The 57,671-nt window shown below is 65.9% G+C and carries 44 protein-coding genes (1 of these 44 running past the window's edge); 26 read left to right on the top strand and 18 right to left on the bottom strand.

The window, feature by feature from the left end; genetic code table 11:
• Positions 1-1,507, top strand: the 3' portion of a protein-coding gene (locus tag U5A58_RS29520) for a tetratricopeptide repeat protein (RefSeq protein ID WP_321964056.1). It extends 485 nt beyond the left edge of the window; 1,507 of the gene's 1,992 nt are visible here — the last part of the coding sequence; the start codon falls outside the window, past its left edge; it ends in the stop codon at positions 1,505-1,507.
• Between the two features lie 56 nt (positions 1,508-1,563).
• Here the strand turns inward: U5A58_RS29520 and U5A58_RS29515 are convergent, their stop codons facing one another.
• Positions 1,564-2,397, bottom strand: a complete 834-nt coding sequence (locus U5A58_RS29515) for an IclR family transcriptional regulator (RefSeq protein ID WP_321964055.1) — start codon at positions 2,395-2,397, stop codon at positions 1,564-1,566.
• Between the two features lie 250 nt (positions 2,398-2,647).
• Here U5A58_RS29515 and U5A58_RS29510 point away from each other — a divergent pair, with 250 nt between their 5' ends.
• The 9 genes from U5A58_RS29510 (at position 2,648) to U5A58_RS29470 (ending at position 11,851) form a co-directional block, all read left to right on the top strand.
• Entirely contained in the window at positions 2,648-3,730 is a 1,083-nt protein-coding gene (locus U5A58_RS29510) for a sugar ABC transporter substrate-binding protein (protein ID WP_321964054.1), read from the top strand.
• Positions 3,727-5,325, top strand: coding sequence for a sugar ABC transporter ATP-binding protein (locus U5A58_RS29505; protein ID WP_321964053.1), 1,599 nt, complete (start codon positions 3,727-3,729; stop codon positions 5,323-5,325). The genes U5A58_RS29510 and U5A58_RS29505 overlap by 4 nt, the downstream gene beginning before the upstream one ends.
• On the top strand, positions 5,315-6,355 hold the full coding sequence (locus tag U5A58_RS29500; protein ID WP_321964052.1) for an ABC transporter permease: 1,041 nt from the start codon (positions 5,315-5,317) through the stop codon (positions 6,353-6,355). Before U5A58_RS29505 ends, U5A58_RS29500 begins: the two co-directional genes overlap by 11 nt.
• A gap of 15 nt (positions 6,356-6,370) precedes the next feature.
• Complete coding sequence (locus tag U5A58_RS29495) at positions 6,371-6,703, top strand: UxaA family hydrolase (RefSeq protein WP_321964051.1); 333 nt, start codon at positions 6,371-6,373, stop codon at positions 6,701-6,703.
• A 39-nt stretch (positions 6,704-6,742) separates the two neighbouring features.
• A complete protein-coding gene (locus U5A58_RS29490) occupies positions 6,743-8,047 on the top strand; it encodes a UxaA family hydrolase (protein ID WP_321964050.1) in 1,305 nt (434 codons plus the stop codon).
• 57 nt (positions 8,048-8,104) lie between these two features.
• A complete protein-coding gene (locus U5A58_RS29485; RefSeq protein WP_321964049.1) occupies positions 8,105-9,142 on the top strand; it encodes an aldo/keto reductase in 1,038 nt (345 codons plus the stop codon).
• Between the two features lie 3 nt (positions 9,143-9,145).
• Complete coding sequence (locus U5A58_RS29480) at positions 9,146-10,033, top strand: amidohydrolase family protein (protein WP_321964047.1); 888 nt, start codon at positions 9,146-9,148, stop codon at positions 10,031-10,033.
• A gap of 157 nt (positions 10,034-10,190) precedes the next feature.
• The gene (locus tag U5A58_RS29475) at positions 10,191-10,934 is read left to right on the top strand and encodes an SDR family oxidoreductase (RefSeq protein WP_321914354.1); all 744 of its coding nucleotides are present in this window, start codon (positions 10,191-10,193) and stop codon (positions 10,932-10,934) included.
• Positions 10,935-11,002: 68 nt separating this feature from the next.
• On the top strand, positions 11,003-11,851 hold the full coding sequence (locus U5A58_RS29470) for an ureidoglycolate lyase (protein ID WP_321914353.1): 849 nt from the start codon (positions 11,003-11,005) through the stop codon (positions 11,849-11,851).
• Between the two features lie 102 nt (positions 11,852-11,953).
• On the opposite strand, the gene U5A58_RS29465 is transcribed toward U5A58_RS29470, so the two are convergent.
• Positions 11,954-12,388, bottom strand: coding sequence for a PaaI family thioesterase (locus U5A58_RS29465; protein WP_321964046.1), 435 nt, complete (start codon positions 12,386-12,388; stop codon positions 11,954-11,956).
• Positions 12,389-12,667: 279 nt separating this feature from the next.
• Here U5A58_RS29465 and U5A58_RS29460 point away from each other — a divergent pair, with 279 nt between their 5' ends.
• The gene (locus U5A58_RS29460) at positions 12,668-14,227 is read left to right on the top strand and encodes a methyl-accepting chemotaxis protein (protein ID WP_321933917.1); all 1,560 of its coding nucleotides are present in this window, start codon (positions 12,668-12,670) and stop codon (positions 14,225-14,227) included.
• A 91-nt stretch (positions 14,228-14,318) separates the two neighbouring features.
• Here the strand turns inward: U5A58_RS29460 and U5A58_RS29455 are convergent, their stop codons facing one another.
• Entirely contained in the window at positions 14,319-15,404 is a 1,086-nt protein-coding gene (locus U5A58_RS29455) for an AGE family epimerase/isomerase (RefSeq protein ID WP_321964044.1), read from the bottom strand.
• A 139-nt stretch (positions 15,405-15,543) separates the two neighbouring features.
• On the opposite strand from U5A58_RS29455, the gene U5A58_RS29450 reads away from it, so the two are divergent.
• From U5A58_RS29450 to U5A58_RS29430, 5 genes are all read left to right on the top strand, one after another.
• On the top strand, positions 15,544-16,230 hold the full coding sequence (locus tag U5A58_RS29450; RefSeq protein ID WP_321964043.1) for an MgtC/SapB family protein: 687 nt from the start codon (positions 15,544-15,546) through the stop codon (positions 16,228-16,230).
• Positions 16,231-16,482: 252 nt separating this feature from the next.
• Entirely contained in the window at positions 16,483-17,328 is an 846-nt protein-coding gene (locus U5A58_RS29445) for a hypothetical protein (protein WP_321964042.1), read from the top strand.
• A gap of 200 nt (positions 17,329-17,528) precedes the next feature.
• On the top strand, positions 17,529-17,684 hold the full coding sequence (locus U5A58_RS29440) for a hypothetical protein (protein WP_199272121.1): 156 nt from the start codon (positions 17,529-17,531) through the stop codon (positions 17,682-17,684).
• 256 nt (positions 17,685-17,940) lie between these two features.
• The gene (locus U5A58_RS29435; protein ID WP_321933909.1) at positions 17,941-18,555 is read left to right on the top strand and encodes a flavin reductase family protein; all 615 of its coding nucleotides are present in this window, start codon (positions 17,941-17,943) and stop codon (positions 18,553-18,555) included.
• Between the two features lie 107 nt (positions 18,556-18,662).
• Positions 18,663-18,959: a hypothetical protein gene (locus U5A58_RS29430; RefSeq protein WP_321914346.1), complete on the top strand. Its 297-nt coding sequence runs from the start codon at positions 18,663-18,665 to the stop codon at positions 18,957-18,959.
• On the opposite strand, the gene U5A58_RS29425 is transcribed toward U5A58_RS29430, so the two are convergent.
• Positions 18,960-20,132: a porin gene (locus tag U5A58_RS29425; RefSeq protein ID WP_415774314.1), complete on the bottom strand. Its 1,173-nt coding sequence runs from the start codon at positions 20,130-20,132 to the stop codon at positions 18,960-18,962.
• Between the two features lie 281 nt (positions 20,133-20,413).
• On the opposite strand from U5A58_RS29425, the gene U5A58_RS29420 reads away from it, so the two are divergent.
• Both U5A58_RS29420 and U5A58_RS29415 read left to right on the top strand, forming a co-directional pair.
• Entirely contained in the window at positions 20,414-22,957 is a 2,544-nt protein-coding gene (locus tag U5A58_RS29420; RefSeq protein WP_321964041.1) for a penicillin-binding protein 1A, read from the top strand.
• 223 nt (positions 22,958-23,180) lie between these two features.
• Positions 23,181-24,065, top strand: a complete 885-nt coding sequence (locus U5A58_RS29415; protein ID WP_321964040.1) for a peptidylprolyl isomerase — start codon at positions 23,181-23,183, stop codon at positions 24,063-24,065.
• A 124-nt stretch (positions 24,066-24,189) separates the two neighbouring features.
• Here U5A58_RS29415 and U5A58_RS29410 read toward each other — a convergent pair whose 3' ends face one another.
• On the bottom strand, positions 24,190-26,184 hold the full coding sequence (locus U5A58_RS29410) for a Cache 3/Cache 2 fusion domain-containing protein (RefSeq protein ID WP_321964038.1): 1,995 nt from the start codon (positions 26,182-26,184) through the stop codon (positions 24,190-24,192).
• A 265-nt stretch (positions 26,185-26,449) separates the two neighbouring features.
• Positions 26,450-28,930, bottom strand: a complete 2,481-nt coding sequence (locus U5A58_RS29405; protein ID WP_321964037.1) for a heavy metal translocating P-type ATPase — start codon at positions 28,928-28,930, stop codon at positions 26,450-26,452.
• A gap of 305 nt (positions 28,931-29,235) precedes the next feature.
• Here U5A58_RS29405 and U5A58_RS29400 point away from each other — a divergent pair, with 305 nt between their 5' ends.
• Entirely contained in the window at positions 29,236-30,699 is a 1,464-nt protein-coding gene (locus tag U5A58_RS29400; protein ID WP_321964036.1) for a DUF1254 domain-containing protein, read from the top strand.
• Between the two features lie 319 nt (positions 30,700-31,018).
• A complete protein-coding gene (locus tag U5A58_RS29395; protein ID WP_321964035.1) occupies positions 31,019-34,810 on the top strand; it encodes a DUF748 domain-containing protein in 3,792 nt (1,263 codons plus the stop codon).
• A gap of 38 nt (positions 34,811-34,848) precedes the next feature.
• Here U5A58_RS29395 and U5A58_RS29390 read toward each other — a convergent pair whose 3' ends face one another.
• Complete coding sequence (locus U5A58_RS29390; protein ID WP_321964034.1) at positions 34,849-36,384, bottom strand: PLP-dependent aminotransferase family protein; 1,536 nt, start codon at positions 36,382-36,384, stop codon at positions 34,849-34,851.
• Between the two features lie 159 nt (positions 36,385-36,543).
• On the opposite strand from U5A58_RS29390, the gene U5A58_RS29385 reads away from it, so the two are divergent.
• The 4 genes from U5A58_RS29385 (at position 36,544) to U5A58_RS29370 (ending at position 41,026) form a co-directional block, all read left to right on the top strand.
• A complete protein-coding gene (locus U5A58_RS29385; RefSeq protein ID WP_321964033.1) occupies positions 36,544-37,635 on the top strand; it encodes an ABC transporter ATP-binding protein in 1,092 nt (363 codons plus the stop codon).
• A 127-nt stretch (positions 37,636-37,762) separates the two neighbouring features.
• A complete protein-coding gene (locus U5A58_RS29380; RefSeq protein WP_415764486.1) occupies positions 37,763-38,806 on the top strand; it encodes an ABC transporter substrate-binding protein in 1,044 nt (347 codons plus the stop codon).
• 89 nt (positions 38,807-38,895) lie between these two features.
• A complete protein-coding gene (locus U5A58_RS29375; protein WP_321964171.1) occupies positions 38,896-40,173 on the top strand; it encodes an ABC transporter permease in 1,278 nt (425 codons plus the stop codon).
• Positions 40,174-40,186: 13 nt separating this feature from the next.
• Entirely contained in the window at positions 40,187-41,026 is an 840-nt protein-coding gene (locus U5A58_RS29370; RefSeq protein ID WP_028202887.1) for an ABC transporter permease, read from the top strand.
• Positions 41,027-41,088: 62 nt separating this feature from the next.
• On the opposite strand, the gene U5A58_RS29365 is transcribed toward U5A58_RS29370, so the two are convergent.
• The 6 genes from U5A58_RS29365 to U5A58_RS29340 form a co-directional block, all read right to left on the bottom strand.
• A complete protein-coding gene (locus U5A58_RS29365) occupies positions 41,089-42,564 on the bottom strand; it encodes an amidase (protein WP_321964032.1) in 1,476 nt (491 codons plus the stop codon).
• 120 nt (positions 42,565-42,684) lie between these two features.
• Positions 42,685-44,196 carry an efflux transporter outer membrane subunit gene (locus U5A58_RS29360; RefSeq protein ID WP_321964030.1) on the bottom strand — a complete coding sequence of 504 codons (1,512 nt, stop codon included), beginning with the start codon at positions 44,194-44,196 and terminating at the stop codon, positions 42,685-42,687.
• Between the two features lie 16 nt (positions 44,197-44,212).
• Positions 44,213-45,355, bottom strand: a complete 1,143-nt coding sequence (locus U5A58_RS29355; RefSeq protein WP_321914334.1) for an ABC transporter permease — start codon at positions 45,353-45,355, stop codon at positions 44,213-44,215.
• Positions 45,352-46,305, bottom strand: coding sequence for an ABC transporter ATP-binding protein (locus tag U5A58_RS29350; protein WP_321933895.1), 954 nt, complete (start codon positions 46,303-46,305; stop codon positions 45,352-45,354). The genes U5A58_RS29355 and U5A58_RS29350 overlap by 4 nt, the downstream gene beginning before the upstream one ends.
• Complete coding sequence (locus U5A58_RS29345) at positions 46,302-47,252, bottom strand: HlyD family secretion protein (protein WP_321964028.1); 951 nt, start codon at positions 47,250-47,252, stop codon at positions 46,302-46,304. The genes U5A58_RS29350 and U5A58_RS29345 overlap by 4 nt, the downstream gene beginning before the upstream one ends.
• Complete coding sequence (locus tag U5A58_RS29340) at positions 47,249-47,968, bottom strand: TetR/AcrR family transcriptional regulator (protein ID WP_321964027.1); 720 nt, start codon at positions 47,966-47,968, stop codon at positions 47,249-47,251. Before U5A58_RS29340 ends, U5A58_RS29345 begins: the two co-directional genes overlap by 4 nt.
• A gap of 177 nt (positions 47,969-48,145) precedes the next feature.
• Here U5A58_RS29340 and U5A58_RS29335 point away from each other — a divergent pair, with 177 nt between their 5' ends.
• On the top strand, positions 48,146-48,748 hold the full coding sequence (locus tag U5A58_RS29335) for a response regulator transcription factor (RefSeq protein WP_321914330.1): 603 nt from the start codon (positions 48,146-48,148) through the stop codon (positions 48,746-48,748).
• A 100-nt stretch (positions 48,749-48,848) separates the two neighbouring features.
• On the opposite strand, the gene acnA is transcribed toward U5A58_RS29335, so the two are convergent.
• The 5 genes from acnA to U5A58_RS29310 all read right to left on the bottom strand — a co-directional run bounded on the left by acnA (position 48,849) and on the right by U5A58_RS29310 (position 56,135).
• Positions 48,849-51,566, bottom strand: coding sequence for an aconitate hydratase AcnA (gene acnA, locus U5A58_RS29330; protein WP_321964025.1), 2,718 nt, complete (start codon positions 51,564-51,566; stop codon positions 48,849-48,851).
• A 76-nt stretch (positions 51,567-51,642) separates the two neighbouring features.
• Entirely contained in the window at positions 51,643-53,094 is a 1,452-nt protein-coding gene (locus tag U5A58_RS29325; RefSeq protein WP_321964024.1) for a bifunctional 2-methylcitrate dehydratase/aconitate hydratase, read from the bottom strand.
• A gap of 22 nt (positions 53,095-53,116) precedes the next feature.
• A complete protein-coding gene (locus U5A58_RS29320; protein WP_321964023.1) occupies positions 53,117-53,641 on the bottom strand; it encodes a hypothetical protein in 525 nt (174 codons plus the stop codon).
• Positions 53,642-53,928: 287 nt separating this feature from the next.
• Entirely contained in the window at positions 53,929-54,954 is a 1,026-nt protein-coding gene (locus U5A58_RS29315; protein WP_321914326.1) for an HpcH/HpaI aldolase/citrate lyase family protein, read from the bottom strand.
• Between the two features lie 194 nt (positions 54,955-55,148).
• Positions 55,149-56,135 carry a malate dehydrogenase gene (locus U5A58_RS29310; RefSeq protein WP_158760585.1) on the bottom strand — a complete coding sequence of 329 codons (987 nt, stop codon included), beginning with the start codon at positions 56,133-56,135 and terminating at the stop codon, positions 55,149-55,151.
• A 601-nt stretch (positions 56,136-56,736) separates the two neighbouring features.
• Between U5A58_RS29310 and U5A58_RS29305 the strand changes: the two genes are divergently transcribed.
• Positions 56,737-57,534 (top strand): GntR family transcriptional regulator, encoded by a 798-nt coding sequence (locus U5A58_RS29305; RefSeq protein WP_158760584.1) that lies wholly within the window; start codon positions 56,737-56,739, stop codon positions 57,532-57,534.
• Positions 57,535-57,671 lie beyond the last annotated feature (137 nt).

Here is a 57,671-nt window from a genome sequence, read left to right as displayed (position 1 = left end):
CGCGCCGAACTCGCCGCATCTCTGGCAGTGCTATGGCGGTTTGCTGGAGCGTCTGAACCGCATCGACGAAGCCGATGAAGCGTATTGCCGGGGCGGGCGCTGGGAGGCCGCGCAATTCGTGCGCCGCCGCGAGGCGCACTGGCAGCAGCTCGCCGAGATCGACGCGGCGGCGCTCGCCATGGTGTCGGCGGGCGCGGCGGACAACCTTACGCCGTGGTGCCTGCTCGGCATTCCGGCGCTCACGCCGCAGTTGCATCGCGAAGCGGGGTTGCGCTTCGCGCAGAGCCGCTGGCGCGGGGAACTGGCCGCGGCGCCGCTCGTGGCGCGCGGCGCGGGGCTCGCCGCCGCGCTTGCACGCTGCAAAGCGGGCGAGCGGTTGCGCATCGGCTATCTCTCGGCCGACTTTTACGACCACGCCACGCTGCGCTTGCTGGCGGGCGTGCTCGAACTGCACGACGCCACGCGCTTTGACGTTCATCTGTACTCGTACGGGCCCGACCCCGACGCCATCACGCGTGCGCGCTTCGCGCATGTGCCGGGCACGTGGCACGACATCGGCGCGCTGTCCGACGCCCAGGGCGCCGCCCAGATCGCGCGCGACGGCATTCACCTGCTCGTCGACCTGAAAGGCTATACAACGGGCGCGCGGCTTGGCATCACGGCGCTGCGGCCCGCGCCCGTGATCGTGAGCTGGCTGGGCTATCCCGGGTCGCTCGGCCACGCGCGGCTGGCCGACTACCTTATCTCCGACGCCATCGTCACGCCGCCTGCCTCAGCCTCGCACTACAGCGAGACGCTGGCGCTGATGCCACATTGCTACCAGCCTGTCGATCACCGCCGCGAGAGCGCGCCGCCGCCCTCGCGCGTGCAAGCGGACTTGCCCGAAACGGGTTTCGTGTTTTGCAGCTTCAACCAGACCTTCAAGTTCAACGCGCCGATGTCGGCGTTGTGGGCGCGGCTGCTCAAGGCCACGCCCGGCAGCGTGCTCTGGCTGCTCGACCCGGGCTCGGTGCGCGCGAAAGCGAACCTGCGCAGCTTCTACGAAACGCAAGGCGTCGATCCCGCTCGCGTGATCTTCGCGCCGCGCGTGTCGCAGCAAGCGCACCTCGCGCGCCTGTCACTCGCGGACCTCGCGCTCGACACGCTGCCAGTGGGCTCGCATACCACGGGCAGCGACGCGCTCTGGGCCGGCGTGCCGATGGTGACGGCGCCGGGCACGTTGTTCGCGGGCCGCGTGGGTATGAGTCTGCTGCACACGGTGGGCCTCTCCGAACTCGTCGCGCACGATCTCGACGCGTACTTCCAGATCGCGCTCGGCTTTGCCACCGACGCGGCCTGGCGCGCGAGGGTGCGCGAAAAGCTCGCGGCCGCGCGTAGCACGTCGCCGTTGTTCGACACGGCGCGATTCACGCGCGATCTCGAGCGTCTCTACATGGCGATTGCGCACCGCGAGGCGCAAGGCGTAATGGAGGAAACGGGCGGTCGTACGCCCGTGGTCGTGCAGTAGACGAGGCATGCGCCAGCATGAGCCCGCGCCCGGTGGGCAACACGCAGCACTGAACCTTACGCCGCGCCGTCCTCGCGAAACATCGACAAGGTTTGCACGGTTGCGCTCAGCATCTGCGTGGCCTCGTCGAGCGAGGGCGCGACATAGTCGTCGATGCGCTTGAGGAACGGGCAGGTCAGCGCCGCGATCGCCTGACCCGAAGGTCCGAGCACCGGAAACGTCACGTCCGTCACACCGAAAATTTGCTGGCTGTCCTTGCGCGAGAAGCCCACCTCGCGCACCTGCTCACATGCGGTTTCCAGCGCCGCGTGATCGATCGCCACCTCGCCCTTCACCTTCGTATGCTCCGCGAGCATGTGCGCGCGCTGCTCCGGTGTTTGCCACGCGAGCAGCGTGCGGCCCGAACTCGTGTCGACGAGGCCCACGCGCGAACCCAGCCGCACGGCAATGCCCCACGTGCCCGGCCCGTCCACCTGTGCGATCACCAGCAGGTTGCCGCGGTCGTACACGGTGAGGTGGCAGGACTGCTCGGCTTCGTCGGCGAAGCGCTGCATGAGCGGCAGCGCTTCGGAAATCAGGCGCTCCATGGGCGGGTGGCGGTGCGCGAGCGCAAAGAGCTTCAGGCTCAGCGCATAGCGGTCGCCGCCTTCCGAGCGGATCACGTACTGGCGCGCCACCAGCCGCTCGAGCATGCGGTAGATCTCGCTCGCGTTGCGGCCTAGCGCCTTCGTGATCTCGGCGCGCGTCAAGCCGGCTCGTTGCTCCGCGAGCAGTTCGAGGATGTCGAGCCCTTTGTCCAGCGCGGGCGCGCGATAGCGATCGGCGTCGTCTTTCCCTTCGGCTTCTTCGGGCACGTTGTCCATCTGGCTTTTTTTCGCGTTCTTTTCCATCTGATCGTCCCCAGGGAAATCACGGACCCATGCTGCACTGCACATCGCTTGACCTTGTGATGTGCGTATATGAATAATACGTTCACTGGTGAATAAGCGCCAGCGTCGTCAGGTAGGGAAGAGGCAGTTGCAACGGGTCGCCGGCGCTTCGAGCATTCCACGTGGGCGCGGCGAACACATGTCATTCAACAAACGAGAGTCGGTCGCGCCGGGCACTCAGTTGCCGCGATCGATCCAGAAGGAGACACACATGGCGTTCGCATCCGGGCTCTTGAAGGCCCGCCGCTCCACCGCAATTCACCACGCGCGCGGCGCCTTCGCCCGCGCCGCCACAACATCGCTTTGCATCGCCGCGGCCTGCGCTGCGGCGTTCGGCGCGTCGAGTGCGGCCAACGCCGCCGAACTCGGCAAGGTCGGCCTCGGTCTGCCGCTCCTGACTTCGCCGTTCTGGCAGTCGTACAACAACTACCTCGGTGCTTACGCGAAGCAGGACGGCATCGACGTTCTCGCGCCCGTGAACTCGAACAACGATCCCGCCCAGCAGATCACGGACATGAACAACATGATCAATCTGGGCGCGAAGGGCATCGTGGTCGGGCCGATCGATTCGGCCGCGATTAGCCGTGCGCTCGGCAATGCCGCCCAGAAAGACGTGAAAGTCGTGGCCGTGGACGTCGCGCCCACGCAAGGCAACGTTGCCATGGTCGTGCGCGCCGACAATCGCGCGTACGGCGAGCAGGCCTGCAAATACATTGGCGAACACGTGAAGTCGGGCAAGGTCGTGCAGATCATGGGCGACCTCGCCTCGGTGAACGGGCGCGACCGGTCGGAAGCGTTCCGCGCGTGCCTGAAGCACTACCCGAATCTGTCGCTGCTCGAAATCCCGGCGGCCTGGAAGGGCGACGTGGCGGCGAGCGCGCTGGACAGCCTGCTCACCGCGAATCCCGACGTGAAGGGCATCTATTTGCAGGCGGGCGGCGTGTATCTCTCGCCTACGCTGCAAACGTTGCGCCGCAAGCAATTGCTCTTTCCCGCAGGCGATTCGAAGCACATCGTGATCGTTTCCAACGACGGCATTCCGCAGGAGTTCGAAGCAATCCGCAAGGGTGAGATCGATGCAACGGTTTCGCAGCCCGCCGACCTCTACGCGAAGTACGGTCTCTACTACATCAAGGCCGCGCTGGAGGGCAAGACGTTCAAGCCGGGCAAGACCGATCACGACAGCACCATCATCCAGTTGCAGTCCGGCATTCTCGAAGACCAGTTGCCGGCGCCGCTCGTGACGAAGCAGAACGTCGACGACAAGAACCTGTGGGGCAACACCGTCAAATGAACGATCGAACCAGCGATCGGGCCGTAGCGGATAGCGTGCCGCCGTGGGGCGGCGCGGTATCCGTGGGCAGCCGCGAGGCGGCTGCGCGGGCTCTCGCGCCTGTGGTCGAGGCGAGCGGCGTGACGAAGCGTTATGGCTCCACGGCGGCGCTCGCCGACGTGAGCCTGCGCGTTGTGGCGGGCGAATCGCATGCACTGGTGGGCCGCAACGGTGCGGGCAAGTCCACGCTCGTTTCGATCCTCACCGGACTGCGCAAGCCTGACGAAGGCACGGTGCGTTTCAACGGCGAGAGCGCGCCCGCGCTCGCCGACCGCGACGCCTGGCGCGAGCGCGTGGCCTGCGTGTATCAGCACTCGACCATCATCCGCGATCTCACAGTCGCGGAGAATCTCTTCATTAATCGCCAGCCACGGCGGCGCGGCGTGATCGACTGGCCGACCATGCGCCGCGACGCGCGAGCGCTGCTCGATCACTGGCGCATCGACGTGCGCGAGGACGCGCGCGCGGGCGACCTCACGGTCGAAGCGCGCCAGCTCGTAGAGATTGCGCGGGCGCTTTCGTATGGCGCGCGTTTCATCATCCTCGACGAACCGACTGCGCAGCTCGACGGCGAGGAAATCAAGCGCCTCTTCCGGCGGATCGACGAATTGCAGCGCGAAGGCGTGACGTTCCTGTTCATCTCGCACCATTTGCAGGAGGTGTACGAGATTTGCCAGGCCGTCACGGTGTTGCGCGACGCGCGTCATATCGTGAGTGCGAGCGTGGCCGAATTGCCGCGCGAGAAGCTCATTGAAGCCATGACGGGCGAACGCGGCGGGCTGAACGTCGCCGATGCGGCCGCGCGTGCGGCGCTGCCCGCCAACGCGCCGCTCGCGCTGGAAGTACGCGGCCTCACGGGCCGCGACTATCACGACGTGTCGTTCACGCTAAGGCGCGGCGAAGTGGTAGGACTCACGGGCGCGACGAGCAGCGGTCGCACGAGCGTGGGCGAGGCGATTGCGGGACTCATGGCGCAGCGCTCGGGCGAGATCCGCGTAAAAGGCGCGCCGCTCACGCCCGGCGACGTGCCCGCTGCGCTTGCGAGCGGCATAGGTTGCGTGCCAAAGGACCGTCATCACGAAGGCCTGGTCCTCACGCAGTCGGTGGCCGAGAACGCTTCCATGACGATTGCGGGGCTGCTGGGGCGCTTTGGTTTCGCGCCGCCGGCGAAGAAGCATGCCTTTGGCAAGCGCATGATCGAGTCGCTCGGCATTGTCGCGCAAGGTCCGGACCACGTGGTTTCAGGTCTCTCGGGCGGCAACCAGCAAAAGGTGGTGATGGCGCGCGCATTGGCAAGCCATCCTGATGTTCTCGTGCTGATCGACCCCACGGCGGGTGTGGACGTGAAATCGAAGGAAGCGCTGCTCTCGGTCGTGGACCGCGTGCGCGACGAAGGCAAGGCCGTGCTGGTGGTGTCGAGCGAACTCGACGACTTGCGCACCTGCGACCGCGTGCTCGTGATGTTTCGCGGCGAAGTGGTCGCCGAGATGGCGGCCGGATGGCAGGACCACGAACTGATTGCATCGATTGAAGGAGTCGATCTCCATGAAGAATAGTGTTTCGACGCCCGCGTTCGCGACGGCGCAGTCCAATGCGGCCGCGAACGCTCGCCGTGCACGTCCGCGCATCGAACTGGCGCGCCTGCGCGATTTCGCGCTGCTGCCTGCGCTCGTGCTGTTGCTCGTGATCGGCGGCTTCGTGAGCCCGAGCTTTCTCACGCGCGCCAATCTCATCAGCGTGCTCGGCGCGTCCGCCGCGCTCGCGCTCGTGGTGCTCGCCGAATCGCTTATCGTGCTCACGGGCAAGTTCGATCTCTCGCTCGAATCGACCGTGGGCATCGCACCCGCCGTTGGCGCGATGCTCGTCATGCCGGCCGCGTCAGCTGGCTTCGGCACGCAGTGGCCTGCGTTCGTCGGGCTTGCCGCCATCGTGCTGGTGGGCGCGCTGATCGGCTTCATCAACGGCTTTCTCGTGGTGCGGCTGCGGCTGAACGCGTTCATCGTGACGCTCGCCATGCTGATCGTGCTGCGCGGCATGCTTGTGGGCGCAACGAAAGGCGGCACGCTCTTCGACATGCCTTCGTCGTTCTTCGCGCTCGCCACGACCATCGTGCTCGGCCTGCCGGTTTCTGTGTGGCTCGCCGCCGCTGCGTTCGCGCTCGCCGCGTTCATGCTGCGCTATCACCGCGTGGGCCGCGCGCTCTATGCAATCGGCGGCAATCCTGATGCAGCGCGCGCCGCCGGTATCCGCGTGGAGCGCATCACGTGGGGCGTGTTCGTGCTCGGCAGCGTGCTTGCCGCGATTGGCGGCTTGATCGTTACCGGCTACGTGGGCGCGATCAATGCGAATCAGGGCAATGGCATGATTTTCACGGTGTTCGCGGCGGCGGTGATCGGCGGCATTTCGCTCGATGGCGGCAAGGGCACGATGCTGGGCGCGCTCTCGGGCGTGCTGCTGCTCGGCGTGGTGCAGAACCTGCTCACGCTCGCCCAGGTCCCGTCGTTCTGGATTCAGGCGATTTACGGGGCAATCATCCTCGGCTCGCTGATGGTGGCGCGGCTTGCGGGCGGCGAGGCACAGAACTAAAGGCGGAGACTCTCTGTGAACAGCAATGCACCCCAAACGGACGCTCGCCTCATTCTGCTCGCCCCTGAGGACAACTGCCTGATTGCGGCGGCGCGCTTGACGCAGGGCGAGACCGTTGAGATAGAAGGCGAGCGCGTGACGCTCGCGAGGACGATCGAACTCGGTCACAAGGTGGCGCGCTACGCGCTCGCGAAAGACGAGAAGGTGCTGCGCTACGGCGCGCGCATCGGCCACGTGAACGGGCCGGTGGCGCGCGGCGAGCATCTGCACACGCATAACCTGGAAAGCGATTATCTACCGACCTATACGCACGACGCAGGGCACGAGTTCGTGCCGCACAAGTCGTGACCCCATGATGCGGCATGCGCCCGGAGCAGGATTCAAGTTATGAGCGATAGCAACGTCACACCTTCACAAGCCGCCGAACCCATGCTCGAAGGCTGGCTGCGCAACGACGGCCGCAAGGGCATTCGCAACGTGGTTGCGGTGGCCTATCTCGTGGAATGCGCACACCATGTGGCGCGCGAAATCGTCGCGCAGTTTCGCGAACCATTCGACGCTTTCGACGATCCAGACAGGCAACATGAGCCGCCTGTGCATCTCATCGGCTTTCCCGGCTGCTACCCGAACAGCTACGCCGAGAAGATGATGAAGCAGCTCACTACGCATCCGAACGTGGGTGCGGTGCTGTTCGTGTCGCTCGGCTGCGAGAGCATGAACAAGCACTACCTCGTGGAGCAGGTTCGCGCGAGCGGCCGCCCCGTAGAAGTCCTGACGATTCAGGAAAAGGGCGGCACGCGCAGCACGATCCAGTACGGCCTTGACTGGGTGCGCGGCGCACGCGCGCAACTCGCCGCGCAGAAGAAGGTGCCGATGCGTCTGGACGAACTCGTGGTCGGCACGATCTGCGGCGGCTCGGACGGCACGAGCGGTATCACCGCGAACCCGGCAGTGGGTCGCGCCTTCGATCAACTGATCGCGGCGGGGGCGGCCTGTATCTTCGAGGAAACAGGCGAGCTGGTGGGCTGCGAATACCACATGGAGAGCCGGGCGGCCAGGCCCGAACTGGGCGCGGAAATTGTGGCATGCGTGGCCAAGGCGGCGCGCTATTACTCGATTCTCGGCCACGGTTCGTTCGCCGTCGGCAACGCGGACGGCGGGCTCACCACGCAGGAAGAGAAGTCGCTCGGCGCGTACGCGAAAAGCGGCGCCTCGCCGATCGTCGGCATCGTGAAGCCTGGCGACGTGCCGCCCGAGGGCGGGCTTTATCTGCTCGACGTGGTACCGGACGGCGAGCCGCGCTTCGGCTTTCCGAATATCAGCGACAATGCGGAGATCGCGGAGCTGATCGCGTGCGGCGCGCATGTGATCCTGTTCACGACGGGGCGCGGGTCGGTGGTGGGTTCGGCGCTTGCGCCCGTCATCAAGGTGTGCGCGAACCCGCAAACCTACCGCAATCTCGCCGGCGACATGGACGTGGATGCAGGCCGCATTCTGGAAGGCCGCGCAACGCTCGACGGAGTGGGGCGCGAAGTGTTCGAGCGCACGCTGGCGGTAGCGGGCGGCGAGCGCTCGAAGTCGGAAGGGCTCGGGCACCAGGAATTTATCCTGACGTACAAGACCTTCGAGCCAGTCGGTCCCGCATGTCTGCCCGCCAGTGCGCGCGTGCCGATTGTCGAAGCCGTGAACTAAAACGTGCTTTTAAACCGTTTCGTTGTGGATACAACCATCTCCCGGAGGTGACGAGCCATGGCGCAAGAACAGCATCCCAAGGTGGCGCACACGCGCCGTATCGGACGCACGGCGCTCGAAGTGAGCGCACTGGGTCTAGGCACCGCGCCGCTCGGCGGCCTGTATCGCGACCTGACCGAGGAAGAGGCGCAGGCCACTGTCGACGCCGCGTGGCAGGCCGGCATCCGCTTTTTCGACACCGCGCCGCACTATGGCCACACCAAGGCCGAACACCGGCTGGGCGCGGCATTGCGGCGCTATTCGCGCAACGAGTACGTGATTTCCACGAAAGTGGGCCGCCACTTCGTGCCGCGCACGCATCCGTACGACGGCAGCGAGGGCTGGCAAGACCCGCTGCCCTTCGAGGCGATCTTCGACTACACGCGCGACGGCATTCTGCGATCGTTCGAGGACAGCCAGCAGCGGCTGGGCATTCCTGAGATCGACATCCTGCTCGTGCACGATATCGGCCGCTTTACGCACGGCGAGCGCAATGAGCACTACTGGCGGCAACTGAGCGACAGCGGCTTCAAGGCACTCGACGAACTGCGCAAGGCGGGTGCGATCAAGGCGATCGGCTTTGGCGTGAACGAACGCGAAGTGATACTCGAGGCCATGCAGGAATTCGATATCGACTGCGCGCTGCTCGCGGGCCGCTATACGCTGCTCGAACAGGCGCCGCTCGACGATCTGCTGCCGGAGTGCGAGAAGAAGGGCGTGAGCATTCTGCTGGGCGGTGCGTTCAATTCGGGCATTCTCGCGCATGGTCTGCTTGGCGAACTCAAGTTCAACTACGCCGATGCGCCGAAGGAAGTGGTCGAACGCGTGGCGCGGCTCGAAACGATTTGCCGGACCTACGACGCGCCACTCGCGGCCGCGGCGCTGCAGTTTCCCTATGCGCATCCGGCCGTGGCGACCGTGCTCAACGGCGCGCGCAGCCCCCAGGAAGTGCGCGAGAACGTGGCCTCGTTCGAAACGAATTTGCCCCGCGAGTTGTGGCTCGCGCTGCGCGACAAGGGTCTTCTCGATCCTCGCGCACCGCTTCCGCAGGCTTGAGCCATGGCTACGATCGAACGGATCGACGCCCATCAGCACTATTGGGACCCCGCGCGCGGCGATTACGGCTGGCTCACGCCGTCGATGACCACGCTCTATCGCGCGTTCGGCCCCGCCGATCTCGCGCCGCTGCGCGCGTCGTGCGGCGTGTCGCGCACGGTGGTCGTGCAGGCCGCGCCCACCGTCGAGGAAACGCGCTGGCTGCTCGATCTCGCGCGCAACGAGCCCTCGATTGCGGGCGTGGTGGGCTGGGTGCCGCTCGACGACCCGCACGTAGGCACGCTGATCGCCGAGCTTGCGCGTGAGCCGAAACTGTGCGGCGTGCGGCCGATGCTCCAGGACTTGCCCGACGACGACTGGATCGCAACCGCCGATACCGCGCGCGGCGTAGAAGCGCTCATCGCGCACGATCTCGCCTTCGACGCGCTCGTCTTCACGCGCCACGCGCAAGCGCTCGCCACGTTCCTCGCGCGGCATCCGGATTTGCGGGTGGTGATCGATCACGGCGCGAAACCGCCCATCGCGGCTGGCGCCGCCAGCGGCTTCGCAGCGTGGTCGCAGGCCATCACGCGCTTCGCGCAGTTCCCGCAAGTGCATTGCAAGCTCTCGGGGCTCGCGACCGAAGCCGCGCCAGGCTGGGACAACGCCACGTTGGCGCCCTGGGTCGCGCATCTGTTCGCGTCGTTCGGTCCGCAACGCCTCATGTGGGGCAGCGACTGGCCGGTGCTGAACCTCAATGGCGACTACGAACGCTGGCACGCCTGCGCGCAACAGCTCACTAAAACGTTTTCGGCGGACGAGCGCGCCGCCGTGTTTGGCAGCAACGCCGCGGCTTTCTATCGGCTGAAGACCGACCTTACGACCAACCTTGAGGCCGGTCCAGCCGGTTAGACAACGTCCGCCGAACGCCACGAGGCGCGCCTGCGTCGCCATAATGGCCGTTTGCGTCATCCCGACTTCTTTCCGCGATTTCATCGCTCGATCGCGGCATGGGGCGCTTCCTGCACTGTCGGGTATCGCCGTGCCGCGCATCCAACCGGAGTGGCAGATGGTACAAAGACTGGCCGGCAAGACGGCCTTGATCACCGCAGCGGGCCAGGGCATCGGCTACGCGGCCGCCGAATTGTTCGCACGCGAAGGCGCGCGCGTGATCGCCACGGACCTGCGCATCGACGCGCTTTCAGCGCTACCGGTCGAGGCTCGCAAGCTCGACGTGCTCGACGGCGCAGCCATCACGGCGCTCGCGCAGGAACTGGGCGCGATCGATGTGCTGTTCAACTGCGCGGGTTTCGTGCACGCGGGCTCGATACTGGAAGCAAGCGAAGAAGATTGGGACTTCGCGTTCGATCTGAACGCGAAGGCGATGTACCGGACCATCCGCGCGTTCCTGCCGGGCATGCTGGCGAAGGGCGCAGGATCGATTATTAACATGTCGTCGGCGGCGTCGAGCGTGAAGGGTGTGCCCAACCGCTTTGTGTACGGCGCCTCGAAGGCTGCCGTGATAGGGTTGACGAAGGCCGTGGCCGCGGACTTCGTGACGCGCGGCATCCGCTGCAACGCGATCTGCCCGGGCACGGTGTCGTCGCCGTCGCTCGAGGAGCGCATCGCCACGCAAGCGGCGGCGCAGGGCACGAGCGTCGAAGCCGCGCGCGCCGCGTTCGTCTCGCGCCAGCCGATGGGGCGCGTGGGCAAGCCCGAGGAAATCGCAGCGCTCGCACTCTACCTCGCCTCCGACGAATCGGGGTTCACGACCGGTCAGGCGCATGTGATCGATGGCGGATGGTCTAACTAGTTAGCTCCAAAATTCTCCCAGGCGATGCTGACCGACAGCAACGCACAGACACACGAGGAACACAGACGATGAAACTGCTTCGCTATGGCCCGAAGGGCCACGAAAAACCGGGCCTGCTCGACGCCGAAGGCCGCATTCGCGCGCTCTCGGGCAACGTGGCCGACATTGCGGGCGATGTGCTCTCCGACGCCGGCCTCGCGCAACTGCGCACGATCGACCCGGAAACGCTGCCGCTCGTCGAAGGCAATCCGCGCATCGGGCCCTGCGTGGGCCATATCGGCAAGATGGTGTGCATCGGCCTGAACTATGCCGACCACGCGGCCGAATCGGGCATGCCGGTGCCGAGCGAGCCGGTCGTCTTCAACAAGTGGACGAGCGCTATCGTCGGCCCGAACGACGACATCGAGATCCCGCGCGGCTCGAAGAAGACCGACTGGGAAGTGGAACTGGGCGTGGTGATCGGCAAGCACGCGAAGAACGTGAGCGAGGCCGATGCGCTCAACTACGTGGCGGGCTACTGCGTGATCAACGACGTGTCCGAGCGCGAATGGCAGATCGAGCGCGGCGGCCAGTGGGACAAGGGCAAGGGCTTCGACACCTTCGGCCCGACCGGCCCGTGGCTCGTTACGCGCGACGAAGTGGCCGATCCGCAGAATCTCTCGATGTGGCTCGAGGTGGACGGCCATCGCTACCAGAACGGCAGCACGCGCACGATGATCTTCTCGGTCGCGAAGCTCGTTTCGTACCTCTCGGAGTGCATGAGCCTGCAGCCGGGCGACGTGATCTCCACCGGCACGCCGCCGGGCGTGGGCATGGGCGTGAAGCCGAACCCCGTGTTCCTGAAGGCGGGGCAGACCGTGCGTCTGGGCATCGAGGGCCTCGGCGAACAGCAGCAGAAAACGCGCGCGGCTGAGTAAGCGCCGTAAGCGCGGCTGAAGCACGAAAAAGCGCGCGAGGGGAGGCGGGGCAGACCCGCTTCCCCTCGCGCGCTTCGTTTTGCGGCGCAGGCCCTGGTTCGTCTAACTTTTCTCTTCCGAGCCATTGCCTTCCGGCAGCCGGTTCACCGTCCCCTGCGCGAGCGCCACGAGCTTTTCGTCGCCGTTTTCCATCACGTAGATGCTGCACTGGCAGGTGGCCTGGTATCGCCCCGCGTGCACCACGCGCGCGCGCGCCATCAGCGTGCCCTTGAGTGCCGGGCGCAGATAGTTGATCTTGTATTCCCCCGTCACCACCCGCGGCCCGAGCGCCAGCGCTCCGGCGAAGGTCAGCGCGTTGTCGGCGAGATAGCTGATCACCCCGCCATGCACGAAGCCGTGTTGCTGCTTGAGCTCGTCGCGCACCGGCAGCCGCAGGGTCAGCTCGTCGGCTCCCACGTGCGTCAGTTCGGTTCCGAGCAGCACGCTGAACGGTTGGGCATGCAAAGCGCCGCGTGCGCGATCCACAAGATCTGTCATCGTGGCATTCCCTGGGTCTATCCCCGTGTGGTTTCCTAACCACTCTAGGAAGCATCGGCGTCGAGTCAAGGTGAATCGAATCGAGGCGGCATTTTATTGTTGCGAAAAATGCTGGGAATGATCGTGCAACCATTGCTGAAATGATTCGTTGCGCATTTTGGGCCGTTTTTTCACGGTTTAGGGCTCAAAAATGGCCTTTGCGTGGCCGTAAACGCAGTGCGGGCCCGGGCGATCACATGCTCGCGCCTCACTCATTCACTGCCATCCCAGGTGTCCCCGATGTTCAGCAAGATCAAGGTCGCATCCGGCCTGTTGTGTGTCCTCGTCGCGTTCTGTGTACTGCAGCTCGTGACGGCAGGACTTGGTTACTGGTCGCTCACGCGCACGCACGACGACGTGGCCGACCTCTCGAAAGTGGCGTTGCGGCAGGCAAGCGCCGCCAACGTCATCACCCAGCAGTTGATGGACGCCCGTATCAATCTCTCGCGCGCGGGCACGCGCATGGTCCGTGGCGGCACAGTGCCGACCGACATGGTCAATCACGCGCGCGACCAACTGGCCGCCGCCGACACCACGTTCGCAGCGCTCATGGCCGTCCCGCCGATCAACGACGACGACCGCGCGCGCGTCGCCGCGCTCGGCGAGCGCTTCCAGGTCTACCGCAAGGCGCTCGGCGAGCTGATCGATGACCTCAACGGCAACAATCTGCAAGCCTTCCTCGACCAGCCTACGCAGTCTTACCAGGATGCCTATCTCGCAGAGCTGCACTCCTTTGTGCAGTTCAGCTCGGCGGCGAGCCGCGCATCGCTCGACTCGATCGACTCGCGCCTCGCGCTCTTCCAGGGCGTGGGCATCTTCATCGTGCTGCTGCTGGTCGCACTGGCGAGCGGCGTGCACTTCGCGTTGCGGCGCGGCGTGGTGGAGCCGCTCGAGGAAGCGGGCCGCCATTTCGACCGTATCGCGCGCGGGCGCCTCGACGAGCGCATCGCCGCGCGCGGCGAGAACGAGATCGGCCGGCTGTTCCAGGGTCTTGCGCTGATGCAGGCAAGCCTCGCGCGCACGGTCCACACCGTGCGGGAAACGGCGGGTTCCATCAACGTGGGCGCCGACGAGATCGCCACCGGCAACGCCGATCTTTCGGCGCGCACCGAATCGCAGGCGGCGTCGCTGGAGGAAACGGCGGCGAGCATGGAGGAATTGACGGGCACCGTGCGCAACACGGCCGAGAACGCGCGCGAGGCGAACGCGCTGGCCGAGGCCGCGCTCGACGCGACCGCGCGCGGCGGCGCCGTGGTGGGCGAGGTGGTCGAGCGCATGCGCGGCATTGCGCAAAGCTCGGACAAGATCGCGGAGATCATTGGCGTGATCGACGGCATCGCGTTCCAGACCAACATTCTCGCGCTCAACGCGGCGGTGGAAGCGGCGCGCGCGGGCGAGCAGGGCCGCGGCTTCGCGGTCGTGGCGGGCGAGGTGCGCGGGCTCGCGCAGCGCAGCGCGCAGTCGGCCAAGGAGATCAAGACGCTGATCAGCGAGTCGGTTTCGCAGATTCGCGGCGGCTCGGAGCTGGTTGAGCGCGCGGGCGAGTCGATGCGCGAGGTGTCGAACTCGATCTCGCGGGCCACGCAGATGATGGCGGGTATCAGCGCCTCGTCGCTCGAGCAGAGCACGGGCATCGATCAGGTGAATCAGGCCGTCTCGCAGATGGACCAGATGACCCAGCAGAACGCGGCGCTCGTGGAGGAGGCCGCGGCTGCCGCGGCTTCGCTGCATCAGCAGACGCGCCAGCTTTCCGAGGCCGTGGCGGCGTTCGAGATTTCGCCGGCCGTGCTGGCGGCCTGAGCCGCCTGAGCCGCTTTAGCCGCTCGAGCGCCTCGGCGGCGGGCCTGCGCCCGCCCGCCTTGGTGTTTCGCGCTGTGACGTATCGGGCGTCTCAGATGCCCATGCCCTGATAAGCGGTCAAAAGGTGATACGGCGTCGTGGACGGCATGTCCGCGCGCGCCACGTCGCCGTTTGCGCTGCGGCATTCCACCCAGCCCTGCGGCGTGAGAAAGCGCGGTGCGAAGCGCGCGACTTGCGGCGCGAGCGCGGCGCGCACCTCGGCGTCGCCGTGTGTGGCGAGCGCGCGCAAGTATTCCGTTTGCGCCCAGATCCGCTGCGTGGCATCGATTACACGGCCGTGCTCGTCGAGCGCGGCCGCCACGGCTCCCGTTTCCGGGTCCACGCCGTGCTTCTGCGCAAAGGCGAAGGCGCGCGCGAGCGCTTCATCCAGACCCGACGCACCCAGGCGCGCGCCCGCACGCGTTGCCAGCCAGAACCATTCGAACTGATGTCCGGGCTCGAGACGGTTGTCCGCCGCGCCGAGCGGCAATTCGGCGATGCAGCCCGTCGGCTCGTGCAGGAAACCGCGCGCGAGCGCTTCGACGAGCTTCGTGATGGCGGTGTCGAAGGCGCTGTCGCCGGTCGCCTCGCTCGCGACGAGCCAGGCTTCGGTAAGGTGCATGAGCGGATTCTGCAGCGGAGCGCCGGTCACGCTCGCAAAGGAAGCGTCGAGCGCCGCGTTCAGCAGCCCGTCGTGGGCGGCGAAGCGATCGACGATCAGCGAGGACGTTTCGCGCGCGACGTCGAGCGCTTCGTTCACGCCGAAGCGCTGGCCGTAGGCCGCGGTTGCGAACACCACGAAGGCGTGCGTGTAGAGGTCCTTGGTGGTGTCGAGCGGCGCGCCGGCGGCGTCGACGCTATAGAACCATCCGCCGTGTTTCGGGTCCTGAAAAGTGTGGCGCAGCGTTTCGAAGAGCGTTTGCGCGTGCGCGGCGTCGCCGGCCTGCGAGAAGACGAACAGCTGGCGGGCGCACGCCATCGCGCGGTAGCGCGTGACGGGCAGGGGCTTCGCGCCGGCCGCATCGAGCGCCTCGTAGGGCAGGCGCAGGTCGGCGTTGAAGCCAGGGCCGCGCCACATCGGCAGGACGATGCGGTCGAAATGCTCGCGCAGGCTGGCTGCGCTCGTAGGTGTGTTCATGGCGAAAAGGTGCGGCGGACCGCGTCACTTCAAATGAGCAATGCCGGCGATTGTACGCATTCGCATATTGCGCGGGAGAGATTCCCGCCTGCCGCGGGGCGACCGCGCCCACGACAACAAGACCAGGAGGGTGATAACAATGATCGGAAACTGGGAACTCATTTCGCGGCTGGTGCTGGCCGCTCTGCTCGGCAGCGTGATCGGCTTCGAGCGCGAGCGGCTTTCGTGGGCGGCGGGCCTGCGCACCCATATGCTCGTGTGCGTGGGTTCGGCGCTCATCATGCTCGTCTCGGCCTACGGTTTCGCCGATGTGCTCAAGGAAGACCACGTCGTGCTCGATCCTTCCCGGATGGCGGCGCAGGTCGTCTCGGGCATCGGCTTTCTCGGCGCAGGCTCGATCCTGTTGCGCGGCGAGATCGTGCGCGGCCTCACGACGGCGGCGAGCCTCTGGTCGGTCGCGGCCGTGGGGCTCGCGGTGGGCGGCGGGCTCTATACAGGCGCGATTGCGGCGACCATCATCATTCTCATCATCCTCGCGGGCATCAAGCCGCTCGAGCGGCGCTTCATCACGTTCCGGCAGCGCCGCCAGCTCACGCTGCTCGTGAGCCGCGGCGCCCTCACGTTTCACTCGCTGCACGACGCGCTCGGCACGTCGAGCCCGCGCGTGAAGCAGTTCGTCGTGCAGCAGAGCGACGACTCGCCCGAGCTGGACGAAGTGATGATCACGCTCGCCCGCGTGTCGTCGATGGAGTACGAGGCGATTTGCGCGACGCTGCGGCGCTTGCCCGACGTGAAGGAGTTTCGCGAGGACGGCGTGCAGAGTTGACCTGCGTGGGTTGTCCCGTCGATGCCTGGTGGGTAAGTGGGGGAAGAGCATCTGGCCACGCGTTCTGGCATGCGACAATGGGCGTTCGAACCAGAACACGAGGACGTCGCCAAACGGCCGTGAACGGCCGGCGCGCGACGCGAACCGCATCGCTGACCCATGGCTGATTACGCAGATACCGCATCCTTGAGCTCTTCGCATCCTGAACGCACCGCACCGTGGCAACCGCGCGCCACATCGGCGCCGTCCAACGTGACTGAATCCCCTGTTGCTTCCGAATTCGATGGTCCGCAAGCGCTCGACGGCGAGAGTCTCGCCGCGGTCGCGCAAGCGGATGCTCCCGTGCGCCAGGGCACGTTGAGCGGCTTCGAAAACCCGGAGCCCGCCCAGGCGGCGGCAGCGTCCGGCGATGAGGCCAGCGTGGCGAGCCCCGTTGCGGGGGCAACGACCGCGCGCCGCGCGCCGCGGGCGAAGCGTGCCGCTGCTCCGGCCGGGGCCGGGGCTGGGATCGATCCGGTGGCGCCGGGCTTTGGTGAAGCGCAGGGCCCGGCTGCTGCGGCCTTCGTCGCCGAACCGTCGTTTGCCATCGACAACGCAGAACGCGTCGAACCCGCTGGGTTCGCGCCCGAAGCCGCTCAAGCGGCCGCCGAGCCAAACGCGCTGGCGCAGCGCCTCGACGCGCTTCAGGGCGCGCTCGCCGAGCAGCGCCACATGGCCGCCGCGTCTTCGCGGCAACTCAAGTGGGTGCTCGCTGCTGCCTCGGTGGCGGTGCTGGCATCGGTGGGTTTCGGCGTCGCGCAGTCGGTGCGGCTCGACAGCCTCGCGAACGAGTCTCGCGCAAACGAAGCGCGCCTCGAGCAGTTCATCCTGAAGCAGCAGTCCTCGGTCGACGACCTGTCGCAGCGCGTTGCCGCGCAAACTGCCGCCGTCACTGCCGCAACGGCGGCTGCTGCTGTTGCCGCGGAAACCCCGGCGGCCCCCGCACGAGCGGTGGTCAAGGCGCAGCCCGCCAAGGCTGCACCCACGCCCGCGCGCCGTGTCGCGGCGCATTCCACGCGTGCGGCGCACGCCAAAATCGCCCAGAAAGCCACTCGCTGAACGGCTTCGTCGCGCGATCCCGCCCCTGTATCCGAAATATCGATGCGTTGTTTTGCTGCAACGCATCGATTGCGCGCGACCCCGTGCGGCGGTGCGTCGCAGTTTTTTTGCTGCGTTGCACTAGCGTTATCCTAGGGAAAACCCTATAATCGCTTCTGTCTTAGGGAAAACCCTGAACCGCAGCCTAACTGGGAGTCGCCATGAGCTTCATCTTTGCACTGATCCAAAAGGTGAGCGATCTCTTCGCGTCGCCGTACCTGCCGATGGATTCGGAATATTCGTACGAAGCGCGTCACCGCGAAGCAGAGCGCGTTCGCCGCTCGCACTACATGCCGTTCGGCATGCCGCGTGACTGATCGAAGCTGAAGCGCTTCGGACGGCGCTCGCCGTCCAACGCGTTTCTCCGGTCAGACCGCAAGGTCATCAAACAAGGCCGGCTCTCGAAAGAGAGCCGGCCTTGTTGCGTTTGGGGCCGATATGGGGCCGATTTGGGGCCGACATGGGGCTGGTTTGGGGCTGCTGCGAGCCGAAGCCGCTTCGTCTGGCGTGACGACAGCCGCGCGCCGCCCGTGTCATAGTGATGCCGCTTCGAAATCGCTACGTCCCATCTACATGTCCAATAGCTACTTCTACGACCCCGCCCAGGGCCACGGCCTGCCGCACGACCCGTTCAAGGCGATCGTCGCGCCGCGCATGATCGGCTGGATCTCCAGCCGCGCGAAGAGCGGCGTGCTCAATCTCGCGCCCTACAGTTTCTTTGGCGCGTTCGCGACCTTTCCGCCGATCATCGGGTTCTGCAGCGAAGGCCGCAAAGACAGCATCAGCAACATCGAGGAGACCGGAGAGTTCGTCTGGAACCTCACGTCGAAGGCGCTCGCGCCGCAGATGAACCGCACCTCCGCGCCGGTCGCCGCCGACGTCGACGAATTCGCGCTCGCGGGCCTCACCGCCGCACCGGGCCGCAACGTCGCGGTGCCGCACGTGGCTGAAGCGCCGGCCGCGCTCGAATGCAAGCTGCTGCAGATCGTGCGGCTCAAAACGCTCGACGGCACGCCCATGGACAACTGGCTGGCGCTTGGGCAGGTGGTGGGCGTGCACATTCGCGAGGCGTTCCTGAAGGACGGCCTTTTCGACACGCACGCCGCCCAGCCCGTGATGCGCGCGGGCTATCGCGCCGACTACGCGCAGATCGGCGAGATGTTCCAGATGGTGCGGCCAGGCGCGTAAGCCGCTTCGGGCGTGGGCAGGCCGCGGCGTTGCCGCCTCCTGCCCGCCCGCCGATAATGGCCCGACCTGGTGGCCCAACTGCGCGAGGCGCGCGAGGGAGACAATCGATGCAATCTCCGACGGGATCGGTGGTGGCGCTCAGTTCGGCCGCCTCGACGATGTTTTCGATCGGCATGATCGCGCTGGGCTACTGGGGGCTGCACGAGCCCTCGGCCTGGCGCATCGGCGACCGTGTGGTCGTCGGCATTGCGCTCCTGGGCTTCGCGTGCCTCGGCAGCGTGCCCTGGCTCGCCACCTCGCCCGCGAAGCCCAACGACGAGTCGCGCTTCCTGATGGCGCGCCGCGCCTTTCTGTGCGGCGCGACGGCCGTGTGGGTGTCGATCGCGCTGTCGCTGGTGCTGTGATTAGAAGCGCGCGCGCAAGCCCACCGTGCCCACCACCTGATTGGCCGTCGACGACGCGCCGCCCGCCGTGTTGATGAACGCCACGTAGTTGTGCCCCGTGGCGTGCTGGTACATCGCCTCGCCGTACAGATCGGTGCGCTTCGAGAGGCGGTACACGACCTGTGCGTCCACCTGGTTCCACTTCGGATCGGCGCCGAACGTGGTCGTGTTGCTCACGTGGCCATCCGTGAAGGTGTAGGCGAGACCCAGGCTCCACGCCGGGTTCAACTGATATTTCCCGTTCACTTCGTAGTTGTTGAAGCTCATGTCGCCGCCCTGCGAGCCGAACGAGCTCGTACCCGTGTATTCGCTGCGCGTGAACACGAAGCCCGCCGTGGCCGGGCCGAACGTGTAGTTGATGCCGCCGCCGAACGAACGCAGGCGGTCGGCGCCGAGCGAGAAGCCGCCCTTGCCGTTGGCCGTCGATTCCGCGAGATCCACTGCGCCCGGGCTGCTCGCCGTGGCGCCCTGGGTGCCGTTCAGTTGCAGATAACCGGCCGCGATGGCAAGCGGCCCGTTGGTGTAGCTCGCGCCGAAGCTGTAGGCGCGGTTCACGGCGAAGTCGGTGTTGTTCGAGAACGCGTAGAGCGCGCCGAACTTCAGGCCGCTATACGTGTTGCTCGTGAACTTGACCGCGTTGCTCATGCGCAGCGAGTGGTTCAGGTTGTCGTTGTCGAACGGATGCGCGAAGCCCGTGTCGCCGAAGGTGCCCGCCGTGGCCGAAAGCGGCGCGACGAAGTCGACGAGCGAGTCGTACTGGCGGCCGAGCGTGAGCGAGCCGAACTGGTCGCTCGCGAGACCCACGTAGGCCTGGCGGCCGAACATGCGGCCGTCCTGGCCGAGCTTGCCGTTCTGCACGTTGAAGCCGTTTTCGAGCACGAAGACCGCATGCAGGCCGCCGCCCAGGTCCTCGCTGCCGCGCACGCCGAAGCGGCTGCCGTTCACGTTGCCGCTCGTCGCCTGCCAGAGCGCGCCGCCGGTCTTGCCGCTCGCGACATTGTTCGTGTACATGATGCCGGCGTCGATCAGGCCATACAGCGTGACCGAGCTTTGCGCGTGGGCGGCGGGCGCCGCGAGCGTGCCGAGTGCGCCGAGCATGGCGGCAGCGGTGGTGAGCGAGACGGTGTTCTTCATTCGAGGTTCCTGTAGCGTTGTTGTTTCGTACCGGTTTGCAACAGGGACAGGAGTGTAGGGAGGGAAAGGCGCCGGAAAACCGGTTGTGACTGGAGAGGATTCTTCCTCGATCTGGAAGGATGATTTCATCTCCGTGTCATAAATCGACTTAGGGCGATGTAGGGCTTGCGTCCGGCTCGATGAAGGGGCGGCCTTGTGAGTTTGGTACGATTCACGCTTTGCCAGCCGACCCTACCTGCCGCGTGAAGCGTTACGTGCCGTTGATCCGCGATCGAATCGCGATGTCGTTGTCCCGCCTGAAGCATGCCGCCGTGCGGCTTGGCGGCTTTGCCCGCCCCGCATTGGCCCGCTCAGGCGCGCGTGCGCTCCACCATTTGCGGCATCCCACGCGGCGCGGCGTGCTCATGACCATCGGCGCGCTGCCGGCGCTCGTCGTGCTCTACGTGCTCGTGCTGATTCCGTTCACGCCGAGCATTGGCGACATCCGCAAGGCGCGGGTGGACGAGCCGGCCCAGATCCTTTCCGCCGACGGCAAGGTGCTCGCCGAGTTCAAGCCCTCGAACCGCGAATGGGTGCCGCTCGCGCAGATCTCGCCGCACATGGTCGATGCGCTGGTTTCCACCGAGGATCACCGCTTCTACGAACACCACGGCATCGATTTCAAGCGCACGGCGGGCGCGGCGCTGCACACGTTCTCGGGCGACCGCCAGGGCGGCTCGACCATCACGCAGCAGCTCGCGCGCAATCTCTATCCCGATGAAATCGGCCGCGCGCCCACGCTCACGCGCAAGATCAAGGAAGCGATCACGGCGTTCAAGATCGAAGCGGTGTATAGCAAGCAGCAGATTCTCGAGACGTATCTGAACACGGTGCCGTTTCTCTATAACGCATACGGTATCGAGATGGCGGCGCGCACCTACTTCGGCGTTTCGGCGGATCAGCTCGACATCCTGCAAGCCGCGACGCTCACGGGCATGCTGAAGGGCAACGCCTATTACAACCCGGTGATCAACCCCGAGCGCGCGCTCGCGCGGCGCAACACCGTGCTCGGCCAGATGGTGAAGTACGGCAAGCTCAGCGAGGCGCAGTACGCCACGCTCTCGAAGAAGCCGTTGCGCCTCGACTTCGAGCGTCAGACCGAGCCGCCGGGCCCCGCGCCGCATTTCGCGCTGCAACTGCGCAAGTGGCTGATCTCGTGGGCCGACCGCAACGACTACAACATCTATTCCGATGGCCTCGTGGTGCGCACCACGATCGATTCGCGTCTCCAGCAGATGGCGACCGCCGCGCTGCGCCAGCACGCGAACCAGCTTCAGGGCATCGCGAACGGCGCGTGGAGCGGACGCAACGGCTGCACGGCCGGCAACGACCAGTTCGCGACGTTCATGCGCGAAACGCAGGACTACAAGAGCGCGCGCGACGCGCTCGCGAACGATGCCGACGCGCTCAAGCAGCTCGCCGCCGACCGCACCTTCATGCGCAACCTCTGCAAGAGCAAGACGGCGGTGGAGGCGGGCTTCCTCGCCATCGACCCGCGCAACGGACAGATCAAGGCGTGGGTGGGCAGCCGCGATTTCACCGAGGAACCGTTCGACCACGTGCAGCAGGCGCGCCGTCAGCCGGGCTCGACGTTCAAGCCGTTCGTGTATGGCGCGGCCTATGCGGCGGGCGCGAAGCCGAGCGACACGTTCATCGACCAGCCGGTGGAAATTCCGCTGGCGGGCGGCGAAATCTGGAAGCCGACCGACGACGTGCAGCCGAGCATGCGCCCGATGACGCTGCGCGACGCGATCGCGTTTTCGCGCAACCGCATCACCGCGCAGCTGATGCAGACGGTGGGCCCGGACAAGGTTGCGCGCCTTGCGCGCGCGATGGGCGTGCGCGACAGCCAGCTCGATCCGGTGCCTTCGCTTGCGCTCGGCACGAGCCCGGTCACGTTGAAGGAGATGGTGTCCGCCTACAGCACGATCGCCAACGACGGCGTGTACCTCGAGCCGCGCATGGTCACGAGCATCGAGGACCACAAGGGCAACGTGCTCGCGCAGTTCGAGAGCGCTTCGCCCGAGCGGGCGCTTTCCGCGGAGGCGGACCGCACGCTGCTCGACACGATGCGCGACGTCGTGAACCGCGGAACGGGTGCGGCCATCCGCACGCGCTTTGGCATTCGCGGCGACGTGGCGGGCAAGACCGGCACGACCCAAGGCAACACGGACGGCTGGTTCATCCTCATGAATCCGCAACTCGTGGCGGGCGCATGGGTTGGTTTCGACGATGGCCGCGTGACGCTCGACGACTACTGGGGCCAGGGCGCGCGCAGCGCGCTGCCGATCGTCGGCGACTTCTTTCAGCGCGCGCTGCGGCAGCGCCTCGTCGATCCGCGCGCGCGCTTCGACACCGAAGTGACGCCGGGCGCGTTCGAAACCTTCCGCGAGAAGCTGCGTGCGTGGATGGACAAGCTGGTCGGCACGCACGAAGCGCCGCCGCAGAGCGCGCCGGTTCGGCGTGCGCCGCCACCGCGTGTCAGCGCCCCCGCACCGGCATCGGTGGCTTCTGCGGCTTCGGAAGCGGGGGCATCGGCGCCTTCCGCGGTTCCGGCGCCTTCTGCCGCTTCGGCGGCGGCTGCGGAAGCCGCCGCGCGCGCGATCATGGGCGTGCCGCCGATCGTCGGTCCGTCCAGTACGCCGCCGGCACTTGCGCCGCAGCCTTCGTATCCGGCGCAGGAGCCGGCGCTTGCGCCGACGCCGACACCCGACGACGCGGAGCCTGACACGCCGGGCGCGAGCGCGAGCTACACGCCGCCGGTGGCGCAGCCACAGGGACAATGAGCGCGTCGTCCCGCGCCGTCGCCTGAGCGTGACGGCGCGGGTGGACGTCTCGCGCTTGACCTGCCGCAAGGTTCCAATCCGGCCCCGCGTCCGTTTGACACTTCCTGACAACAGCGCTGCGAGATTCCGCTAGATTCGCGCGGATCAAAGCTTGCCCCTGGTGCTTCCTGCAGCGTTGCGCCGCGGCTTTCCGAATACGCTGGAGTCAATCGAAATGTCACGCATGTCCCGATCCATCCGCACGCTGTGCCTGCTTTCGTTCGCCTCGGTGGCGGTGAGCACGCTCGCGCCCGCGCTCGTCCACGCAGCCGAAGCCGCAACCCTGGCTTCCGCGGCCGCCGCGCTGCCTGCGGGCGCCGCTGCGCTCGTGAACGGTCATGTGGTTCCGCAATCCGCGCTCGACACGGCAGTGAGCAACGTGGTCAGCCGCACCGGCGCGCCCGACACGCCGCAACTGCGCGCCGTGCTCAAGGACGACCTGATTGCACGCGAACTGCTGCGCCAGCAGGCCGTGCTCGGGCACTACGACCAGCGCCCCGAGGTCGCGCAGTTCCCCGACGCCGAAAAGACCGACGCCGGGATCCGCGGGTGGATTCTGGACAACGTGCACGCGCCGAAGATCACGGACAGCGAGATCAAAGCGCGCTACGAATCGGTCGTCGCGACGTTCGGCAAGGAAGAGTACAAGCCGGCGGTGATCGCCGTGGCCGACGAGGCCACCGCGAACACCGTGCTCGCGGCGGTGAAGGGCGGCCAGCCGTTCGCCGAGCTTGCGCGGCAGTACGGCATCGGCGCGACGAAGGCCACCGGCGGCGAGATGCCGTGGGTGAGCTTCAAGCTGCCGCTCACCGAAGGCAACACGCACGGCGTGCCCATGCCGCTCGCACAGGTCATCACGGGTCTCGCGCCCGGCGCAACCGCGCCGCAGCCGCTGCAGGCCGGCGACGGCTGGCTGATTGTGCGCCTCGAAAGCAAGCGACCGATGCAGGTGCCGACGTACGATGCGGCGAAAGAAGACATTCGCCGCCAGTTGCAAGACGAGGCCATGCAGGCCGCGCTCGGGCAGCGCGTGGCCGAACTGGCGCGCTCGGCGACGATCGTGGAGTGAGACGGCGCGGGGCATCTGCCGCGCAGCCAACAAAAAAGGCAGCGTCCTGGGACGCTGCCTTTTTTCGTTTCGCCTTTTCCTTTTATCTTGCACTGCGAAGCATGCCCTGACGGTACCGTGCGCGTTACTCGTGCACCTTGAACACGGAAACGAGCTCGGCGAGCGCCGCCGCGTGATCGTTGAGCGCGGCGGCGGCGCGCTCGGCGTCGCCCACGAGCGCGGCGTTCTGCTGCGTCGCTGCGCCGATCTGCGAAACCGCGATGTTCACCTGCTCGATGCCGCCCGACTGTTCGCGCGAGGCCACGCTGATCTCGCCGATGATAGACCGCACTTCATCCACGCGCGCGACGATCCCGCGCATGGTCGTGCTCGCTTCGCCGGCAATGCGATAACCCGTCTCGACGGTCGACGACGATTCGGTGATGAGCGCCGAGATTTCCTTCGCCGCCGCCGCGCTGCGTTGCGCGAGCGCGCGCACTTCGCTCGCGACCACCGCGAAGCCCTTGCCGTGCTCGCCCGCGCGCGCCGCTTCCACAGCCGCGTTGAGTGCGAGGATGTTGGTCTGGAACGCAATGCCGTCGATCACGCCGGTGATCTCGGCGATCTTCTGCGAGGAGCGGCTGATGTCGTTCATCGTTTCCACGACGCGGCTCACGGCGCGGCCGCCGTCGAGCGCGGCTTCTGCGGCGCTCGTCACCACGCTGTTCGCACGCGTCGCGTGGTCGGCGTTCTGCTGCACGGTCGAAGTCAGCTCTTCCATGCTCGCCGCCGTCTCTTCCAGGCTGCTCGCCTGGCTCGCGATGCGCGAAGCGATCTCGCCGCTGCCTTGTGCGATGCGCGAGGTGTCCTCGCTCATCTGCGCCGTGGCGCTGCGCACCTGCGCCACGATTTGTGCGAGTCCCACGCCGATGCCGTCGATGGCGCGCGTGAGCCGGCCGATCTCGTCGGCATTCGTCGCATCGCCGCTGCCGATGCCGCTGCGGTTGCTGCTTCCGTTGCCGATGCGCACCGTGAGGTCGCCCGCAGCGAGCTGGCCGGCGGCTTGTGCGGCGGCGTCGAGTGGCTGGCTCACGAGGCGGCGCGCCGCGTAGATCGAAAGCGCCGCGAACAGCGCGACCAGCACGAGGCCGATCGCGGCGAAGCGGTCGCGCGTGGCGTTCACGTCGGCCATGATCTCGTCGCGTACGGCGACGCCGCCGACGAGCCATTGCCACTGCGGCACGCTCACGAACGACACGAACTTCGCGCGCGCGTCGCGCTCGTCGCGCGTCGAGTCGGCGGAGGTGTAGTCGAGCGTGCCTTCGCGCGCCTCGAGCATGCGCGACCAGGGCGCGTTCGCGTCGTCGTAGTGCTTGCCGGCGGCGCTCGGATGCACGAGGAAGGTGCCGCGCGCCGCGCCGTTCGAAGCGTCCATCACGAAGTAGTAGCCGCTTTCGCCGATCTTGAGCTTGGCGATCTCGCTCTTGAGCGCGTCGATCTGCGCACCCACGTCCACGCCGACGAAGAGCGCGCCGATCACATGGCCGCTCGCGTCGAGAATCGGCTTGTACTGCGTGATGTACTGTTTGCCGAACAACTGGGCAAGGCCCGTATACGTGCGGTTGGCCAGAACCGGGCCGTACGCGGGCCCGTTGCGGTCGAGCAGCGTGCCGATCGCGCGCGAGCCGTCCTGCTTCTTGAGCGAGGTGGTCACGCGTACGAAGTCGTCGCCGCTACGCGCGAAAATCGTGGCGATTTCGCCGCTGCGCGCGAGAAACTGGTCGGGGACCGTGAAGTCCATGTTCAGCACGTGGTCGCCGGACTTGAAGACCGGCGTGGCCTTGCCGCCAATGTCGACCGTTTGCGTGGGATCGAGGGTGAAGGCGCCGGGCAGGAAGCTCTCGAAGAGCTGCATGGCGCGGTCGACTTCGGCGTCGAGCGCGCCGTCGATCAGCGAGATCGACGAGGCCACCGACTGGTCCTTTTCCGTGATGCGCGCGCGCACCTGGTCGCCGACCTGCGTTGCCGCCGAGTGCGTGATCGCCCACGTGAAGGCGGCAAATATTGCCGCGACGAGCACGCACGATAGCAAGGCGAGACGCACGCCGACGCTCGCGCGGCTTGATAAGCGTGAAAGCATGAGTTCGGTTCCGGAGTAGCTTGTGAGGAAGGAACCTGCGCCTTCGAGGCGCTGGCATGACGCATTACGGCGCGCGCGAGCGATCCTTTAGGGGTAAACGCGAAAATCCTTACAATTTCATACGGCATGCGAATGGTCATGCGATCTTGTGTCGCAAAAAATGGGACGATTCGGATTCCAAAGAGAACGCCGGAATGAAGAAAAGGGCGCATGATGCGCCCTTTCGTTATATTCCGCACGATACGTCGCGCGGTGAATGGCTGCGTTAGCGCTTTGCCCGCCACGTTCTGAGCAGCAGCGCGTTGGTCACGACGCTCACGCTCGAAAACGCCATCGCCGCGCCTGCGAGCATGGGATTGAGCAGGCCGAAGGCGGCAAGCGGAATCCCGATCAGGTTGTAGATGAACGCCCAGAACAGGTTCTGCTGAATCTTGCGCCACGTGCGCCGCGAAATATCGATTGCGGCGGCCACGAGCGCCGGGTCGCCGCGCATGAGCGTGATGCCTGCCGCGTGCATGGCGACGTCGGTGCCGGTGGCCATGGCGATGCCGATGTCGGCGGCGGCGAGCGCGGGGGCGTCGTTGATGCCGTCGCCGGCCATCGCGACGATGCCGCCGCTTTCGATCTTGAGGTCGCGGATCGTGCGCGCCTTGTCGTCGGGCAGCACCTGCGCGTGGACTTCGTCGATGCCGAGCTGCGCGGCCACGGCCGCCGCGCTGCCCGCGTTGTCGCCGGTCACGAGCACGCTGCGGATGCCCATCGCCTTGAGGCTCGCAATGGCTGCGCGCGCCGTGGGCTTCACCGTGTCGCCGAACGCGAGCAACGCGAGGACGCCGCCGTGCGGATCGAACAACCACGACACCGTATTGCCAGCCTCTTCGAGCGAACGCGCGCGCGCCGCGAGCGTGAGCGGCACGGCCAGCGCCAGCTCGTCGAGCCAGCGGCCGCTGCCGATCGCGAGACGCCGCCCGTTCACTTCGGCTTCCACGCCGCGCCCCGGCACCGCGCGCGCGTGGGCCGCGGCGCTCCAGGCGGCGGCGCCTTGCGCTTGCGCCTCATACGCCTGCACCACGGCCTTCGCGAGCGGGTGGTCGCTTTGCCGCTGCACGGCGGCGGCGAGCGCGAGCGCCTCGTTGCGATCAAGTCCCTCGGCCGCCTCGAACGCAGTGAGCGAGGGCTGGCCGAGCGTGAGCGTGCCGGTCTTGTCGAACGCGACCACGCTCACGTTGTGGGCGGTTTCCAATGCTTCGGCGTCCTTGATGAGCACGCCATGGCGCGCGGCCACGCCGGTGCCCGCCATGATCGCGGCGGGCGTGGCGAGGCCGAGCGCGCACGGGCAAGCGATCACGAGCACGGCCACGGCGTTGAGAATCGCCGTTTCGGCGCTCGCGCCCGCGAACAGCCAGCCGCCCAGCGTGATGGCCGCGATCACGAGAATCGCGGGGACGAACACGGCGCTCACGCGGTCGACGAGACGCTGGATTGGCGCTTTTTCGGCCTGCGCGCTTTCCACGAGGCGGATGATGCGCGCGAGCGTGGTCTCCGCGCCGATGGCGGTGGTGCGTACGGCAATCGCGCCTTCGCCGTTGATCGAGCCGGCGGTGACAGGATCGTCGGGCGCTTTCGGCACCGGCAGGCTTTCCCCGGTGATGAGCGATTCGTCGATGTGGCTGCGGCCTTCGAGCACGACGCCGTCCACGGGCAGGCGCTCGCCGGGACGCACGACCACGATCGAGCCCACGCGGACCTGAGCGAGCGGCACTTCGCGCTCCTCTGTTTTAGCGCCATTAGTGCCATCGACGCGGATGCGCGCGCGATCGGGCCGCAGTGCATTGAGGGCGCGGATCGCGTCGGTGGTCTGCCGCTTCGCGCGCGCTTCGAGCCACTTGCCGAAGCGCACGAGCGTGATGACCACCGCCGAAGCCTCGAAATACAGATGTGCCATGTCGCCAGCGCCGTTGCCAGGATCGGCGAGCATCGCGTAGACGCTCACGCCGTACGCGGCCGAGGTGCCGAGCGCAACCAGCAGATCCATGTTGCCCGCGCCTGCCCGCACGGCTTTCCAGGCGGCGCGATAGAAACGCGCGCCGAACACGAACTGCACGACGCTCGCGAGCGCGAGTTGCACGGCTGCGGGCAACATCCAGTCGAAGCCGAGCCAGTGGCCGAACATCGGCAGCACGAGCGGCACCGTGAGCACGGCCGAGACCAGCACGGCGCGCCATTCCCGGCGTGCCTCGTCGCTGGCGGCGGCGCTTTTCGCCGGGGTGGCGTCGACGTCGGCGGCGAGCGGCGTGGCTTCATAGCCGGCCTTCCTGACGGCCGCGACGAGCTGATCCTGCAGTTCGCCCGTGAGTGGCGAGCGGGTGTTGACGGTGGCCTGCTCGGTGGCAAGGTTCACGCTCACGCCGGCCACGCCGGGCACGCGCGCGAGCGCCTTCTCGACGCGGTTCGCACACGACGCGCAAGTCATCCCGCCGATGGCGAGCGTGGCGGTTTCCGTGGCGACCGGCACGGCTTCGTAGCCGGCCTTTTCGACGGCGGCGACGAGCGCGGCGGGCGCGACGCCGCCGCTCGCCTCGACGGTGGCCTTTTCGGTGGCGAGGTTGACCGAGGCGCGCGTGACGCCCGGCACTTTGGCGAGCGCCTTTTCGACGCGCGTGGCGCACGAGGCGCACGTCATGCCGTGGACCTCGAGTTCGGCCACGGCGGTATCGGCGCGCTCTGCAACGAGGGGGTCGTTCATGGTGAGGGTGCGAGGCTGTAATCGATGTTAAGCAGTATCTACGTTCCCATCGTGGGAAGGTCAAGGGGCAGCGACACTGCGTCACTTTCGTTTCAGATAGAGGGCCTGAGAGCAAGCTACACGGCTGTAAGGCAATATTCCACGCTGTAGTCTTTTCAGGCCCATGCGCGAGCGATACGATACCAACCGGCGGCATTGGCGCCTTGCCGCGCGCCTTTCACCACGGCCCTGGGGGGGCCCGCGCGCGGAGTGGGTAGCCGGTCGACGTCACTTCATGGACCGCCCGCACCGAATACAACACACAAATGACAACAATACATCGAGCATTCTCGTCGTACCGTAGCGGCGCCGCGCTTGCCTGCGTTGCCCTGATCGCCGGATGCGCCTCGGCGCCGAGCGACGTCGCGCCGAAGAGCAACGGCTGGATGAAGGACGAAGTTTCGGACTCGTACGTGTTCGGCTATCCGCTCGTGCTGATGGACCTGTCGCGTACAGCCGCCACGGGCACGGGCCCCGGCCAGGCTGCGCCGAACACGCTGCGCCACGCGCAGTCGCTGCCGCCCGTCGGGGCTTCGAGCCCGCCCGAACCCAATCTCGACACGCTGGCTTCCAGCGGCTGGCTCGACGTTTCGAGCGAGCCGGTGCTCGTCACGCTGCCCGATACGCATGGCCGCTACATGGACGCGCGCGCGCTCGACATGTGGACGAATGTCGTCTGGTCGACGGGCGCCGCGCAAACCGGCGAACGCGTCAGCGGTCTGAAAGCGCAAACGATTGCATTCGTTCCGGCCGGCTGGAAGGGCACGCTGCCCGCGCGCGTGAAGCGCGTGGACGTGACGACGCGCTACGTGTGGTTCCTCGCGCGCATCCAGACGCGCGGCGGCGGCGACCTCGCGGCCGTGCGGCGGCTGCAGCACGGTCTGCAAGTCACGACGCTTTCCGACTGGGACGATCGCGGCGCGCGCGGCAAGGCAGGCGCTCGCGGCAACGGGGGCGCACGCGGCAACGAGCCGTCCGGCGCCACGCAGAGCGGCGATCCGGTCGCGCCGGGCACACCTTCCGCCCAGGTTGCGGCGCTCGACGCGAACGGTTTCTTCAACCGGCTCGCGCAGGCACTGGAAGACAACCCGCCCACGGCGGACGACGCGCACGCGATCAAGATTCTCGGCGACATTGGCGTGCATCCGGGCGACCCGGCCGAACTGCCCTCGGGCACGAAGGACGCCGCGGTCGTGAAGGCCGGTCTCGCGGACGGCCGCGCGCGCCTCGCGACGCCGCCAAACAACTTGCTGGCGGGCAACGGCTGGCTCTGGGTGGGCGACGACGCGGGCAACTACGGCCCCGACTACGCGCTGCGCGCCTACGCGGCGTATACGTCGCCGGGTCTTCCGACTACCCGCGACGAAGTGCGCGCCCGCGTGAGCCAGGACAGCGACGGTCATGCGCTCAACGGCGCGAACCGTTACACGATGCACTTCACGGCGAAGCAGTTGCCGCCGGTGCGCGGTTTCTGGTCGATCACGGCCTACACGACCGACGGCGCGCTCGACGCCGACGCGCCCGTGCGCGTGGCGTTCGGCGACCGCAGCGGCGCGCGGCGCAACCGCGACGGCTCGCTCGACGTGCACGTCAGCGCCGAACGGCCGCGCGGCGGCGCGAACTGGGTGCCGGCGCCGCATGGCGACTTCCGCCTGGTAATGCGGCTCTACGCCGCGAAGCCGCAAGCGACCGATGGCAGCTGGCAGCCGCCCGCCGTCGAGCGCCAGTAAGCGCTGAGCCAGGCTGAATCAAGCGTTGGCGGGACTTTGTCCCGCCAACGCTTTTTTTGCGCCGCATAAGCCTGCTCAAACGCGCAACGCCCGCGCTCCTCGCCCGCATTCTTATGCATCGCGCAACACGCGCGACAGATACCGGGCAATCTCACTTCCGTTGTTACGTCTTGTTGCGCAAATCCTGCGCCGCGGGCGGCGTTTTCCCGCCGTCCGATCTTCTATCGGACCTATACTTCCGGCTGTCGGCATCCCCGGATTTCCGACTTCAGACCCACATTCCGCGGCGGGCCTGTTGCCGCCTCATCCGCAAGCAAGCATGGCAAGCCTCAACAAAGCGTCGCTCAACTCTTCCTTGCAATCGCTGCGCGCCGTCGCGCGTGCGCCCCGCACCCGGCGCATCCTCACGGGCGTCGTCATCTTTCTCATTGTGTTCGGCCTGGTCGGCTTCTTCGCCGCGCCGCCCATCATTCGTCACGTCGCCGAACAGCAACTGAGCAAGCAGCTCGAGCGTCCCGTCACGATCGGCCGCATCGCGCTCAATCCGTATACGCTGCGTCTCGAAGCGGACCGCGTGCATATCGGCGAGCGCGGTGGCAATGGCGACTTCTTCGATGTGTCGCGCGCCGTCGTGCAGGCGTCGTGGTCGTCGATCTTTCGCGCGGCGCCCATCGTCGAAGAGTTGCGGCTCGACTCGCCGCAGGCCACGATCGTGCGGCTCGACGCGCAGCATTTCAACTTTTCGGACCTCATCGAAAAGTTCTCGACGCCCTCGAAACCGAACAGCAAGCCCGCGCAGTTTTCGGTTTCCAACATCCGCGTCGAGAATGGCCAGATTACTTTCGACGATCGCCTGCTCAATGAAAAGCACGTGATCGACCGCTGGTCGCTCGGCATCCCGTTCATCGCCACGCTGGCCTCCAAGACCGACATCTTCGTCGAGCCGATGCTGCGCGCGCGCATTGACGGCGCGAGCACGCTCGCCATCGACGGCAAGACCAAGCCGTTCTCCGCGACGCGCGAGTCGGAAGTGGAACTGCGCCTGACGGACCTCGACGTGCCGAAGCTGCTCACCTACGCACCGACAAAGCTGCCGGTCACGGTGAAGAGCGGCAAGCTCTCGACCAACCTCAAACTCGATTTCGTGATGTCGGGCGAGAAGCCCACGCTGCGCGTGACGGGCACGACCGACCTGAACGACTTCGACTCGACCGACAACGCCAACGCGCCGTTTTTCGGCGCGCGCAGCCTGCACGTGGCGGCGGCCTCGCTCGAACCGTTCAGCAACGTCTATCGCTTCGACGATATCCGGCTCGACGCGCCCACCGCTTGGGTCGCGCGCGACAAGCAAGGCGTGCTGAGCGTCGAGAAGCTGCTGGGCGCGCCGGCGGCGCAAAATGCGCCGGCTGGGAGCAAGGCTGCGAGCGCCGCGCCGGCATCGGGCGCCACGGCTGCCTCGGGTGCGGCGAACGCGCAGGCGGCGGCCGAAGAGGCGAAGCCCGCGCCGCTCGATCTCTCGATCCGCCAGTTCGCGCTCACGAACGGCACCGTGCACGTGCGCGACGACGTGCCATCGCGCACGGTGAACATCGACCTCACCCAGCTCTCCACCACGCTCGAAAAATTCTCGAGTACCGCGAAGGAGGGTGCGCCATTTACGTTTGCGACCACCGCGAATGACGGCGGCACGGTCAAGGCGTCGGGCACGCTGAGCATGGCGGGCAAGAACGCCGAAGCCAACATCGCGTTAGCGGGCCTGGGCCTGCCGCAGATGCAGCCGTATATCGACAACCTGAGCAGCGCGCAGGTCGTGGACGGCAAGCTGAACCTCACGTCCACGCTCAAGGCCGATTGGGCGCAGCAGCCTGCCGTCGTGCAGGTCGGGCAGAGCACGCTCGGCCTCGAATCGCTCAAGCTCGCGGCCCGCGGCGCGAAGGCGCCTGCCATCGCGCTCGCCCAGGGCACGGTGCAGGTAAGTGGTATCGACCTGAACGCGCGTAAGGCGCAGATCGCCTCGGTGGACCTGACCGGCCTCATGGTGACCGCCGAGCGCCAGAAGGACGGCAACATCGACCTGGCGCAGCTCGCCTCCACGCATCAGGCGGCGCCCGAGCGCACGGCGATCCACGCGGCCCAGAAGTCGGTGCAGGAAGGGCCGGCCTGGCGCTACACGATCGACACGTTCACGCTGAACAACGGCACGATCAACTTCACGGATAACTCGACGCAGCGGCCGGCGAAGCTCGCCGTTACGCCGCTCGACCTGAAGATCCAGCAGATCAGCGACGACCTGCGGCACCCGCTGCCGATCGACCTGAAGGCGACCGTCAACCGCAAGGGCACCCTGGCGCTGAGCGGCAAGATCAACCCCACGCCGCTTACGGCGCAACTCAAGATCGACGCGAACCGGCTCGACGCCGCCGCGTTCGAGCCTTACTTCGGCAACCAGCTCAATGCGGTGATCGCGAGCGCGCTGCTGAACATGAACGGACAGCTTTCCGTGGAGCAGGGCAAGGCGCTCAAGGCCAACTATCGCGGCGACGCGGCGCTCGTGGACGTGCGCATGCTCGACAAGGCCACGTCCGGCCCGTTCGCAGGCTGGCGCTCGCTCGCGCTCACGAACCTGAAGGCGAATTACGACGACGCGCGCGGCACCGACGTGGACGCGAGCCGCGTGACCTTCTCCGGCTTCTATGGCCGCGTGCTGCTCGACGCGCAGGGCAAGCTCAACCTAAAGGACGTGGTCGCGCATCAAACCGGCGCGGCGCAGTCGCTCACGCAGGACACGAGCGCCAAACCTGGCGCGCGCGAACCGGTGCCGCTCACGCCGCAAGCGGCGAGCGCGCCGGTGCAGACCGCTTCCGCACCCGCGCCGGCTTCCGCGCCTGCCACGGTCGTGGCGGCGCAGGCGCCGAAGACCCCCGTGCGCCTGCACTTCGGCGAGCTCGTGCTGCAAGACGGCCGCGTGAACTACACCGATAACTTCATCAAGCCGAATTACACCGCCGACCTCGTGCAGATCCACGGCACGGTGGGCGCGTTCGGCACGGAGTCGACGACGCCCGCTCCGGTGGACATTTCCGCGAAGCTCGCGGCGAACGGTCCGCTCTCGATCAAGGGTACGGTGAACCCGCTCATCGAGAAGCCCTCGCTCGACCTCACGGCGAGCGCGCATGACATCGAGCTCACGAACCTCACGCCGTACTCGGCGAAGTACGCGGGCTACCCGATCACGAAGGGCAAGCTCAACGTCGACCTGCATTACCAGCTCGCAAACGACCAGCTCTCGGCGAACAACCATATCTTCATCGACCAGCTCACGTTCGGCGATCACATCGACAACGACACGGCGACCAAGCTGCCGGTGCGTCTCGCGATCTCGCTGCTGAAGAATCGCAAGGGCGAGATCGACGTGAACATTCCGGTGTCGGGCTCGCTCTCGAACCCCGAGTTCAGCCTGGGCGGCCTGATCTGGAAGGCGGTGCTCAACCTGATCGCGAAGGCGGTGACCGCGCCGTTCACGCTGCTCGCCAACGCATTTGGCGGCGGCGGCGAAGATCTTGGCTATGTCGAATTCGCAGCGGGCACGGCAACGCTGACCGATGCCGACCAGAAGAAGCTCGACACGATCGTGAAGGCGCTCGACGACAAGCCCTCGATCAAGATCGACCTGATCGGCCGCGTCGACCCGGCCGTGGACACGCCCGCGCTGCGCGAGCAATACGTCGATCGCCTCGTGCGGCTTCAGAAGGTGAAGGACACCGTGGGCAATGGCGAGAGCGTGGATACCTCGCAGGTGAAGGTCGACGACAAGGAGTACGAGAAGTACCTCACCAAGGTCTACAAGGATTCGGACTTCAAGAAGCCGCACAACATGATCGGCTTCACGAAGACGCTGCCCGTGGACGACATGAAGCAGGCGCTGGCCGACCACGCGCCCGTTGACGACGCGACCTTGCGCAATCTCGCGCAGCAGCGCGCGCAAGCGGTCCAGCAGTACTTCGAAGGCAAGGTGGATCCGAGCCGCGTGTTCGTCGTGGCGCCGAAGCTGGATGCGAAGGGTATCGACGACAAGGGCGCGACTACACGTGTGGATTTCGGGCTGAAATAAGCACTTTTTCGCGACTCAACGCAGCGGCGCGCTTCGGTTCAACCGGCGCGCCGCAGCTTTTCCGGCCTCGCAAACGCGTGTTTCTCGATCACTTGCGCGAGCGTTGCAAAGGCCGGCGCGATTTCCTCGTGCGGCACGCACGCGTAACCCGTTAGCAATCCTTTGCGATCCTGGCGCATGCTGTAGTAGGCCGCAAGCGGACGCACGATGACGCCCGCATCGAAGGCGGCTGTGGCGACGACGCGATCGTTGGCGTGATCGGGCAGGCCGAGCACGAAGTGCAGGCCCGCTTCGTCGCCCATGACCGGCAGCGCGTCGCCGAAATGGTGCGTGACCGCGTCGATCAGCAACTGGCGCCGCTCGCCATAGAGCGTGCGCATGCGGCGCACGTGCGAGGTGAGATAGCCGTCCATGATGAATTCGGCGAGCACGGCTTGCTGCATGAGCTGGCCTTCGCGATACAACTCAGCCACGCCCGTGCGGAAGGTGGCCGCGAGCCGCTCGGGCACGACCATGTAGCCGATGCGCAGGCCCGGAAACAGCAGCTTGCCAAGGCTGCCCACGTAGATCACGCGGTCGGACTCGTCGAGACCCTGTAGCGACGCAAGCGGACGGCTGCCGTAGCGGAACTCGCTGTCGTAGTCGTCTTCGATGATCCACACCTTGTGCTGACGCGCGTATTCGAGCAGCGTGCGGCGGCGCGCAAGGCTCATCACCATGCCGAGCGGGTATTGGTGCGAGGGCGTGACTAGCGCGATGCGCGGCGGGTCGCGCAGGTCCTGTTCGCGCGGATTGAGCCCTTCGTCGTCGACGGGAATGGGCGCGAGCTTCAGTCCGGAAGACTGCAACACACTGCGCGCGCCCCAATAGCACGGTTCTTCCACCCATGCGCTGTCGCCCACGTCGGCGAGCAGGCGCACGGCCAGGTCGATGGACTGGTGAATGCCGGTCGTGATGATGATCTGGTCCGGCGTGCAGCGCACCGAGCGCGCCACGCGCAGGTAGTCGGAAAGCGCACGCCGCAGCGGCCGGTAGCCACCGCCGGGCGCGTAAGTTAGCAAACCATGATTCGCCGATTTCCACAGCCGCGCCTGCAGGCGGCTCCACGTGCGCGCGGGAAATTCGGCCACGTCGGGCACGCCCGGCATGAAGGCGCCCCACTGCTTGGCGGACACGCCCGCCTCGTCGATGAGCCGCTGGCCGCGCATCGACATGTCGCCGCGCGGGGAGGTGCCGTTCGCATCGTCTTCCTCGTTGTCGTCGGCGGCGGCGGCCGGCGCCGCCGTGCTCACGGCGGCCGAGTCCGGGCGTGTGTCGGCGACGTAGGTGCCGCTGCCCGTCGTCGAGATCACGTAGCCTTCGGCGCTCAGCTGGTCGTACACGTGCAGCACGGTGTTGCGCGCCACGCCGAGGTCGCCGGCCAGCGTGCGCGAGCTGGGCAGCTTGGTGCCGGGCGCGAGCCGGCCCGTCAGGATGGCCTGCTGCATGAGCTGCAGCAGCTGACGGTAGGCGGGCTCGGCGCTTTCCTTGTCGAGTTGCGCGGCGAGCCATTCGGACAGGATGACCATGGCCAAGTGGTTCCATCGATAATAATGAAATGGCTCCATTGAATAGAGCCGGGACCATCTATAGTAATTCGCACGTCAGTTTCGGTTAAAGCCTGTGACAGCATTTATTTAATCGCGTCAGAAGAGGCGGGCCGGGAGAAAGAGCATGCAATGGAGACAGGGCGAATGAAGACCTCGGATGTGATCGTCAGCTTTCGCGGCGTACGCAAGACGTACGACGGCGAGACACTGGTCGTCAAACAACTTGACCTGGATATTTACCAGGGAGAGTTTCTGACGCTGCTCGGGCCTTCCGGCTCGGGCAAAACCACCTGCCTGATGATGCTTGCCGGCTTCGAGTTTCCCACCGGGGGCGAGATCCGCCTCGAAGGCAAGTTGCTTAACAACGTGCCGCCGCACAAGCGCGACATCGGCATGGTGTTTCAGAACTATGCGCTCTTTCCGCATCTCACGGTCGAGCAGAACGTGGCTTACCCGCTGGGCGTGCGCAAGGTGCCCACTGCGGAACGCGCGCAGCGCGTAGATGACGCGCTCAGGATGGTGCGCATGGAAGGCTTCGCGAAGCGCTATCCGGCGCAACTTTCGGGCGGCCAGCAGCAGCGCATTGCGCTCGCCCGCGCGCTCGTGTTCCAGCCCAAGCTCGTGCTGATGGACGAGCCGCTCGGCGCGCTCGACAAGCAATTGCGCGAACATATGCAGTACGAACTGAAGTCGCTGCACGAGAAGCTCGGCGTTACCTTCGTCTACGTGACGCACGACCAGGGCGAGGCGCTCACGATGTCGGACCGCGTGGCCGTGTTCGACAAGGGCATCGTGCAGCAGCTCGACACCGTGGACCGGCTTTACGAGTCGCCTTGCAACGAGTTCGTGGCGAACTTCATCGGCGACAGCAACCGGCTGCGCGGCACCATCGCCGCCGTGGATGGCGAGTACTGCGAAATGCATCTCGCCGACGGCACGCGCCTGAAGGGCCGCAATGTCGCGGGGGCGCAGGCTGGCGCCGCGGCTATCGCGTGCATTCGCCCCGAGCGCATGAAGCTCGCGAACGGTTCGAAGGGCCATGGCGCAAACGCGCTGGCGGGCGAAGCGCGCGGCCTCATCTATTTCGGCGACCACGTGCGCATGCGCTGTGGGCTGCCCCAGCAGGACGAGTGCTTCGTGAAGGTGCCGCTTGGCACCGAGGCGCTCGATGGCTTCGCGCCCGGTCAGCCGGTCGCACTCGAATTCGCGCCTGAGCATTTGCGCGTGTTCGCATGAGGCGTGCGGGCGTGGCGCGCAATTTCGCGCGCCGTCGCTTCGCGAAGCAAGCGTCTCGACGACCGGGTCACGTTTCTCGCACCGAAGGGCCCGGCAAGACAAACCACCAAGGAGAAGGGACTCAACCATGAAGCAGATCGGCAACATGCGCGTTGCAGCGGTCGCGGCCGCGCTCGCACTCTCGTTCGGCGTGGCGAATGCCGCGGAACTGACCGTCGTGAACTTTGGCGGCGCCAATGGCAATGCGCAGAAGGCGGCGTTCAACGAGCCGTTCCAGGCGCAGACGGGCAACAAGATCACCGCTGTCGAGTACAACGGCGAGCAGGCCAAGGTGAAGGCCATGGTCGACGCGAAGCACGTGGACTGGGACGTGGTGGAAGTCGAAACCGGCGACATCGCGCGCGGCTGCGACGAAGGTCTCTACGAGAAGCTCGACTGGGCCAAGCTCGGCAACAAGGGTGATTTCATGCCGGCGGCGCAGCAGCCCTGCGGCGCAGGCTTCTTCGTTTGGTCCACGGCGCTCGCCTACAACGCCGACAAGCTCAAGACCGCCCCTGCGAACTGGGCCGACTTCTGGGACGTGAAGAAATTCCCGGGCAAGCGCGGCATGCGCAAGGGCGCGCGCTACAACATGGAATTCGCGCTGATGGCCGATGGCGTGGCGCCCCAGGACGTCTACAAGGTGCTCGCGACGAAGGCCGGTCAGGACCGCGCTTTCAAGAAGCTCGATGAACTGAAGCCGAACATCCAGTGGTGGGAAGCCGGCGCGCAGCCGCCGCAATTCCTGGTCGCGGGCGACGTGGTGATGTCCACGGCGTACAACGGCCGTATCGACGCCGCGCAGCGCGAAGGCAAGAACCTCAAGGTCGTGTGGACCGGCAGCATTTACGACCTCGACTACTGGGCGATCCCGAAGGGCGCGCCGAACAAGGCGCTGGCCGAGCAGTACATCGCCTACACGCTTTCGCCGAAGCCGCAGCAGGCGTACGCGCAGCACATCGCCTACGGCCCGGTGAACGCGAATGCGATCAAGGCGCTCGACGCGAAGACGCTCGCCAACCTGCCGAATTCGCCGGCCAACGGCAAGAACGCCATTCAGGAGAACCTGACGTTCTGGACCGACCACGGCGACGAGCTGGAGCAGCGCTTCGCCTCGTGGGCCGCGAAGTAAGCGTGAAGTAGCGACGCTCCGGTGCACCACGCGCCGGAGCGTTTGGCCGCTTCGTGCGGCCCAGAGGCTGGAGACAGTAAGTGACCACAATGACGACCGTGACCAACGTTACCGGCGCGGCACGCGAAGAAACCGCGCGCCTGAAGCGCGAACTGCGCGTGGCGCAAGCGAAGAAGCGCACGATGGCGCTCATGCTGATCGCGCCGCTCGCGATCTTTTTGCTGCTGATTTTCGTGGTGCCGATCGCCGCGCTCCTCACACGCGCGGTGCAGAATCCCGAAGTGGCGACGGCGCTGCCGCATACCATCACGGCGCTGCGCGACTGGGACCGCAAGAGCGCGCCGCCCGACGCGGCCTACGCGGCGCTTGCGCAAGACCTGATTGTCGTAAAGGACGGCGACGCGATGGGCGCGCTGGCACGCCGCCTGAACGTCGAAATCGCGGGCTTCCGCTCGCTGGTCGCGAAGACCGCGCGCGCCATGCCGCTTGCCGACGACAACGGCAAACCGCTCACGCTCACCCCCGCGCAAACGCGCGCCAAAATCGTCGAACTCGACGACCGCTGGAACGACGTCGCGTATTGGCAGGCCATCGCGAAGAATAGTTCGCGTTACTCACCGTTCTATCTGCTCGCCTCGCTCGATCACCGGCAGGACGCATTCGGCAACATCGTGCCCGCCGACCCCGATCAGCAGATCTATCTCGACGTATTCGCCCGCACCTTCGTCATCAGCGTGTTCGTGACGCTGTTCGCGCTGCTGCTCGGCTACCCGCTCGCCTACTGGATCTCGACGCTCTCCGAGCGCCGCGCGAATCTCGTGATGATCCTCGTGCTGATTCCGTTCTGGACATCGATTCTCGTGCGCGTGGCCGCGTGGATCGTGATTCTCCAGGGCGAGGGTCTCGTCAACAAGGCGCTGCTGGGCACGGGCCTGATCTCGCAGCCATTGACGCTGCTGTTCAACCGTGTGGGCGTCTATATTTCGATGACGCACATCCTGCTGCCGTTCATGGTGCTGCCGCTCTACAGCGTGATGAAGTCGATTCCGCCCACGTACCAGCGTGCGGCGGTGTCGCTCGGCAGCCATCCGTTCGCGGCCTTCTGGCGCGTGTATGTGCCGCAGACCTATCCGGGTGTGGGCGCGGGCGTGCTGCTCGTGTTCATTCTCTCGATTGGCTACTACATCACGCCGGCGCTGCTCGGCGGCCCGGGCGACCAGATGGTCAGCTATTACGTGGCGTACTTCACCAACGTGTCGATCAACTGGGGCATGGCCTGCGCGCTCGGTGCGCTGCTGCTCGCGGCGACCACGGTGCTCTATTTCGTCTACGCGCGCTTCACGCGCACGCAACTGAGCCTTGGCTGAGGAAGGCGCAATCATGAAATTCGCCAAACCGCTTTTTGCGCCGCATACGTCCGCCGTCGAACGCGTGTGGTACTTCGCGTTGCGCGCGCTCGTCGTGCTCACGTTGCTGTATTTGATCCTGCCGGTGCTCGCCATCGTGCCGCTGTCGTTTTCGTCGAGCACGTTCCTGGTCTATCCGATTCCGGGCTGGTCGCTGCGCTGGTACGAAAACCTCGTGATGTCCGACGAATGGCGCATGGCCGCGAAGAACAGCTTCATCGTGGGCCCGGCGGCAACGTTCGTTGCAACCGTGCTCGGCACGCTCGCGGCCATCGGTATCACGAAGGCCGATTTCCGCGGCAAGGCGCTGCTCATGGCTGTGCTCATTTCGCCGATGATCGTGCCCGTAGTGGTGGTGGGTGTGGGCATGTACCTGTTCTTCGCGCCGCTCGGCCTCGCCAATACGTATCTCGGGCTGATCCTCGCGCATGCGTCGTTGGGCGTGCCGTTCGTCGTGACGACTGTCGCGGCCACGCTGCAAGGCTTCAATCACAATCTCGTGCGTGCGAGCCTTTCGCTCGGGGCCAATCCGGTCACGACGTTCTTCCGCATCACGCTGCCCGTGATCGCGCCGGGTGTGATTTCGGGCGCTCTCTTTGCGTTCGCGACGTCGTTCGATGAGGTGGTCGTGACGCTGTTCCTCGCGGGCGCCGACCAGACCACCTTGCCGCGCCAGATGTTCACGGGTATTCGCGAGAACATCAGCCCGACGATCGCTGCGCTCGCAACGATCCTGATCGTGTTTTCCACGTGTCTGCTGCTCGCGCTCGAATGGTTGCGCGGCAGGAATGCGGCGCGCGCGGTGAAGGCTTGATCGTGTGAGAGGTTGACGGAAAAAAGGCAGCGCCGCGGCGCTGCCTTTTTAGTTTCCGCGCGTTACGCCTGAAGCAGCGCCGGCACGCGCCGCTTGACCCACTGCGTGGCCCGATCGTACGCATGGGCGAGTTGCAGCACCGAAAGATCCGCCTGCGGCTTGCCGATCACCTGCAGCCCCATCGGCAGGCCTTGCGCATTGAAGCCCGCAGGCACGCTGATCACGGGCAGTCCGGCAAGGCTGCCGCCAATCACGACTTCCATCCAGCGGTGATAGGTGTCCATTGTGCGGCCCGCGATCGACTTCGGCCAATGCTCGCTTGCTTCGAACGGGAAGACTTGAGCGCTTGGCAGCACGAGGTAGTCGTAATGCTCGAAGAGGGCGAGCAGCGCGTTGTACCACTGGCTGCGCCTGACCGTGGCGTTCCACACGTCTTCGCCCGAGAGCTTCAGGCCGCCTTCCACTTCCCATTGCGCTTCCGGTTTGAGTTGCGTGCGCTTTTCCGGGGCGCGATAGAGCGCGCCCAACGTGCCCGCGCACGAGAAGTGGCGCAGCGTGAGCCAGGTTTGCCATAGGCGCTCCATGGCGAAGTCGGGGCGCGCGGCCTCGACCTTGCAACCGATCGATTCGAAGTCCTTGAGCGCCGTTTCGCACAGTGCGAGCACGCCGTCTTCCATCGGCAGATAGCCGTCGTAATCGCCTAGCCAACCGATGCGCGCGCAACCAAAGTCGCGTTCGAGCGAGCCCGCGAACTGCGCGGGATCTTCGGCAATGGAAAGCGGTGCGCGTGCATCGTAGCCCGCCTGGGTGGAGAGCAGCATTGCGAGGTCGGGCACGTTGCGGGCCATCGGCCCCGCATAGCCGAGCTGGTGGAAGAACAGTTCGTGGGCGGGCACGGAAGGCACGCGCCCTTGCGACGGACGGAACCCGAACACGTTGTTCCAGGCGGCGGGATTGCGCAGCGACCCCATCATGTCGCTGCCGTCCGCCACGGGCAGCATGCGCAGCGCGAGCGCCACGGCCGTGCCGCCGCTGCTGCCGCCCGCGCTGCGCGTGGGGTCGTAAGCATTGAGCGTGGCGCCGAAGACCGTGTTGTAGGTATTCGAGCCGAGGCCGAATTCCGGCGTGTTCGTCTTGCCGATGAAGATCGCACCCTGCGCGCGCATGCGCGCGGCCATCAGGGAATCGGCTGCGGGCACTTCGTTGCGGAACAGCGGCGAGCCCTGCGTGTAGGGAATGCCGGCCGTGGCCGTGAGATCCTTCGGCGCTTGCGGCATGCCGTGCATCCAGCCAAGGTACTCGCCTCGCGCGAGCTGCGCGTCGCGTTCGCCGGCCTCGGCGAGCAGCGTGGCGCGCTCGCGCAGCGAGACGATGGCGTTGGCCGGCGTATTCACGCGCTCGATATGGTCGAGAAACGCGGTCATCACTTCGCGGCAGGACACCTTGCGAAGCCGTATCCATTCCGAAAGCTGGAGCGCGTCGGCCGCGACGAGATCGTTGGGGGACAGTTGTGCGGGGGACGGCTGTGCCTGGTTCATACGTATCTCTCGTTTGCGGATGGAACAAGGGGAGAGTCATTGTCGCGCAGGCACGGCGCAAGCGAAAGGAAACGAATGGTTGCCGTTATGGGCAGATGGTTGCCGCGTGGGGCGGCCAGGCTATCGTACGGGTGCAATGGGTGCCGATGTGTCGTTGCCCGCTGTAGCAGGCTCCATAAGAGGAAGTGGGGCGCCACCGAGGGCTTGATAGAGCGCTGCTGTGTCCGTTAGCCGGTCCGCATGAACGCGTGTGCGGTCGAGCATCGTCTGGAGTGCCTGGCGTTGTGCATCGATCAGCGAAAACTCGCTCACGTCGCCTGCGCTGTAGCGAGTGTGTGTGATCGCCGCGTTGGCCTGGGCTTCGCGGGCGGCGTCGTCGCGCGCCTGCAGTTCGGTCGCATCGTTCTGGAGCGCCTGCAGTGAGTCGGCGACCTGCTGCAATGCTTGCAGAACGGTCTGGCGATAGTCGGCGAAGGCGGCTTCATACGCCGCTTCTGACGCGCGCTTCTTCGCGCGCAATTCGCCGCCATGGAACAGCGGCTGTGTGAGGCCGAGACCGAGGTTCCAGATATTGAGTCCGTTGACGACGTCCTCGATGTGCGTGCGCTCCGATCCTATGCCCGCGGAGAGCGAGATCTGTGGGAAGAGATTGGCGGTGGCCACGCCGACGTTCGCGCCCGCCTGGTGCAGCAGCGCTTCGGCGGCGCGTATGTCGGGACGCTCGCGCGCCAGCGTGGAAGGCACGGTGAGCGAGACCGTGTCGGGCAGATGCAGGGTATCGAGAGCCAGTGCGTCGAGCGGCGCGGCGAACTGCGAAGGCGCAACGCCCAGCAGGGTTGCGAGCTGATGCTCTGCGGCATCGCGCTGTGTTTCGAGCGGCGGCAGCGAGGCGCGCGTTTGCGCGAGCAGCGTGCGCTGGCTTCGCACGTCGATCTCCGCTATGCCGCCGGCCGTGTAGCGCGCTTGCATGATCGCGAGTTGGCGTGCCTGTGCCTGCGCGAGTTGCGTTGTGAGGTCGATCTGGCGTTGGAGCGACGCGCGGCGTATGGACGTAGCAACCACGTTGCCGGCCACCGAGAGTCGCGCAGCCTCCATTTCGTATGCCTGATAATCGACCTGGGCGAGTGCGGCTTCGAGCGCACGACGGTTGGCGCCGAACACGTCGAATACGTACGAAACGCTCACCGATGCGCTGTAAAGCGTAAACGGCGGTGGATTCGGCACTTGTGTAATGCCGAACGCGGCGAGATCGACCTTCTGGCGCGTGCCGGAAAGCTTCAGATCAACGGAGGGAAAGTTTGCCGCGCCTGCTTGCGCGTTGTAGTTTTCGCGCGCCTCGACGAGCTTCGCGCGCGCCGAGTCGAGCGTAGGGCTCGCGCGCAAGGCCTGATCCACGAGTGCGTTCAACTGCGCGCTGCCGAATTGCGTCCACCACGCGTTCGGCGCGTGTTCCGCCGTGGCGAAGGTCTGCGCACCGCCGCCGGGTCCTGTTGCACTAGCGGTTGTCGCGGGCACGGGCTGACGCGTCCAGCCCGTGGCGTCGGGAGCGGCTGGCGTATGGAAATCGGGGCCCACGGTGCAGCCCGAGAGCGTGAGCACAAGCAGGCAGGCAAAGGCGGCGTCGCGCGTCATGATGATGGGCCTCGCGCTAATCGAGCGTGCGCCGGTAAAAGCGCACGGCGATCGCCATGACCGCGACCGTGAATATAGCGAGCGGCCAGACCGCCGGCCACAGGTCGGTCCAGCCGTTTCCCTTGAGCAGGATGCCGCGCACGAGCCGGTTGAAATACGTGAGCGGCAGCAGGTTGCCGAGCCACTGCGCCCAGCGCGGCATGCCGCCGAACGGGAACATGAAGCCGGAGAGCAGCAGGCTTGGCAGGAAATAGAACATTGTCAGCTGCATGGCCTGCAACTGGTTTTGCGCGAGCGACGAGAGCGTGATGCCCACCGTGAGGTTCGCGGCGATGAAGAGCAGCGCCGAAAGATAGAGCGTGACGAGACCGCCCGCGAACGGCACATGAAACACGTAGCGCGCGGCGAGCACGATGATGGTCGCCTGGATCAGTCCAATCGCCACATACGGAATGATCTTGCCCGTCATCACCTCGATAGGCAGCACGGGCGTGGCGAGCAGATTCTCCATCGTGCCGCGCTCGCGTTCGCGCGTAATGGCGAGGCCCGTCATCATCACCATCGTCATCGTGAGGATCACGCCCATGAGGCCTGGCACCACGTTGTATTGCGTAATGCCCTCGGGGTTATAGAGCCGGTGCACCTGCACGTCGAACGCGGCAGGCGTGCCGTTCAGGTGCGCGAGCGGGCCGGTGAGGTCTTTCGCGGCCACGGGTCCAACAAGGCCCGGCAATGCGGCGAGCGCAGTGGTAATGGCGGTGGGATCGCTCGCATCGGCTTCGACGAGCAGCGAGGGTCTTTCGCCGCGTAGCAGGCGCCGCGAGAAATCGACAGGAATGCTTAGCACGAACTGCACCGTGCCGCGCGCGAGCGCGCGGCGCGCCGAGGCTTCGTCGGGCAGCGTTTCGACCACGTCGAAATAGGCGGAATTGCGCATGCCCGCGACGAAGCTGCGCGCGAACACGCTGTCCTCGCCCACGACAATGGCGGTGGGCAGATGCTTGGGGTCGGTGTTGATCGCGTAGCCAAACAGCGTGAGCTGGATGATCGGCAGGCCGACGATCATCGCGAACGTGATCCGGTCGCGCTTGAGCTGCAAGAACTCCTTGAGCACGATGCTCCACCAGCGCGCCACGGAAAACGGAAACGACGCGCTCACGACGTCACTCCGTAGTTGTCCTGGGCATGGCTCATCAGATAGATGAAGACATCTTCGAGACCGGTGTCGATGCGTTCGGCGCGCAACGGCTGGCCCTCCACCGCGTGCGCGACCGCTGTAGCGAGCGCGGCATGATCGCGTCCGCTCGCATGCAGCGCGGAGCCGAACACCACTGTCTGGTCGATTCCCGGTGCGTTGCGTAACTGCGCCGCCAGCGCGGTCAGGCGCTCGCCATGAATCGCCCACGTTTCGAGGTTCTGTTCGGCGATCACCTCGGCGGCGGTGCCCTGCGTGAGCAGCTTGCCGTAGGCGATATAAGCGAGCTTGTGGCAGCGCTCGGCTTCGTCCATGTAATGCGTGCTCACGAGGACCGAAATGCCCTGCGCGGCAAGCCGGTGCAACTCCTCCCAGAAGTCGCGGCGCGCGGTAGGATCGACGCCCGCAGTCGGTTCGTCGAGCAGCAGCAGTTCGGGCTCGTGCAGCATGCAGGCCGCGAGCGCGAGACGCTGTTTCCAGCCGCCCGAGAGCGCGCCGGTGAGCTGGCTCGCGCGGCTTGCGAGCCCGAGCGATTCTAGCGCGCGATCGACAGCTTCGCGGCGATTCGGCATCTGATAGATGCGCGCGACGAAGTCGAGGTTCTCGCGAATCGTCAGGTCTTCCCAGTACGAGAAGCGCTGCGTCATGTAGCCTACGTGACGCTTGATCTGCGCGCTCTCGCGCAGGATGTCGTAGCCAAGACACGTGCCCGAGCCGGAATCGGGCGTGAGCAGACCGCACATGAGCCGGATCGACGTAGTCTTGCCGCTGCCGTTGGGGCCGAGAAAGCCGAAGATCTCGCCGCGCGCCACGCGCAGCGACACGTCGTTCACAACATGCTTGCTGCCGAAACGCTTGTTGAGATTGCGCACGTCGATGGCGTAGTCGCCTGCAGATTGATCAGGTGTGCTCATTGCAGCGTCACCTCGACCGGTTGGCCCGGATGCAGCTTGACGGCGTCTTGTGCGGCAGGCCGAGCCTCGATCATGAAAACGAGCTTCGCGCGATTTTCGTTGCTGTAAATGACAGGCGGCGTATATTCGGCGGCGTTCGAAATCCAGGTGATGGTGGCGGGGACGTCGGCGGCGCAACCGTCGCAACGCACGTTGACTTTGCGGCCTGGCGCGAGCGAGCCAACGATCGTCTCCGGTACGAAGAAGCGCACCTTCACGTTCTGCGGCGGCAACATCTGCACGACAGGGTTGCCCGCCTGCACCCACTCGCCCACACGAAATAGCGTGTCGTAGACGAGGCCGCCGCTCGGCACGCTCACGCGCTTCTGGTCGAGCCGCCACTGTGCCTGCGCGAGCGAGGCGCGCGCGGCCTCGACGTCGGCGGCCTGGGCGGCGATTTGCGCGGTACGCCCCGGCAGATTCGCCACGCGCACCTGGTTTTGCAGCTCGCGCACCTGGGCAGCTGTGGAGGCCGCCTGCGCGCGCGAGTCGTCGAGTTGTGCCTGTGCAATGCCGCCTGCGCGCAGTTGCGTCTCGTCGCGCGTGAGCTGTAGCGCGGCCTTGTGCGCGTTCGCCTCGGCCTGCGCGAGCTGCGCCTCGGTCACGCGCACTTCGGGCGGGCGCTTGCCGGTCTGGAGATCGGCGAGTTGCTGCTGCGCGGCCGTGAGCCGATGCTGCGCCTCGTCGCGCGCGGCCGCTTCCTCGACGGAGTCGAGCGCGAAGGCGGGTGCATTGGCGGCCACGGTTTGTCCGCGTTGTACTTCGAGGTGCGTGAGCGTGCCCGACTGCGACGACGCGAGGTAGACATACTCGCCCTCTGCGTAGCCCTGCCAGCCGGACGGTTCATGCCGGGAGCAAGCGGCGAGCACGAACGCCACGGCGCACAGGCAGGCCATGCCACGCTTCATGACGCGTTCTCCTTGCGGGGCGCCGCGCGGCGCCCGCGCTTGTCCTGCGGCGCCGGGCGCAAGGCCGCGCTCAACAGCGCGCTCACGTGCCGATGCAGTGCCTCGCGCTCGATTTTCGGAAAGCCGCGCGTGCTTTGCCAGATCTTCGAAGTCGCGAGCGGCAGCATGACGAGCGCAAGAATCGAGATGAAGAGCAGCGGTGCTTCGAGTTCGGCATTCACGCTGCCGTTGCGCTGCGCCTCGCCCATGCGCGCGGCAAAGCGCTGTAAATGCTCAATGGGTAGCCGCTTGAGCATGCGCTCGCGCAGCAAGCCACCTTCGTTGACGATTTCGCGCAGCCAGAGCGGCGGCAGCCAGGGCATGCGCGAGGTGACTTCGAAGAGCCGCGCGACCAGTTCCTCCACGAGCGCGTGAGGGTCTTGCGCAACGTCGCCCTCCACACTCTCCCACACGAACGCAATCGAGCGCGCAATGCGCTCGTCGACCACGGCGTCGAGCAGCTTTTCGCGGTTCGTGAAGTAGTAGTGAACCATGGCGGACGTCACGCCCGCGGCCTCGGCGATCTGCGCCATGGTGGTGGCTGCAATGCCCTGTTCGCCGAACAGTTGCGTGGCGCTGGCGAGCAGCCGCTCGCGCATGTCGAGGTCGGCGGCGGCGCGGCGCCGGCCGCGCGGGCGGGGCGCCACAGCGGCGGCGGTGCGGGAGCGCGTGATCATCGTCTTACTTTAATTCACGCGTTAGTTAAATTCAAACTCCGCGCGCAGTGGGTTAACCCTGCGGCGGCGCCTCATGAGCCGTTTCAGAACTTTCCTATACAAAAACAATGGCGCGTCGTTCAGGCTGTGAGATTCCCGCTGAAGGCTTAAATAAATAACTCCGCCATGGAACAAAAAATGAAACGCATCGTTGTCATCGACGACCATCCCATCGTGCTGAAGATGCTCGCCAACGTGCTGAATACGGAGTACGAACTGGTCGGAGAGTGCAGCGACGGCGAAGAGGGCCTGCGCCTCGTGCAGGAATTGCATCCCGATCTGGTGATCCTCGACCTCGAATTGCCGAAGCTCGACGGCCTTTCCGTCATCCGCGGCATTCGCGCGAAGCAGCCCGGCGCGCGCATTCTCGTGCTCTCTGCGAAGCCCGAGTTGGTCATGGCCAATCACACGCGCGTGGCGGGTGCGAACGGCTATGTCAACAAGAATCGCGGCGTCGAGGAGCTGTGCGGTGTGGTCAAGGCGGTGCTGCTCGGCTACGACTGCTTCCCGGCGGGCAGTTGCGGCGGCGGCCGCGACGTGGCGCTCAACGGGCTGTCGCCACGCGAAGTCGAAGTGTTGCAATACCTTGCGCGCGGCATGAGCAACAAGGGCATTGCGGGGCGGCTCGGGCTTTCAGATAAAACCGTCAGCACGTATAAGACCCGTGTGCTGGACAAGCTCGGCGTGTCGTCGCTCGCCGCGCTGATCGAGTTTGCGACGTTGAACAAGCTGATCGAATAGCTGAACCGGAAGCGCGGTCGAAAAAAAAGCCCGACTTGCGTCGGGCTCCAAGTGTGACCGCACCCGTTGCCGGGCGCGGCACCTGCAAAAAACGGCTTGCTTACGCCGCGAGCAGCGAGCGCAGCACGAACGGCAGAATACCACCGTGCTTGTAGTAGTCGACTTCGATCGGCGTGTCGATACGCAGCAGCACCTGCACGCGCTGATCCTTGCCGTCCTTGTGGTGGATCACGAGCGTCAGGTCCTGTTGCGGCTTGAAGTCGTCCGTCAGGCCTTCGATGTCGAACGTCTCGTCGCCCGTCAGGCCGAGCGATTGCACGCTGTCCGCGCCCTTGAACTGCAGCGGCAGAACGCCCATGCCGACCAGGTTCGAGCGGTGAATACGCTCGAAGCTGCGTGCAACCACGGCCTTCACACCGAGCAGCTGCGTGCCCTTGGCTGCCCAGTCACGCGACGAACCCGTGCCGTACTCTTCGCCTGCGAACACCATGGTCGGCGTGCCGGCGTCGATGTACTTCATGGCGGCGTCGTAAATCGACAGCTGTTCGCCGCTCGGCTGGTGAATCGTCAGGCCGCCTTCCACGCGCGTGCCGTCGGCCTTTGCCGGGATCATCAGGTTCTTGATACGCACGTTGGCGAAGGTGCCGCGCATCATCACGTCGTGGTTGCCGCGGCGCGAGCCGTAGCTGTTGAAGTCGGCCTTCTGCACGCCGTTTTCCTTCAGCCACTTGCCTGCGGGCGAATCTTCCTTGATCGAGCCAGCCGGGCTGATGTGGTCGGTCGTGACCGAGTCACCGAAAATGCCCAGTGCGCGCGCGCCCTTGATCTCGGGCACTTCCGACGACGGCGTCATCGAAAAATCGCTGCCGAAGAACGGCGGCTCGGCGATGTAGGTCGACTTCGGCCAGTCGTAAACCTGGCCTTCTTCGCCTTCGATCTTGCTCCACAGGTCGCCCTTCTTCGTGAGCTGGCTGTAGTTCTTCTGGAACGCTTCCGGGTCGAGCGCGAACTTGAGCAGCGCGTTGACTTCGTCGCTCGTCGGCCAGATGTCGCCGAGATAGATGTCGCGGCCGCCCTTGCCCTTGCCAACCGGCTCCGTCATCAGGTCGCGCGTGATGTTGCCGGCAATCGCGTAAGCGACGACGAGCGGCGGCGAGGCCAGGAAGTTCGCGCGGATGTTCGGGTGGATACGCGCTTCGAAGTTGCGGTTGCCCGAGAGCACCGCGGCCGCGACGACGTCGTTCTTGACGATCGACTCGTTCAGCTCGGGCGTCAGGTCGCCGGCGTTACCGATACAGGTCGTGCAGCCGTAGGCCGCGAGTTCGAAGCCGAGCTTCGAGAGGTAGGGCAGCAGGCCCGTCTTCGTCAGGTATTCCGTGACGATGCGCGATCCCGGCGCGAGCGACGTCTTGATGTGCGGCGCGACCGTCAGGCCCGCTTCCACGGCCTTCTTCGCGAGCAGACCGGCGGCCAGCAGCACGCTCGGGTTCGACGTGTTCGTGCACGACGTGATCGCGGCGATCAGCACGTCGCCGTTGTGCAGCTTGACCTTCTCGCCCGCCGCGTATTCGGCGGAGAGGTCGGCGGCCTTCTTGTTGAAGCCGTTTTCGGCGACCGGCTTCGAGAACAGGTCGGTGAAGGTCGACTTCACGTGGCCGATTTCGATGCGGTCTTGCGGGCGCTTCGGTCCGGCCAGCGAAGGCGCGACCGTGCCGAGGTCGAGCACGAGCGTCTTCGTGTAGTCGATGTCGCCGGCCTTCGGCACACCGAAGAGGTCCTGGGCCTTGAAGTAGTTCTCGAATGCCGAGATCTCGGCTTCCGTTCGGCCCGTGCCCTTGAAGTAGTCGATCGTCTTTTCGTCGACCGGGAAGAAGCCCATCGTTGCGCCGTATTCCGGCGCCATGTTGCCGATGGTCGCGCGGTCGGGCACGCCGATCGAGGCCGTGCCTTCGCCGAAGAACTCGACGAACTTGCCGACGACCTTTTCCTTGCGGAGCATTTCGGTGATGGTCAGCACGAGGTCGGTTGCCGTGCAGCCTTCGCGCAGCTTGCCCTTCAGCTCGACGCCCACGACGTCCGGCGTGAGGAAGTACACCGGCTGGCCGAGCATGCCGGCTTCGGCTTCGATGCCGCCCACGCCCCAGCCGACCACGCCGATGCCGTTGATCATCGTGGTGTGGCTGTCGGTGCCGACGAGCGTGTCCGGGTAGTAGACGGTATCGCCGCCTTCAGCCTTCTTGTGCACGCCGCGCGCGAGATATTCGAGGTTGACCTGGTGGACGATGCCGATGCCCGGCGGCACGACCTTGAACGTGTCGAACGCCTGCATGCCCCACTTCATGAACTGGTAACGCTCGTTGTTGCGCTGGAATTCCAGCTTCATGTTCAGGTCGAGCGCGTCCTTCTGGCGGAAGTAGTCGATCTGCACCGAGTGGTCGACGACGAGGTCCACCGGCACGAGCGGCTCGATGACCTTCGGGTCGCGGCCGACCTGCTTGGCCACGCCGCGCATGGCGGCGATGTCGGCGAGCAGCGGCACGCCGGTGAAGTCCTGCAGCACGACGCGGGCGACGACAAACGGGATTTCGTCGACGCGCGTGGCGTTCGGCTTCCAGTTCGCGAGTTGCTCGATGTGCTCTTCCGCGATCTTCTTGCCGTCGTAGTTACGCAGCACAGACTCGAGCACCAGACGGATCGAGACCGGCAGGCGATTGATCTTCACGCCAAGCTGCTTGCCGAGCTGCGGCAGCGAGTAGAACTTGCCTTTACCGGAACCGCTGTCGAAATCTTTTAGCGTTTTGTGGAGATTGTGGGCCATAGTGTTTTCCTTCGTTTAATCGCGGAAATAACGCTTACTGCTCATTTGCTGCTGTCACGGATACCTGCCTGATTGCTCAGATCACATACATGTCGACGTACTCGTTGACGGGCAGGGCGCACAGCCGTGCTTCGTCGAGCGAGACATCGAGAATCGCCTGCTGCTGCTTCGCGGGGAAGCGGCGCGCGAGGTTGATTCGAAACTTCTCGATCAATAGCGGGATGCCTGCTTCGCGGCGCCGCTTGTGGCCGATCGGGTACTCCACGACGACCTCGTCGAGCGTCGTGCCGTCGCTTAGCGCTATGGTGAGCGCATTTGCGATCGAACGCTTGTCCGGATCGTGATAATCCTTCGTGAATTGCGGGTCTTCCACGCATACCGTTTTCGCGCGCAGGGCGTCGACGCGCGGGTCGCTCGCGACTTCGTCTTCATAGTCGGCGGCGGTGAGACGCCCGAAGATCAGCGGCACGGCGACCATGTACTGGATACAGTGGTCGCGGTCGGCCGGGTTGGCAAGCGGGCCGCGTTTGTCGATGATGCGGATCGCCGCTTCATGCGTGCGGATGGTGATGCGCTCGATGTCCGCAACCGTCTTGCCGCGTTGCGCGAGCACGCCGTGCAGCGTCATCGCAGCTTCGGCTGCGGTCTGCGCGTGGAATTCAGCGGGGAACGAAATCTTGAACAGCACGTTTTCCATCACGTACGTGCCGTAGGGGCGCTGGAAGCTGAACGGCTGTCCCTTGAACGAGACGTCGTAGAAGCCCCACGTTTTCGCCGTGAGCGCCGAGGGATAGCCCATCTCGCCCGTTTTCGCCATGAGCGCGAGACGCACCGCGCGCGAGGTGGCGTCGCCGGCGGCCCACGACTTGCGCGAGCCCGTATTGGGCGCATGGCGGTAGGTGCGCAGCGACTGGCCGTCGACCATCGCGAGCGTGACGGCGTTGATCAGCTCGTCGCGCGTGAGCCCGAGCAGGTGGCCGACCACGGCGGTCGAGGCGAGCTTCACGAGCAGCACATGGTCGAGACCGACCTTGTTGAACGAGTTCTCCAGCGCAATGCAGCCCTGGATCTCGTGCGCCTTCACCATGCCTTCGAGCACGTGCCGCATGGTGAGCGGCGATTTGCCCTGAGCGATGGCGGTGCGCGAGAGCCAGTCGGCGGTCGCGAGAATGCCGCCCAGGTTGTCCGACGGATGGCCCCATTCGGCGGCGAGCCACGTGTCGTTGAAGTCGAGCCAGCGGATCATCGCGCCAATGTTGAACGCGGCCTGAACCGGGTCGAGCTGGAATGACGTGCCTGGCACCTTCGCGCCGTGAGGGACGATCGTGCCCGGCACGATCGGTCCCAGCAGCTTGGTGCAGGCAGGGTAGGAGAGCGCCTCGAGTCCGCAGCCGAGGGTGTCGATCAGGCAATGCCGGGCCGTTGTCAGCGCGAGCGCGCTGTCTACCCGGAAATTCAGCACATAGTCGACGATATCGACCAGTACCTGGTCCGGATGCGGCCTGACGTTGGAGATCAGGGCGGACATCGAGGCGGTCCCTGGCCGAGGCTTACTGGCCTGCTGCGCCGCTAGCCGGTGCGGCGCGGTTGGCCGGGTTCAGCGCGTTGGCCTGCGTCGGCGCCATGGCGCCTTGCTGCATGGCAACGGTCTTGCACTCGTCGGCGAGGCGCGAGCTGTCCTTGTCCGAGAACAGCATGGCCTTCGTCGGGATCACGACGAGGTCGAGGCCGGTGGCGGCGTCGTGGAAGCGGTCGGCACCCGTGGTCGTGGTCTGGCGCGGCAGGTTGTAGTTCTTGTTCGCCCAGTGAACGGTGACGATCTGGTCACGCGCCATGTCGCCCTTCAGGTCGAATTGCGCGCCTTCAGCGCAGCTCCAGTGCTCCGAGCCTTCCGGGACCGGATCGACCTTCGCTTCCTTGGCCGGATTGGCCTTGCGCTTGATGATGCGATGCTTCGGGGCCGGCTTCTTGGCAGTCGTGGTCGACGACGTGCCTTGTGCGGCGGCGTCGGTGGCGGCCAGCATCAGCGTCGAGGACAGTGTGCCGATGACAGCGGCGATCAGCAGTTTCTTCATGAGTGTCAAACCTTTATCTATCTAAATGCGGTTGATCAGTGCGCGGTTGAACAGGCAACCGCCGTTTGCACTGCGCGCGCCCCGAAAGCGCGCAGCGGACGCTATTTTCACCTATTTATCGCCATGAACTTCAATTTCTCAGGCCCGGTGTTGTTTGCGCCTTGGTTCGCTAGTAACTGCCTGTAACTGTGCGTGACTGCCGGTGCTGCGCTATGCGGTGCGCGCCCCGCGTTGCTGCTCTGGCGCAATACGTTGAAAACGTTTTCCGCGCCCGTTCGTGGCGCACGTCACGCCTTCTGCGCCTTCTCGCCGGATGTAGCGACGCCCGACGCGAACAGCGGTGCCGCTTCGGCCGGCACGGCACGGCCGGTGGCGCGTGCGCGGCGCAGCACCGACCAGTAATAGCGGTAGCTCGCGCGGTCGTGCAGCGTGTCGCCGTGGCGTGTCGGACCCCATTGTGCGTGCTGCGCCGCCAGCAGGATTTCGGCGGCCAGGGCGATTTCCTCGTCGCGCGGCGCGAAAGCGGCCACGATCGCGGGAATCTGCGCCGGGTGAATGCTCCACATGCGCGTGTAGCCGAATTCGTTACGCGCGCGGCGCGCGTCGTTCGCCACTACTTCCATGTCGCGCACTTCCGTGCTCACGTTGTGCGAGGGGACGCGGCCAAAAGCGTGGCACGCGGCCGCGATTTCGAGCTTCGCGCGGCGCACGAGCGGGTGATCGAACTGGCCGGGCGAGCGCATGGCCGTGTCGGGAATGGCGCCGTCGTGCGCGGAGACGAAGTCCATCAGGCCGAAGCTCAGCGACTCGACGCCGCGCAGCGCAGCGAGGTCGAATACGCGCGCGAGCGCACCGTGCGTTTCGACGAGCAATTGAACGGGAATGGGCGTGTCGATGCCCATCTCGACGCGCGTGGCTTCGATGAAGGCCGTCATTTCGGCGGCGTCGCCCACGGCGCGGATCTTCGGCAGCGTGATGAAGGCCGGCGCACGTTTGGCGGCGCGCAGGATCATGCGCACGTCGTCGCGCCAGTGCGGGTGATGAAAATCGTGGATGCGCACGCCAACGCGGCCAAAGCGGTCGTGCTCGCCGCCGATGAACGACGCCACCAGCTCGGCGTGTTCGGCCTCGCGGCCGACCTGCGCGCCGTCTTCGCAGTCGAGCGTGATGTCGAATACCGGGCCCAACTGCTGCTGCAGCGCGAGCGATTTGAGCATCAGCTTCTCACTGCCCGCGTAGTGGTCGCATGCGGGCAGGATGGCAGGCGGCGCTTCGCCGTCAAACAGCACTTCGGCTGGGAGCATGGCGCGCATCTTCGGCGTCGGGAGTCGAGTTTTGTAGGAGATACCGGATTCGGATGCGTCCTGCGAGCAAGGCGCATGCGGATCGGGCGGGCCGCGTAGGTGGGGCCGCCTAGGGGCCCGCTTAGGGCGGCGGAGCTAGCCCCGCGCGCCCATAAAGCAGAACGGAACGGGCGTTAATCGCGCGTTCCGTTCATACAGCTGGCTTACTTGCCGAGCAGGTGAGCCACGCCTTCGCGCTCTTCGAGCAGCTCGTTCAGCGTGCCGTCCATCTTTTCACGCGAGAACGCGTCGATTTCCAGGCCTTCCACGCGCTTGTATTCGCCGTTTTCGCAGGTTACGGGCACGCCGTAGATGATGTCTTCGGGAATGCCGTACGAGCCGTCCGACGGGATGCCCATCGTGACCCACTTGCCGTTCGTGCCGAGAACCCAGTCACGCACGTGGTCGATGGCTGCGTTGGCGGCCGACGCTGCCGACGACAGGCCGCGCGCTTCGATGATCGCAGCGCCGCGCTTGCCGACCGTCGGGATGAACGTGTCGCGGTTCCACACGTCGTCGTTGATCAGCGCGTTGAGCGACTGGCCGTCGACCGTGGCGAAACGGAAGTCGGGGTACATCGTCGGCGAGTGGTTGCCCCACACGGCGAGCTTCTCGATCGAAGCGACCGGCTTGCCCGACTTGGCGGCCAGTTGCGAGAGCGCGCGGTTGTGGTCCAGACGCAGCATGGCGGTGAAGTTCTTCTTCGGCAGGTCCGGAGCCGACTTCATGGCGATGTAGGCGTTCGTGTTGGCCGGGTTGCCGACGACCAGCACCTTCACGTCGCGGCTGGCGACGTCGTTCAGCGCCTTGCCCTGAACCGTGAAGATTTCAGCGTTGGCCGAGAGCAGGTCCTTACGCTCCATGCCCTTCGAGCGGGGGCGTGCGCCAACCAGCAGGGCAACGTCGGCGTCCTTGAACGCGACCTTCGGGTCGTCGGTGATGACCACGCCCGCGAGCAGCGGGAATGCGCAGTCGTCCAGTTCCATCACAACGCCCTTGACGGCGGCTTGCGCTTGCGGAAGGTCAAGCAGTTGCAGGATGACGGGCTGATCCTTGCCGAGCAGGTCGCCATTCGCAATGCGGAACAGCAGGGAGTAAGCGATCTGACCTGCGGCGCCGGTGACGGCAACGCGCTTTGCGGGCTTAGCCATTGAAAATCTCCAGGAAGATGCGTTAGACGCCAGGGTAAAACGCCATTCTATATGCGCGATACACGAAGCGTAGGTGAAACCGGCGGTCTTTCTCGCTGGCGTGCGCGCTTCACTGGAACAACAATGACTGACAAGCCGTGACGCGTGCGCCGCCGGCGCGGACCGCCGTGCCGGTAACCTGTGCAACATGGCAAGAGGTGAACGGAGCGCCCTTCGAGGGGCGCCGGACGCTGGCCGCTTCGCGTGTGCCGACTCCTGCAACAGCTCGCTCGGGCTCTCCCACAGATGCGCGGCGCGCGATGACTCACGCGTGCCGGCTGGGCGGATGAAACCTCTACTGCGTTTACTGCGTGAGGGAACAGCATCGTGCAAGGCGGCTCGCGGCGCATTCGCCACGAGGTGGATGCAGCCGGCGGCTCCTCTTCGTCATGCCGGTTTCATGTCCTGAAATTAGCATGCAGCCTGCCCGCAAACCCTTGCTCGATCGGGAGTGTAGGAGTCGTCAGGGTCAAAGTCAACAGTATCTTATGTCTTATATAAGACATAACTATTGCAGGCAAAACGCTTGATGCGTGGGGGGCTTTATGTTGAAATGCGCGCCATGAGTGCAAACCCGGCCAGCAACGCGAATTCCACCGCTCCCGAGAGCGGGGTTCCAGCGTCTGCGCCCGCGGTGCCCCCGTCCCCGACCTTCAGTCCGCTGTACCAGCAGATCAAGGGGCTCATTACACAGAGCCTCGAGTCCGGCGAATGGAAGCCCGGTGAAATCATCCCCAGCGAAGTCGAACTGGCCGCCCGTTACAAGGTGAGTCAGGGGACCGTGCGCAAGGCGATCGACGAACTGGCTGCCGACAATCTGCTGGTGCGCCGTCAGGGTAAGGGTACTTTTGTTGCAACGCACAACGAAGAGCGCGCCCAGTTTCGCTTCCTCAGGTTGCTCGCCGATGACGGCGCGGAGCACCCGCACGTGAGCAAGCTGCTCGAGTGCCGGCGCCTGCGCGCTTCGGCCGAGATTGCGCGCCAGCTCGACCTCAAGCCCTCGGACCCGGTGGTGCTGATCCGGCGTCTGCTGCAGTTCGATGGCGAAAGCACCGTGCTCGACGAGATCTGGTTGCCAGGCGGTGTGTTCCGCGGCCTGACGAGCGAGCGCCTCGCCGACTACAAAGGCCCGCTCTACGCCATGTTCGAGGCGGAGTTCGGCACGCGCATGATACGCGCGACCGAGAAGATCCGCGCCGTGGCCGCCGAGCCTACCGTGGCCGATCTGCTCAAGGTGCCGGCGGGTTTTCCTTTGCTATCGGTCGAGCGGGTGTCCTATACCTATGGAGACCGGCCGGTCGAGGTACGCCGCGGATGGTATGTCACAACCGGGTACTACTATCAGAATGATTTGAGTTGACGAGCGCCGCGCGAAAGACGCGCAGCCCTTCCCCAGAGTGCCTTTGCTTGCGCGCACCACCGCCGTACCCGACGTGGATTTCGCTGCAGCGCGATATGAAAAGGCGCTAAAATTGCGAATTAGTGTTAACACATAGT

This window comes from Paraburkholderia sp. J7, from assembly GCF_905220155.1.
In the GTDB taxonomy this organism is placed as follows: Bacteria; Pseudomonadota; Gammaproteobacteria; order Burkholderiales; family Burkholderiaceae; genus Paraburkholderia.
This window is presented reverse-complemented; position numbering and strand designations above follow the sequence as displayed.

What these genes read in the sequence shown, in the direction of transcription:
- U5A58_RS29515 (WP_321964055.1), bottom strand. Translation starts at nt 2,397, where the DNA reads ATGGAAAAGAACGCGAAAAAAAGCCAGATGGACAACGTGCCCGAAGAA.
- U5A58_RS29510 (WP_321964054.1), top strand. Translation starts at nt 2,648, where the DNA reads ATGGCGTTCGCATCCGGGCTCTTGAAGGCCCGCCGCTCCACCGCAATT.
- U5A58_RS29505 (WP_321964053.1), top strand. Translation starts at nt 3,727, where the DNA reads ATGAACGATCGAACCAGCGATCGGGCCGTAGCGGATAGCGTGCCGCCG.
- U5A58_RS29500 (WP_321964052.1), top strand. Translation starts at nt 5,315, where the DNA reads ATGAAGAATAGTGTTTCGACGCCCGCGTTCGCGACGGCGCAGTCCAAT.
- U5A58_RS29490 (WP_321964050.1), top strand. Translation starts at nt 6,743, where the DNA reads ATGAGCGATAGCAACGTCACACCTTCACAAGCCGCCGAACCCATGCTC.
- U5A58_RS29485 (WP_321964049.1), top strand. Translation starts at nt 8,105, where the DNA reads ATGGCGCAAGAACAGCATCCCAAGGTGGCGCACACGCGCCGTATCGGA.
- U5A58_RS29480 (WP_321964047.1), top strand. Translation starts at nt 9,146, where the DNA reads ATGGCTACGATCGAACGGATCGACGCCCATCAGCACTATTGGGACCCC.
- U5A58_RS29475 (WP_321914354.1), top strand. Translation starts at nt 10,191, where the DNA reads ATGGTACAAAGACTGGCCGGCAAGACGGCCTTGATCACCGCAGCGGGC.
- U5A58_RS29470 (WP_321914353.1), top strand. Translation starts at nt 11,003, where the DNA reads ATGAAACTGCTTCGCTATGGCCCGAAGGGCCACGAAAAACCGGGCCTG.
- U5A58_RS29465 (WP_321964046.1), bottom strand. Translation starts at nt 12,388, where the DNA reads ATGACAGATCTTGTGGATCGCGCACGCGGCGCTTTGCATGCCCAACCG.
- U5A58_RS29460 (WP_321933917.1), top strand. Translation starts at nt 12,668, where the DNA reads ATGTTCAGCAAGATCAAGGTCGCATCCGGCCTGTTGTGTGTCCTCGTC.
- U5A58_RS29455 (WP_321964044.1), bottom strand. Translation starts at nt 15,404, where the DNA reads ATGAACACACCTACGAGCGCAGCCAGCCTGCGCGAGCATTTCGACCGC.
- U5A58_RS29450 (WP_321964043.1), top strand. Translation starts at nt 15,544, where the DNA reads ATGATCGGAAACTGGGAACTCATTTCGCGGCTGGTGCTGGCCGCTCTG.
- U5A58_RS29440 (WP_199272121.1), top strand. Translation starts at nt 17,529, where the DNA reads ATGAGCTTCATCTTTGCACTGATCCAAAAGGTGAGCGATCTCTTCGCG.
- U5A58_RS29435 (WP_321933909.1), top strand. Translation starts at nt 17,941, where the DNA reads ATGTCCAATAGCTACTTCTACGACCCCGCCCAGGGCCACGGCCTGCCG.
- U5A58_RS29430 (WP_321914346.1), top strand. Translation starts at nt 18,663, where the DNA reads ATGCAATCTCCGACGGGATCGGTGGTGGCGCTCAGTTCGGCCGCCTCG.
- U5A58_RS29425 (WP_415774314.1), bottom strand. Translation starts at nt 20,132, where the DNA reads ATGAAGAACACCGTCTCGCTCACCACCGCTGCCGCCATGCTCGGCGCA.
- U5A58_RS29420 (WP_321964041.1), top strand. Translation starts at nt 20,414, where the DNA reads ATGTCGTTGTCCCGCCTGAAGCATGCCGCCGTGCGGCTTGGCGGCTTT.
- U5A58_RS29415 (WP_321964040.1), top strand. Translation starts at nt 23,181, where the DNA reads ATGTCCCGATCCATCCGCACGCTGTGCCTGCTTTCGTTCGCCTCGGTG.
- U5A58_RS29410 (WP_321964038.1), bottom strand. Translation starts at nt 26,184, where the DNA reads ATGCTTTCACGCTTATCAAGCCGCGCGAGCGTCGGCGTGCGTCTCGCC.
- U5A58_RS29405 (WP_321964037.1), bottom strand. Translation starts at nt 28,930, where the DNA reads ATGAACGACCCCCTCGTTGCAGAGCGCGCCGATACCGCCGTGGCCGAA.
- U5A58_RS29400 (WP_321964036.1), top strand. Translation starts at nt 29,236, where the DNA reads ATGACAACAATACATCGAGCATTCTCGTCGTACCGTAGCGGCGCCGCG.
- U5A58_RS29395 (WP_321964035.1), top strand. Translation starts at nt 31,019, where the DNA reads ATGGCAAGCCTCAACAAAGCGTCGCTCAACTCTTCCTTGCAATCGCTG.
- U5A58_RS29385 (WP_321964033.1), top strand. Translation starts at nt 36,544, where the DNA reads ATGAAGACCTCGGATGTGATCGTCAGCTTTCGCGGCGTACGCAAGACG.
- U5A58_RS29380 (WP_415764486.1), top strand. Translation starts at nt 37,763, where the DNA reads ATGAAGCAGATCGGCAACATGCGCGTTGCAGCGGTCGCGGCCGCGCTC.
- U5A58_RS29375 (WP_321964171.1), top strand. Translation starts at nt 38,896, where the DNA reads ATGACGACCGTGACCAACGTTACCGGCGCGGCACGCGAAGAAACCGCG.
- U5A58_RS29370 (WP_028202887.1), top strand. Translation starts at nt 40,187, where the DNA reads ATGAAATTCGCCAAACCGCTTTTTGCGCCGCATACGTCCGCCGTCGAA.
- U5A58_RS29365 (WP_321964032.1), bottom strand. Translation starts at nt 42,564, where the DNA reads ATGAACCAGGCACAGCCGTCCCCCGCACAACTGTCCCCCAACGATCTC.
- U5A58_RS29360 (WP_321964030.1), bottom strand. Translation starts at nt 44,196, where the DNA reads ATGACGCGCGACGCCGCCTTTGCCTGCCTGCTTGTGCTCACGCTCTCG.
- U5A58_RS29350 (WP_321933895.1), bottom strand. Translation starts at nt 46,305, where the DNA reads ATGAGCACACCTGATCAATCTGCAGGCGACTACGCCATCGACGTGCGC.
- U5A58_RS29345 (WP_321964028.1), bottom strand. Translation starts at nt 47,252, where the DNA reads ATGAAGCGTGGCATGGCCTGCCTGTGCGCCGTGGCGTTCGTGCTCGCC.
- U5A58_RS29340 (WP_321964027.1), bottom strand. Translation starts at nt 47,968, where the DNA reads ATGATCACGCGCTCCCGCACCGCCGCCGCTGTGGCGCCCCGCCCGCGC.
- U5A58_RS29335 (WP_321914330.1), top strand. Translation starts at nt 48,146, where the DNA reads ATGAAACGCATCGTTGTCATCGACGACCATCCCATCGTGCTGAAGATG.
- acnA (WP_321964025.1), bottom strand. Translation starts at nt 51,566, where the DNA reads ATGGCCCACAATCTCCACAAAACGCTAAAAGATTTCGACAGCGGTTCC.
- U5A58_RS29325 (WP_321964024.1), bottom strand. Translation starts at nt 53,094, where the DNA reads ATGTCCGCCCTGATCTCCAACGTCAGGCCGCATCCGGACCAGGTACTG.
- U5A58_RS29320 (WP_321964023.1), bottom strand. Translation starts at nt 53,641, where the DNA reads ATGAAGAAACTGCTGATCGCCGCTGTCATCGGCACACTGTCCTCGACG.
- U5A58_RS29315 (WP_321914326.1), bottom strand. Translation starts at nt 54,954, where the DNA reads ATGCGCGCCATGCTCCCAGCCGAAGTGCTGTTTGACGGCGAAGCGCCG.
- U5A58_RS29310 (WP_158760585.1), bottom strand. Translation starts at nt 56,135, where the DNA reads ATGGCTAAGCCCGCAAAGCGCGTTGCCGTCACCGGCGCCGCAGGTCAG.
- U5A58_RS29305 (WP_158760584.1), top strand. Translation starts at nt 56,737, where the DNA reads ATGAGTGCAAACCCGGCCAGCAACGCGAATTCCACCGCTCCCGAGAGC.